Below are 57671 nucleotides of genomic sequence, written 5' to 3'. Positions count from 1 at the left end.
ACCTGATGTCCTGAACGTTATCGAATTGGAAAAGCCACAAATTGACGAACACGACGTGTTAATTGATGTGAAAGCGATTGGTGTTAATTATGCGGACACAGCACGGAGAGAGGGACAGTATGTAGTACATACAGAGTTACCGTTTATTCCAGGAGCAGAGGTAGCTGGTGTTGTTGCAGAAGTTGGTCATAGCGTTAAAGGTATCAAAAAGGGTATGCGGGTTGTAACCTTAATAGAGTCGGGGGGATATACAGAATACGTAGCTGTTCATTCGAGTTCATTAATTCCAATACCAGAAGGAATGAAATTTGAAAAAGCGGTTGCAATTCCCCTGCAAGGGTTAAGCGCCTACCACATATTAAAAACGATGGGGCGCTTGGAAAAGGGTGAGACAGTGTTAATTCATGCAGCCGCTGGTGGAGTTGGTTCCCTTGCAGTTCAATTAGCTAAACTGTTTGGCGCTGGTAAGGTTATCGCTACTGCCAGTACCCCTGAAAAGCTTGACTTTGCCAAAAAAATGGGTGCAGATTATCTTGTTAATTATTCGGAGGAAGGCTGGGAAGACAGGGTTCTTGAATACACTGATGGGAAAGGGGTTGATGTAGCTCTTGAAATGGTTGGAGGAGAGATATTTAATAAAACAGTAAACTGTTTAGCTGCTTTTGGCAGGTTAGTAATCTATGGATCAGCAAGTGGAGAGCAAGCCAAGTTTTATCCAGCAAGTTTGATGAAACGTAATCAATCCGTGGTCGGCTTTTTCCTTCCACAAATCATGAGAAAGCCTGCTTTATTTCAAGCTAGTCTACAAGAACTGCTGTCATATGTAAACACAGGTCAAATCAAATTAATGATAGGAGGGGTCTACCCATTATCTGATGCGGCTAAGGTTCATGAGCTGCTACAGGGAAGGAAAACAAAAGGAAAGTTAGTGTTAACACCATAAAATGTATAGTATGACTATTGTTGCAACAGGAAGAAAAAGATGTAAGCGTTGTCAAATGGTTTTATTTTAAGGGAGGAATTATAAAATGGAAAAGGTATGGACAAAACATTATCCTGCACATATTCAATACAACCTTGAGATACCAGATGAATCACTTTCAGACATGTTTAATAGAACAATAGCCAAATATGGAGACAATCCAGCTTTACATTTTTATGGAAATGAAATGACCTATAAAGAACTTGCGACTAGGGCAGGAGCATTCACATCATCGGTACAGCAAAATGAATTTGTGAAAGGAGATCGTGTAGCACTGATGCTTCCTAACTGCCCACAGTATGTAATAAGTTATTACGGGACGTTACAGGCAGGTGGAGTCGTTACGCAGGTAAATCCTATGCTAGTTGGGAAAGAACTTGAACATATTTTAACTGATTCTGGGGCAGAAACGATTGTAATATATGAACCATTACTTCCTGTTTTAAATCAGATTATCGATAACACGTCCGTTAAACACGTTATAAAGGTTAATTTAGCTGGTAGAGACACCGAAGATAGTATAGCTGTTGGGTTCACAGATTTTCTTAAACAAGCAACCAGGCCTCCACAACCAGTGCAAATCAATCCTTCAGAGGATGTAGCAGTTTTACAATACACAGGTGGAACTACTGGTAGGTCAAAGGGCGCTATGCTGACGCATCGTAATATACTCGCAAACGTAATGCAGACGTATGAGTATTTTAAGGATGGAATAGAGATGGGTAAGGATCGGTATCTCACTGTAATACCTCTTTTTCACGTGTTTGGAATGACTTCATGTATGAATCTATCAATCTTTACGGGCTCTATGAGTATCATGTTACCTAGATTCGACCTTGAGGAGGTTCTGCAAACAATAAAAGATTTAAAGCCTACCTCCTTTCCGGGGGTACCAACAATGTACGTTGCTTTGACAAGTCATCCGAAAGCAGAACAATATGGAATTGATAGTATTAGACTTTGTAACAGTGGAAGCGCTCCTATGCCAGGCGAGTTACTTCGGTCATTTGAGAAGAAAACCGGAGCTAAGATTCTGGAAGGATATGGACTTTCAGAGAGCGCACCAGTGACCCATTGTAATCCAATGTTCTCAGAACGAAAACCTGGAAGCGTTGGTATAGGTATTCCGACTACTGATTACAAAATTGTTGATTTAGAGGAAGGCAAAAGAGAGCTTCCAATAGGTGAAATAGGTGAAATAGTAGTTAAGGGACCACAAGTCATGAAGGGCTACTGGAACATGCCTGAAGAAACAGCAATAACTTTACGTGATGGATGGCTCTATACAGGTGATATAGCCCATATGGATGAAGATGGATACGTATTCATTGTAGATCGTAAAAAAGACCTTATTATTGCGAGCGGCTACAATATTTATCCGCGTGATGTAGAAGAAATTATTTACGAGCATCCTGCTGTTCAGGAGGCTGTGGTAGTCGGAATCCCTGATCCTTACCGTGGAGAGACAGTTAAAGCTGTAGCCGTATTAAAAGATGGTATGGCATGCAGTGAAGAAGAATTAATCGATTACTGCAGGAAAAATATGGCGGCTTATAAGGTACCTCGAGTTATTGAATTCAGAGTAGAGCTTCCAAAGACAAATGTAGGGAAGATCCTTCGAAGAGCAATTAGAGAAGAAGCAAAATAAAAGTCAGTTTTTATTAGGAGTTGTTATTATGGCAATCCGACAAATAAAAAATGTAGCAGTTATCGGTTCAGGCGCTATGGGGCATCAAATAGCAATGCTGTGCGTTTTAGGCGGGTTTGAAACACATCTTCAGGATATTGAAGAACAGGCACTTAATCAGGCTCGTGATACACTGGAAGGGCATATGGCCAATTGGGTGAAAAAGGGTAAAATTACAGAACAAAAGAAGGATGAGGCATTTGCAAGGCTCCATCTTACAACAAAAATGAAAGATGCCGTTAAAGATGTTGATTTAGTCATTGAAGCGGTAGTTGAGAAACTGGACGTTAAACAAGAGGTTTTCTCAAAGCTTGATAAACTAGTATCTGGACATACAATTCTAGCAACTAACAGTTCAACGATTGTAAATTCCAAACTTGCAGAAGTTACAAGCAGACCAGAAAAGGTGCTAAACATGCACTTTTTCTATCCACCGCTAGTAATGGATTGTGTGGAAGTGGTTATGAGCGAGCAAACATCAAAAGAAACAGCACAAACAGCTTTGGATTTCTGTGAAAGAATTGGTAGAACCGGGATTCTTTTAGAAAAGGAAATATATGGATTTATAGCAAATCGATTGTTGTTTGCAATCTCAAAGGAAGCTTTGTATTTATATGAAGAAGGGTATGCAGACTTTAAGGATATTGATTTGATTACCAAAAAGGCTCTAAAGCATCCTATTGGACCTTTTGAATTAATGGATCTCTCTGGTATTGATGTTGGCTATTATGGAAACCTGCAGCTTTACCAGGAAACGGGTGATCCAAAAGATAAACCAGCAAAATCAGTTGAGAAAAAAGTTCGAGCAGGAATTCTTGGACGCAAGACTGGTAAAGGCTGGTATGATTACAGTACAGGAGGGAAATAAAATGCCACAATTGGTGTCGTGTAAAAAAGATAATGGGGTCGCAGTGATCACAATTGATAACCCTCCATTAAATGTAATGAGCAGACAGGTACAGCAGGAAATGCAAGAAATAATTGGTGAAATAAAAAATGATGATGAGGTTGTATGTGTGGTTTTAAATTCGGCAGGAACAAAAGCATTTATGGCTGGAGCAGATATCAAAGAATTTCCAAATATGATTGGAAATCCTGAAATGCGTACGCAGGTTATGGAAATACATGCCATGCTAAATGAAGTGGATAATTTACCAAAGCCTACAATAGCGGTACTAGATGGACTTACTTTTGGAGGGGGATGTGAATTAACCCTAACGTTTGATATTCGAATTGCAGAAGAACATGCAACAATTGGGTTTCCAGAGGTAAAGCTTGGATTGTTCCCGGGTGGTGGTGGAACTCAACGACTTCCACGACTAGTGGGCGAGGCCAAAGCGAAGGAAATGATGTATACCGGTGAGCCAATTAGTGCAGAAGCAGCAGAAAAAATAGGATTGGTAAATCAAGTTGTTTCAACTGGGGAAGGCTTGGAGACTGCAATAAAACTAGCTTCCCAAATAGCTGGTAAATCGCTGCAGTCCCTGTCCAGAATTAAGCGTGCTGTTGATGAAGGCTTGGATATGACTCTATCAGACGGCATTGAGCGAGAAGCAACGTTATTTAGTGAAGTATTTCAAACGGAAGATGTTAGAGAAGGTGTAGAAGCCTTTATTGGTAAAAGAAAACCAAACTTTAAGCATAAGTAACAAGACGGGAGGGACAGAGGATTGGCTAAATTAATGACAGGGATTCCTGGTGGTTCATTTTTAGTAAATCAAATAAAAGAAGAAGACCTATTTTTTCCGGAAGATTTAACAGATGAACATAAAATGATTCTGAAGACTGCTAAGCAATTCGCAACGAGAGAAGTTGAACCAAATTATAAGGCAATCGAGAACCAGGACTTTGACCTCGTTGTAAATCTTTTGAAAAAAGCAGGAAGTCTGGGTTTACTCGCACACAGTATTCCGGAAGAATATGGAGGACTTGGACTCGATAAGGTTAGCAAGGGGATTGTTGGTGAACAGGTTGGAAGCACTGGAAGCTACGGTGTTGCACATTCGAATCATACTTGTATAGCCACACTACCTATAACCTATTTTGGTACGCATGAGCAGAAAAAGAGATATTTGCCTAAACTTGCGAGTGGGGAGTTTATTGGGGCTTATTGTTTAACTGAACCTGATGCTGGATCAGATGCAATGTCAGGGAAGACTACTGCTGTATTAAATGAATCCAAATCGTATTACCTATTAAACGGTACAAAAATATACATTACTAACGCAGCTTTTTCTGATACATTTATTGTTTATGCAAAAATAGATGGTCAGCATTTCACGGCCTTTATTGTTGAAAAAGATTTTCCAGGGCTAAAGCTTGGTCCAGAAGAAAAGAAAATGGGTATTAAGGGCTCGTCGACCAGGTCTGTTATTTTAGAGGATTGTGAGGTTCCGGTTGAGAATCTTCTAGGGGACATTGGCAGAGGTCATATTATAGCATTTACAGTGCTAAACCTAGGCAGATTTAATCTTGGATCAGCTTGTGTTGGGGCTTCTAAACATGCATTAAAAAATACAGTTACTCATATAAATGGGAGAAAACAGTTTGGCCAGACATTGGCTGAATTTGGAGCTTCTAAGGAAAAGGTAGCTAAGATGGCTTCACGTATTTATACTGCAGAATCATTACAATACCGGACGTCTATGTTGTTAGAACGTGCACTTGGAGAACTAAACGATGAATCGGACCGAGCAGAAACTATTGCAGGTCTCTCAGAATACGCAATGGAGTGTGCAGTTTGCAAAGTGTACAGTTCAGAAACATTAGACTTTTTAGTTGATGAGGGTCTACAACTGCATGGCGGTGCAGGATTCATCAGTGAATATCGTATCGAGCAAATGTATCGTGATTCACGAATAAATCGGATTTTTGAGGGAACAAATGAAATTAATCGACTGCTTTTGACTGGGCAATTTTTGAAAAAGTCATTAAAAGGCTTACTTCCTTATGAACAAGCTGTTAAAGATGCTTTTCTAAGATTGTCAGAAAAAGAGCCAGCTGTAAATGAAGATAAGCAGATTGGGCTTGTACAAGATTTACGATCAATTTATCTCGTGTTAGTGGAACTTGCACGTAAGAAGTTTGGCAAGGATTTAGAAACACAGCAAGAGGTGTTGATGAAACTTTCTGATCTTGCTATCCAATTATATGCAACAGAATCAGTGGTATTTCGGACAAGAAAAAGTACAGATTCGGAAAACAACCGTACACACAAGCATTTTTTAATGGAACTTTCGGTTGAAGAAGCAATAAACCAAGCTATTATAACTGTAAGGGAATTAGATCAGGAGTTGCTGGAAAGTAATACAGAACTGAGGGACCGGATTTTTTCTATACTACTATCCTATCAATTCGCAGACTCTATTAACAGAAATCGAATGATCGCAGCCACTATTTATGAACAAGGAGAATATAGAATTTAATTTCAAAGAAAACGCTGGCATTTTATATGACAGCGTTTTCTGATTAAGCTCTTTTCATAAGCTTTGTTGTTCCATAACCCTCGCAGTTGATACAAATTGCGACGTAACTACTGCGCTGATTTCCGCTTCAGGCAGTCGCTTTCCGCGGGCACGGCCTCAGCCTCCTCGCGGAAAACCACCGCTGTGGGGTCTTCAGCTCGCGCTGTTCCCGCAGGAGTCGACTGCCCTACGCTTCAATCAATCCGTACAAAGGTTTTTATCATGATGGTCTTGTTTAACACATTGCTAGCGAAGGAAATACACGGAGACTCCTGCGGGAGGAAAAGGCATCGGTGAGACCCCGCAGTGCGAAAGCACGAGGAGGCTCACCAGCCTCCCGTGGAAAGCGTAGTGTATTTCCGTAGCGGTAAGTAACGTCGCAGTTTATAGATTTTGTGTATAAACAATAATATTAAAAAAAGCCTCAAATTATAATAGTAAACTTTTCTAGTTGTATTTTTCTGTTAATCCCTTATATAATGTAAAGCGTTGATTGAAAATTTGAGGAGGGTTAACTATTGAAATACATAAAACAAATTTTACCTATTCTAATGATACTTTCATTAGCATTGGCTGCTTGCAGTAACCAGGATGCAAGTAATGAGTCGTCAAGTACTACAAATGATTCCAAAAATGAAGAAAAGGTAGTTTACTTGAGTGCCCCAGGTGTAATTCCTGGACTGGATCCAATTTTAGCAGATAATGGTTTTAGTTTTTCCATTATAAACCAGGTCTTTGAAGGGCTGTACCGCTTGGATAAGGATGGAAATCCAGAATTAGCGCTTGCGGCAGAAGAACCAAAAGTGAGCGAGGACAACAAGGTGTATACCTTCAAAATTCGTAAAGATGCTAAATGGTCAGATGGTTCACCTATAACTGCACACGATTTTGAATATGCGTGGAAAAAGGCAGTAGATCCAGAAACAGGTGCAGCTTACGGTCCCCAATTTGAGGAAATTGTCGCCAACGCATCGGAAATTTTAAAAGGTAAGAAATCTGCAGATTCTCTTGGTGTAGAAGCTCTTGATGATCAGACATTAAAAGTAACACTTGAAAATCCAGTTCCTTTTTTCAAAGAATTATTGACTACCGCTATTTTCTTTCCGCAACCACAGGAATTTATAAAGAAACAAGATGGTAAGTATGCATCTGACAGTAAGCATACACTTTATAATGGACCATTTGTGCTGACTGACTGGAATGGCACTGGTGATTCTTGGACGTACAAAAAGAACCAAAATTACTGGGATAAAGAGGCAGTAAATGTTGATGAAATACGGGTGAATGTTGTAAAAGACACAAGTACGGCAGTAAGTTTGTATCAAGAAGGGAAGCTTGACCGTGTTAAATTAACCGGTGAATATGTAGATAAATACAGAAGTAATGACGAATATCATACCTTTTTAACTGGTGCAACCTCTTATATAAAGATGAACCAGGGTAAAAACGGAGAAAAAACTAATTTAGCAAATTTAAACATCCGTAAAGCAATGAACCTGGCTCTTGAAAAAGATAAGCTAGTAAACTCCATTCTTAATAATGGATCAATTGTTGCCCAGGGGAATGTGCCTAAAGGACTGGCAGATAATCCAGAGACTGGCGAGGATTTCCGTGCAGAAAATGGTGACCTTACTTATTATGACCTAAATGAAGCACAGAATTACTGGGAAAAAGGGTTAAAGGAGCTTGGTAAGGATAAGCTCGAAATTACCCTAATTAGCTCAGACTCAGGTACATCCAAGCAATTGGCAGAAAATATAAAGTACCAGTTAGAAAATAATCTTCCTGGCTTGACTATTAAAATAAAGAATCTTACTCCAAAAGCTAGTATTGCAGCAAATGTGGGACAAAATTATGAAATGATTATGACTGGTTGGAGCGGTGATTACCATGATCCGCTTACCTATTTAAATTTATTCATAACAGATAGTCCAGGTAACCATACAGGTTATTCAAACAAAGAGTATGACCGCCTTGTATTGGGCGCAAAAGGGAGTATGGCAAACGAACCATTAAAACGCTGGAAAGCTATGCTAAAGGCTGAAAAAATGTTAATCAAGGACAGTGCTGTATTAATACCACTTTACCAGGATGGTTCAGCGTTCTTACAGAAGAGTTATTTAAAAAACTTTGTAACCTATAAGGTTGGAGCAGATAACTTAAAATGGATTGATATCCAAAAATAAATAAAAATCTCACACCCTACAAGAAGGTGTGAGATTTTTTTACTTCATTATACGTTTCGTAATGTTATGTGCTAGCTTACTTCCAGGGTAGCGCAAAGGAATATCAAATAAGGTTGTTTGCTTCAAAATGCTTTTCTTGTGGGAAAAAGTGTCAAAGCTGTTATGACCATGATAAGACCCCATGCCACTGTTTCCAACACCTCCAAAAGGAAGGTAAGGATTTGCCAAGTGGTAAAGTGTGTCGTTAATACATCCACCACCAAATGACAAACTATCCAAAATTCTTTGTTGTGACTTGTTATTTTCGCCAAAATAATAAAGAGACAACGGTTTTTCCTTATCTTTCAAAACGCTAATTGCTTCTTCTAGCTTTGAAAAGGTTAGAACAGGTAACAGTGGTCCGAAAATTTCTTCTTGCATAATGGCGTCTTCCCAGGCAATACCGTCTATTATTGTTGGTTCAATAGAACGAACCTCTGAATCTGTCTTTCCACCATGAATCGTTTCTCCATCGGCTAATAAACCTGATAAACGGTCAAAATGATCTCTGTTTATAATATGACCGTATTCTTCATTATTGATAGGATTTTTACCATAAAAGGATTTAATTTGTTTTTTCATCGACTTCATTAACTTTTGTTTCACTTTTTCATGGACGTACAAATAGTCTGGGGCAACACAGGTTTGACCCGCATTAGTAAATTTACCCCATACAATTCGCTTCGCAGCTAAATCGATATTGGCGTCCTTATCTACAATCGCAGGACTTTTTCCTCCAAGTTCAAGCGTAACAGGCGTCAAGTGTTCACTCGCCTGTCGCATAATAATTTTTCCTACGTTTGTACTTCCTGTAAAGAAAATATAATCAAATCGCAGTTCGAGTAAACGCTGAGTTGTTTCTTTAGCACCTTCAACAACTGCCAGATAGTTTTGATCAAAAGTTGAACCCATCATTTTGGCAAGCAATCCGGACGTTGCTGGTGTGAATTCTGATGGTTTTATTATCGCTGTGTTACCAGCAGCAAGTGCTCCTATTACAGGGGCCACTGCTAGTTGAAGCGGATAATTCCATGGTGCGATTGTAAGCGTTACTCCATATGGTTCTGGAACTATATAACTTTTGGAACCTTTATGTGTGATCGGTGTGTCAACCTTTTTCTCCTTCATCCACTCTTTTAGATTTTTTAAGGTAACATCTATCTCACTATATAAAAAGCCAATCTCAGTTGTTAATGTCTCGTAGCTAGATTTGTTTAAATCCTCTTTAAGAGCATGATAGATTTCTTTCTCATGAATTTTCAGCATTTTTTTCAGCTTCTCTAATTGTTCTTTACGAAAGCTGTATGGCAATGTCTTTTCAGATTTGAAAAAAGAACGCTGGTTACTTACTAATAGTTCATAGTGATTCATGATACATCTCCTTTTTCTGGCAGTTAAGAAAGTATAAATCCTTTCTTACTGCATAAGTGCAACTAAGTGGCCACAAAGGCTTGGCGATAAGCCAAGTTTTCTAATTATTTTTTGTTAGGAACATGTACTGTAAGAAAATCATGAGCAAGCGTTGTAGCTGGAAAAATAGATCGCGCCTCAGATAAAAGACTCTGATAGTCTTTTTTTTGATAGCGTGACGAAATATGCGTTAGTATAAGTGAATGAACTGCACCACTTTTAGCTAAGCTTGCTGCTTGTGTAGTTGTTGTATGAAAATATTCGTTCGCTAAATGCTCACTTTCATGGTTAAATGTAGCTTCATGCACCAATATATCTGAACCTGATACAAATTCTGCATTTTTTTCTGTGTTACGTGTATCTCCTAAAATAGAAAGTGTCCGGCCTTTTTTATCGGAACCTAGAAAATCCTTTCTGGAGATGTTGTCACCATTTGAGAGAATTGTTGTCTCCTGCTCTTTAATCTGTTGATAGATTGGGCCAGGCATGATACCTTTTTCTTTTAACTTTTCAACGAGTAATTCACCTGGTTTATCTTTTTCTTCAATCCGAAATCCGTAACTAGCAACGCCATGATGCAGTTTTTTACTGTATACCTTAAATTGATCATCTTCAAACAATTTTCCTTCTGAGAGTTCAACAAATTCAATTGGATACGTTAGATGTGAACTGCTTATCTTGAGACTTGTATCGACATACTCTTTGATACCTTTAGGGCCGTATATAGTTAATAAGCTGTCCCCACCTTGGAACGATCTACTGCTTAATAAACCAGGCAGTCCAAATAGATGGTCTCCGTGTAAATGGGTAATGAAAATTTTATTTATTTTTCTTGGTCGAATCGGTGTCCGCAATATCTGGTGTTGTGTTGATTCCCCACAATCGAATAACCAGATACTATTTTGCTCCTGAAGTAAGGTTAAAGCTAAGGATGAGACATTTCTTTCTTTAGATGGTACACCAGACCCTGTTCCTAAAAAAATTAGTTCCATGAATTACCCTCCTATTTCCAACCACGTATATATTGAGTAGGAGCATCAATTACAACGCCTAATTCATCTGCAGCTTCTTTTGCCCAATAAGGATTTCTCAGTAGGGCACGCGCAATAATAATTAAATCTGCCCGTCCGTTTTGCAAAATCTCTTCTGCTTGAATACCAGTTGTTATCTGTCCTACAGCACCAGTTGCAATGGATACTTCTTTTCTAATTGCTTCACACCGTGGAACCTGGTAACCCGGATATGTAGAAATTTTTGCTGGTACAACCCCGCCCGAACTACAATCAATTAAATCGACACCCTGTTTTTTCATTTCTTCTGTAAAATAGAAAAAGTCATCAAGTGTATTTCCTTCTTGATTATATTCATCTGTTGATATTCGTACAAAAACAGGACCATCCCATTCTGTTTTTACGGCCTCAATAATTTCAGATAGAAACCGGTATCTATTTTCACGGGAACCGCCATATGAATCAGTACGTTTATTTGTTAATGGTGATAAAAATTGATTGATTAAATAACCGTGTGCGCCATGCAATTCGAGTAAATCAAAACCTGCTTCTTTTGATCTTCTGGCACCTTCAGTAAAAGCCTTAATAGTGGCTTTAATATCCTCTGTCGACATTTCCTTAGGTACTTTAAAGTCCTCGTTAAATGATAGGGCGGATGGTGCAGAAATGGTTGTTTCCAATTGAGCTTTTCTCCCGGCATGAGCCAGTTGGATTCCTGTTTTTGTACCGCTTGCATGCAGCTGCACGTTTAATTGCTTCAAACCTTCCACATGTTCGTCTTCCCATATTCCTAAATCCTGCGGGGAAATGCGACCTTCAGGCTGTACAGCTGTTGCTTCTGTAATCACTAACCCTACCTGACCTACAGCGCGCGATACATAATGTGTCATATGAAACGGAGTTATTTTACCATCCTCCTCAAAGCATGAGTACATGCACATTGGTGACATAACAATTCTGTTTTTAAGTGTTATCCCTTGAAACGTAGTGGTTGAAAATAATTTACTCATATGAAAATCCTCCTGGTTATTCCTGAATCTTTATTTGGTGGGCTTTACCCGGGACATCTGTAAAAATTCCATTACAGTTTAGATTTATACACCGTTTTATTTGTGTGGTTTTATTAACTGTATATACGCGGATTGCCATCTCTTCTTTACGGCAATGATCAACTAACTTGCGACTTAGTAATCTATATTTAATATGAATGGCTTTTGCGCCCAGTGATTGTGCATATTCTACTAAGTCGTTTCTCCGCTTTGAGGTTAAGAAGGCTGCGTCTATTTGCTTATCTAACTTGCTCATCCGTTTAATGCTTTTTGGATTAAACGTGGACAATGTGGTACGATTTAATAATTCAAATTCTTTTAAAAGTTTATATACAATTTTTTCTAGGTTCTTATAGTCTATCTTATTATTTTTTAGTTCAATATTTAAATATAAAGGCTTATCCTTTGCCCAAATAAGGAATTCTTTTAATGACAAGAGTCTAGTATTTGCATAGAATGGAGAAAACCAGGAACCAGCATCCAATTGTTTTAATTCATTTAACGTATAATCTTTTACGAAGCCATATCCATTTGTAGTTCGCTTTAATCCTTCATCATGAATAAGCACTGGTATCTGGTCTTTTGTCAATTGTACATCTGTTTCAATGCCATCCGCACCTAAATCATAGGCGAGTTCAAACGCAGGTAATGTATTTTCGGGTGCTCGTTTACTTGCACCCCGATGCGCAATTATTTTTGTAAGCAATTTACTTCACCTCATTTATGATTTTGTTTTATTCTTATTGAAAAGTCAATTTATATAGGAGGTTTGCTATATGAAAAGCTGGCAAACGAAAGAAGAATTAACTGACTTACTATGTACACTTGTAAACCATCAAAGTATAACAGGAAGTACAGCAGAAATCGCACTTCCAGAATATATACACCATCTGTTGGCCCAAAAAGAATATTTTCAAAAGCATGACCATCATTTAAAACTGCACCCATTGGACGATGGCAGGAGACTTTTGACAGCTTTAGTAAAGCAGGGTAACAAGAAAGAAACGGTAATTTTATTAAGTCATTTCGACGTTGTTGGAGTCGATGATTACGGTTCGCTGCAAAACTTAGCTTTTCATCCACGTGAATTGACGCGTGAAATGGAAAAAATTAAAGAACAGCTACCAGATGACGTTCAAAAGGATATAGAAAATGGTGAGTGGCTATTCGGTCGAGGATCAATGGATATGAAAGCAGGACTTTCCTTGCATTTGTCGTTAGTGGAACAAGCAATTGATGATGAATTTGATGGAAATGTTTTACTTGTTACGGTTCCTGATGAGGAGGTAAACTCACAGGGTATGTTGACAGCCCTGCCGGTTTTAAACCAGCTTAAAGAAGAAGAAGACCTCATCTACCAAGCTTGCTTAAATGGCGAGCCTAGCTTTAGTAAATATCCGGGGGATCCATCGAACTATGTTTATGCAGGGTCGATTGGAAAAGTGCTGCCTGGTTTTTATTGCTATGGTAAAGAGTCACATGTTGGTGAACCTTTCGCAGGAGTCAACCCCAATTTAATGGTCAGCTTTTTAGCTCAACAGCTTGAGCTAAATGAGGCGTTTATTGAGAAGATAGGAGATGAGGTCACACCACCTCCTGTCAGTTTAATGCAACGTGATCTTAAGCAAGAGTATTCCGTACAAACACCGAACGCTGCTATTTCAATGTATAATGTGCTTTACTTAAAACAAACCTTTGATGAACTAAATGAAAAGTTGTTAACCAGTACCAAAAAAGCTGCGCGGGAAATTGAACTATATGTGAACGAAAAGGCAAATAATTACGCAACAATTGCCACCGATTTTACAATGCCTGCTGTTAATGTTTCTGTAATGATGTATGAAGAACTTTATACGGAGGCAGTAAAGCGTCATGGAGAGGACGAAGTGGTGAGACGCCAGCATTTACTGGTAAGTCAACGCGAACAAGGGGACCGAGACTTTTCAACATTACTTGTACAGGATTTAGCATCTATGTGTAAGGATCTGGCTCCATTAATTGTTTTATTCTATAGCCCACCATTTTATCCAGCAGTTTCATCTTATGAAGACCCTTACGTTAAGGACGTAGTGGAGCATGTAAAGTCTTACGCATTGTCCGAACATAACGAAGAGTTAACAATAGCTGAATTTTTCACGGGTTTATCCGACTTGAGTTTTGTTGGACCTGTTGCTTCAAAAAGTAAGCTTAGTCAATTAACAGTGAATATGCCACTACAAAATAATGGATTCACTTTCCCTGAGGATATTATGGAAGAATTAACGATGCCCGTTTTAAACATAGGCCCATTTGGTAAGGCCCCACACCAGTGGACAGAACGTCTTGAACTAGGGTATAGCTTTGAACGCCTGCCACATATTCTTACGGAAGCAATCCATCGTTTGTTAATCCCGAAAGGTTAATATATGTACATTCAGTTGAATTAGCGCTAAAATAGAATAAAACTGAATGATCATTCATTATGGGGGATTTAACAAATGCAGCTTGTTCATGACACAATTACAAAACTAACCATACCAACGCCATTTGCGGTAGGAGATACACATGTTTATTTATTAAAAGGTGATCGGCTATCTTTAGTAGATGCAGGTGTGAAGACTAAGGAAGCATGGGATGTTTTAAAAGACCAATTGAAAGAATTAGGCTACTACCCAAGAGATATTGAGCAGATTATCTTAACACATCATCATCCAGATCATACTGGTTTAGTCGAGGAATTTCCAAGAGTGGATATTTTAGCTGGTCACAAAAATAATGATTTATGGTTAACTCGAAACCAGGAATTTTTCAAACGTTATGAGCAATTCTACCGTGATTTTTTTAAAGCTTCTGGAGTACCAGAAGCTTTAAGTGGTTTTTTAAATAAATTAGAAGAACCGTTACACTTTGCAGGGAAAGGTAAGCTAACGACATACTTAGAAGAAAATGATCGACTACCTGGACACTCAGACTGGCAGGTAATTGATACGAAAGGTCATGCCCAAAGCCATCTGTCGTTTTTCAGAGAAGCAGATGGTTCGCTTATTGGGGGAGACCATATATTAGAGCATATTTCACCAAATCCTATTATCGAACCACCACATGATGGGGAGGAAGAGCGTGCCATGCCTCTCGTTCAGTACCGTGAAAATTTGATGAAGTGCCTTTCACTCGGAGTTTCCACCGTGTACCCAGGTCATGGGATAAATGTTACGAATATAGATGAATTACTTCCGGCCCAGTTAAAGAAACAGGAACAACGAGCAGCAAAAGTTTTCCAAATGCTTCTGCAAGAAAAGCAAACACCATTTCAACTTTGTCAAAAGCTTTTCCCTAAACAAATCGAGAAACAATTAGATTTAACAATGTCTGAAACAACTGGTCAGCTTGATTTCCTTGAAAATCAAGAGAAAATAAGTAAAACAATCATTGATGGTATCTATTATTATGAGGTTAACTAGGTGATAGCAGATGGGTAATCAACTAAAATCTAAAAAAGTTATTGTAACAGGAGCTTCAAGTGGAATCGGAGAGAAGCTTGCTTGGCATATCGCGGAACAGGGCGGGATACCAATTATGCTTGCAAGATCTATTGATAAACTTGAAGTAATTCAACGTCAAATTAAGGACACATTTGGTATAGCTGCAGCTTGTTACAAGGTTGACCTACTTGACGAAGCGGATCGAGTGGCCGTATTTGAACACCTTTTACGGGAGCATGCTCCTGTTCATGGACTAGTGAACAACGCAGGTGCTGGATTATTTGTAAATGTTGAGGATATGCAATGGGGTGATACCAGAAAGATGTTTGAACTAAATGTCTTTGCCCTTATTCAAGGCACGCAACAGGTACTGACACACCTTCTTGCAAATGGAGAAGGTCATATTGTTAATATTGCATCGCAGGCTGGTAAGATGGCAACACCAAAATCATCTATTTATGCTTCTACTAAACACGCAGTACTGGGTTTTACAAATGCGCTGCGAATGGAAGTTGCTAGCAGAAATATTATGGTTACTGCTGTTAACCTTGGACCAGTCCAAACCAATTTTTTTGCGGATGCTGATCCTTCTGGAAGTTATCAGAAAAAAATAGCTTCCTATATGCTTGATCCTGATCAAGTAGCCAAAAAGATTGTAAGCAATTTATTTAAAAAGAAACGAGAGATTAATATGCCCCGTTGGATGGAAGCAGGAAGCAAACTTCACGCATTATTTCCTTCAGCGCTGGAATCCGTGTTAAAGAATCAATTTAATAAAAAGTAGAGGTAAATTGAAACTAAGTAATTCACTTTTGATGGAGCAAATCAAAAATAACAAGTTAAATCGCATTGTAATTGGTATGCGATAACAGGTTCTATGAGAGCCTTTTGGTGAAACTCCCACTGGCTACTCGATTTGAGATTGAACAGGGACATCATCCTGAACCAATTTATTGCTTAAAGTATAATGATTTTTACTCTAATGCAGTTTGGGATCTACTAACGGGTTAAATGCTTCTTGCACTAACTCCACTGGTTACTGGTATACGATATAGTTCTGTCCCCTCATGATAAGAGCCGTATGAACCGAGAGGTTTCACGTACAGTTTGTATGTAATAACTAATACCAAAAAAGCAACTTTTCTATTAATACTAGAAGGTTGCTTCTTGTAATTAATTTACGGTAAACTTGTCTGATCATGTACTTGTAATAAAGGCATTTTTTATTCCCAAGCCTTTAATTTTATCAACATCCTGAAGAGCGTACTTTTTCTCTGAATATGGTCCAGCCTCTACACAATAAATTTCTCCACTATCAATTGTATAGGTCTCAATGTGGGCATTTATTTCATTCCGTGTAATTAAATTATACCGCTGTAGGGCACTGTTCTTCTTATTAGTTGTGTCAACAACTATTTTATACTTACTCATAATAAAACTCCCTTATTTGTTTTATAAGTAGTATACTCGGCTGCTTAAGAAAATGAATGGTCGTTGAACATGATTTTTGGTAAATTGATTAAAGAATCTATTGAAATCATGGTAGGAGGTAGTGTAGTAGTCCATCGCTGTGTACTATTCATAAAACTATATGTAGTAATCATAGTATAGGGGCAATAAAAAAAACACGTTATAAATGTTTAATCACATTTATAACGTGTTTTTTTATTACACTATATATGGCCCAAAGAATGTTGTCAGCAACAAAATGTGTAAACCCATAAAGTATACAAGTCTTACTGAACTGTCCCATCCATTGTATCTTTTTGTCAGTTGCGTAATGGCGAAAGCTACAATAGCAAATAATATCATGTAAAAAAAGGAACTCCAATTAAAAGTTAAATATTGGGGTGCATTTATATAGATATTGTTGACGAAAAAACTTTTTCTGAAGGCTAGTGCAGCAATAGCATATATCCCAATTCCACTATAAAATGTCCAAACTGGATTATGATTCATTACTTTTCCTTTAAAGATATACATAAAAGCAATGAAAGCAACTGGCCATATAAACCATAGAGCTGAAATCGCAAAAGCAAAAACAGATGAAGATATCATGCCAAGTGTTTTACCAAGTGCTCGGACCCAATCATCTGAGTTGAACGCAGTCAGTTCACTTATTGCCGCAATGTCACGGGATGAAATGTTTATCCTACTGCCATCCGAGTCCATGTCCAACCACGCGATTGATTCATTATTAACCCACTGCGGTTTCATTGACATTGCAGGCGTGTTACTTCGTCGTTTGGTTATGGTTTGGCCGTTTTCTTTTATTTCGGTTTTATATATATTAAAAGCTTTACCATCATTGTATTGTGTTTCGGTTTCTCCATTCGCCTGAAATAACAAAGTTGGGCGTTCATTATTATACTTTAGGGAGACGCTTGAAACCTCTGTTAATTCACCATTTCCAGCGGGATCATCAAATGTTAATTCATGTAATGTTGGTGAACTTTTCCCTGTAAGTGATGTCTGCATAAAATAGTTGAAGTATTCAGGTGGTCCTTGAGGAGACTGAAGTGCCTCCTGTAGCAATATAGCTAATTTCTGGTTGTTAATAGTAAACGAAATCCCCTTTACAACTTTACTCGGATTTATTTTTATTGCCGTTTGATATAGACTATTGAGATTTCCATTTGTTAGTTGTTTTAGTTGGATAATAATTTTTCCGGAATTTACTGCAGACGTTAATATATATGACCCATTTTCATTTTGTTGAAAGGCGATGTTTTGCTTATCCAAGTTAACATCCATAACCTTTGTTGATTCTTTATTTTCAGGGTTCAATTGGTAGAGCGTTTGTCCTTTTATATAAAAAATAGTGTTTTCTAAAGGATAGAATTCCTTAACATTAGATACAATTTCATTCTTATTCTGATCCTTTATATTTGTGTAATCAAAGTAGATAATATGGTCATCCTGGAGATAAACCTGAGACCACTTGTCTATAGGTATATCAAAGTTTTGTTCGTCTTTTACTGTGAATTCCTTGTTAATCGTTGTTGTAGCTAGTTTTTGATCATCTACTCTTGTTATGATGTAGTTTCCATCTTTTGTCTCTCTTATAGGAGGCAGCTTATTTATTTCGGTTTTTCCAATAGTTAAGGCTCTGCTCCAATTCGGTTCAGGTGGCTCGGTAACTTCAGAATAGTTGTGATAAAATAATAAAACCAACCCAAAAACAATAATTACTCCAGGCATAACCCAATAGAGCTGTTTAATTAAATTCTTATTCATTTTTGTCCCCCATGTTCCTAGCACTCATCGCACTCATCTTTGTTTATGTGTTTAAAGCAATAGTATCACATTTATGAAAAAAATAAACACAAAAAAGCGAATATTCATTCAGTGGGGTTTTTGTTAAAACAATATTTAGGCTTTATGACCACCTATTTTTTCACTTCTTCCGATGGTAATTCCCGCGTCAGTATAGCTTGTTGCTCGAAGTATGGCAGTAGCGCCATATTTATCACGTATAGAATCCATCACATAGCCAATATCCTTTTTCTTCGGTTTATTTTCATCAAATAAATCTAATTGCGTTTCCTCATCGTCATAGAGTTTATCTAACGTGACATATACATGGCGGACATCACTGACTCCATCATAAAATTCGTTGAATAGGTACATGCAAACGCTGTAAATTTCCATTGTAGTATTTGTTGGGAGCATGATTGATTTAGAACGGCTAAATCCTCCACCAGTGAGTTTTGAATAGGATATACCAAGATGAATGGTTTTCCCCGATTTTTTAGCGGTTCTGGCTCGGCGACAAACTTCTTCACAAAGGTCAAGAATACATGCAGCAACTTCGTCTTTGGAATAATCACGTAATAGAGAGATCCCATGGCCAAATCCTTTTTGCTCTGTTTTTGTGAAATCACCAAGAACAGGACTAAGGTCAATGCCCCAGGCGTGCCAGTACAGCTGTTCTCCCATAACGCCAAAACGCTTTTTTATTTGTTTCAATGGAAATTTTGCCAGCTGTCCTAGCGTCACTATTCCCATTCTGTTTAAATTGTTTTGCATTCTTCGACCTATTCCCCAAATATCCTGGACTGGAAACGGCCATAGTTTTTCTTTAACATCCTCGTACTTACACTCAGCTATTCCAGCTTTCTTTGCATGCAAATCCATAACGACTTTGGCAAGGAATTTATTGTCACCTATCCCGATTGAACAAGTTATTCCGATGTTTTCCAGGATATCCCGCTTAATAAGCCTGGCAATTTGCCATTTGCCACCGAACAACTTTTCAAGTCCGTTTACCGTAACCCAAACCTCGTCAACAGAATATTGGTGGATAGCTTCCTTTGGTACATATTGGTTTATCAATTTTGTGATTTCCATAGAAACGTTTAAGTAATCAGCCATATGGGCATTTACTATGTGAATGTCAGGATCATCTGGAAGTTCAAAAAAACGACTAACGTTGCTGACACCATGCTTCCTTTTTAATGTTGGAGAAGCTGCAAGAACAATACTTCCTGTTCTGTTTGTATCACCAACAACAGCTAATTGAACCGTCATTGGGTCAAATCCCAGTTTAACCGCTTCGACGCTTGCGTAAAATGAACGCATATCTATACAAAGTATATCATTTCGCGGATATGTGGAATAATCCATACTAGTTCCCTCACCTCAAGTTAATTAGAACATTTGTTCCTATTATATGTGGTGAGGGAATAATTATCAATGGAAATTAATTCTTGGAGAAAGTTAGAAAACTAGGCTTATCGTCAAAAAAACCAGAGCAAGTTATGCTCTGGTTCAGTTACTAACGATGTTTATCGTATTTAATTGGTTTTGTTATAGCTTGCAGTGAAGCATACAATTCACGAGTCATAGGTGCTGCTTCATGATGGGCGACATTGCTGTTTACTTGATCTGGTGAACTTGCTCCGAATACTGCGCTAACAACAGCAGGGTGATATAAATCATAGCGGAAGGCCGTACCACTTAGTAAGGATTTATCAGCAGTATTTGACAGTTCCTGATAGATCTCTAATAATTCTTGTCGTGAGTAGTCAAGAAATCCATTTTGAGCTTTTTCTTCAATTTGCTGTTTCCCTTTTTCACTCAGCATTCCTTTGGCTAATGGGCCACGCGCCAGAACACTAATGTCGTGCTCGTTTAACAAATTCAGAATCTCTTCTTCAGGACGACGATCTAGCATATTGTATTGCATCATTACTCCGTCAATAGAAGAGCGCTTTACATACTCGCGAATTACATTTGGTCTGATTGAAGAAATACCGTACGCACGAATGTGCCCCTCCTGTTTTAATTCGTCAAAGGCTGAAATTGTTTCGTCGATAGGATCATCAATCGTTCCACCGTGAAGCATGTAAAAATCAATGTAATCTGTTTGCAGTCGCCGTAGACTGTCTTTTAATCCGTTTTTAATATGCAGTTTTGACGGATCCCAATGCCAGTCTTTCTTAGCACTGTCAAAATAGTTACCAACCTTAGTTGTTAAAACAATATCTTGACGCCTATCTTTAATCGACTTTCCAACAATTTCTTCATTGAGACCAAAGTCATATAAATCAGCTGTATCAAGGTGATTGATTCCTGCATCTAAAGCTGCATCAATAATTTCATTTGCTTTAGTGGGGTTCGTTCCAATTGACATACAACCAAGCGTCAGATCTGTGAGATAAATATCTGATTTACCCAAGCGATTTGTTTTCATTTTCTTAGCCTCCATTTTAGTTCCAATACAAATAGTGTAGGAACTAGTGCATAAAAATACAACTATTTCAGGCCATAAACCAGCTATTAAATTATGTTAAAATGGGGAAAGTAATAAAATTGGAGGGATATTCATGCGGAAGTTTGAAGAAAAAACGATACATACAGAAAAAATATACAGGGGAAAAGTTGTAAATTTACAAGTTGATGATGTGACCCTGCCGAATGGTAAAACGTCTAAACGGGAAATTATTAAACATCCAGGGGCAGTGGCGATAATCCCAATTACAAAGGATAACAAGATTGTTTTTGTGGAACAGTACCGTAAACCATTAGAAAAGTCACTTGTTGAAATTCCAGCGGGTAAATTAGAACCAGGTGAGAAGCCGGAAATAACAGCAATTAGAGAATTAGAAGAGGAGACAGGCTATACAACAAGTGAATTAAAGTTTGTAGCTTCATTTTACACATCACCTGGTTTTGCCGACGAACTCATGTATATATACGAAAGTGATAAACTAGAAGTGTTAAAAGAAAAAGTAGATGGTGACGATGACGAATTTGTAGAATTGCTAGAGTTAACACTTGAAGAAGCAGAGCAGTACGTGATGGAAAAACGGATACATGATGCGAAAACTAATTATGCCATTCTATATCTGCGGTCAAAGGGAATGTGAAAGTCTTAACGGACATAGGAGATGATGTAAGTAATGCTACAGCCGTTCTTTGCTGATCTGCACATTCATATAGGTAGAGATATGTATGACAAACCAGTAAAAATTACAGGTGCCAAAAGTTTAACATTAACAAATATTTTGATAGAATCAAGTAGAAATAAAGGTATCGATCTGGTGGGAATAATAGATTGCCACGCCCCACATGTTCAACAGGAGTTAAAGCAGCTTATAGATTCGCAACAGGCCTATGAACTGAAGGATGGTGGGATTAAATTTGAGGATGTAACATTATTACTTGGTTCAGAAATAGAAGTTTACGATGAAAACTGTCAAGGTCCTGTACATGTCTTATGCTACATTTCTACATTAGCAAAAATGGAAGAATTTACGGAGTGGTTGTCGACTAAGATGACAAATATTAACTTAAGCTCGCAACGTTACTACGGGTCAGCTAAGGCACTCCAGTATAAAGTGAAGGAACTTGATGGTCTGTTCATTCCGGCTCACGTGTTCACGCCTTTTAAAAGTACCTACGGAAAGGGAGTAAAGCAATCATTAACAGAAATCTTTGACCCGGATTTAATCGATGCGGTCGAGTTGGGTCTCAGCTCAGATACGGATATGGCAGACCAAATAGCAGAGCTCCATGCATTTACATTTGTTACTAACTCAGACGCTCATTCCTTGGGGAAAATCGGACGTGAATATCAGAAAATCGAAATGGAAGAACCGTCGTTTAAGGAGTTTAACTGGGCATTGCATCGTGTGAAAAACAGAAGGATAAAGTGTAATTTCGGAATGAATCCATTACTGGGCAAATATTACACAACAGTGTGCAGTAAATGTTACGAACCATTAACAACCAATACCACAGTTTGTCCCGCTTGTGGATCAACTAAAATCGTAAAAGGTGTTTTCGATCGAATAAAAGAGCTTGCAAGTGCAAGGGAGCCGAAGCCTGAACGGCCACCATATATGTATCAAGTCCCACTCGAATATTTACCATCACTTGGCCCGAAAACATACAAAAAACTACTGGAAAATTTTAACACGGAAATGAATATTATTCACCATGTCCCGTTAAACAGTCTAACAGAAATCGTACCAGAAAAATTAGCAAATGCAATTGTAGATATGCGCAATGGGAAATTAATAATAACCGCTGGTGGTGGCGGGAAGTATGGGAGCATTAACCCCTCTTAGTAGGGGGATACTCAATCTGTTAAAATAGTAATATAAATAAATAATTTTCTTCGCAGTTGATATAAACTGCGACGTAACTGCTATGTTTATTTTCTGCCAACCTTGACTAAATTGGTGCTGGTCCAGCGCTGCTTAAAAAACACTCGCTTTCCATGGGGAACGCTTCAGCCTCCTCGGAGCAAAAACCGCTCACTGCGGGGTCTTCAGACTGTTCCTTTCCCATTGGAGTCTCGCATTTTTCCTCCGCTTAGATAGGTTTCTGTTCAAGAGAGAAGAATCCCGTAAAAACACAGAATTAATGAGAAGCTTTCTATCTTAGTGTAGGCAGAATACGAAGACTCCTGCTTAGAACAGCACGAGTCCGAAGACCCCGGAAGAAGCGCTCTTTGCTTCTGAGGAGACTGAGGCCGTGCCCGCGGAAAGCGAAGTATTCTGCCGGAACGGTCGTCGATAAAATTTTCACTACGTCGCAGTTTATAGAAATTGTGTCATAAACCTAATCTTTTCAAAAATAGCTTAAAAAATAGAAGAAATTAATAGATTGTGGTATTTTTGGTTGGAATTCCTCATAGTTTTAAAAGTATACGATAGTTTGTACTACTTAAGAAATTTTAGAGACTTAGGATTAGAAAACTTGGCTTCTCGCCAAGCATTATGGCAAAATCCCTAGTTATACTTAAGCAGAAAGAAAGGTTTATATTTCTTTACTGCTAAAAAATCAGGACATGCGCATATAAGATCCAAGTTTCTCTAAGAGTGGGGGACTCCAATGTTTCAAAATAAATTATTTATCGCAGATCACGTGAAAAAATACGCAACTATTTATTTATTTATGTTAGTTCTATTTCTAACAGGGGTCATTTTTGGTGCAGTTATTGTAAACAGCATGAGTTTTATACAGAAACAGGACCTATTCTTTTACCTTGAACGTTTTTTTGAACAAATTGCTGGAAGTCAAGAGTTTGATAATGAAGAGATACTTAAAGATAGTTTTTACTATCACGCTAAATACTTAGTTCTGTTATTTATTCTTGGACTGTCAGTTGTTGGCTTGCCTATTATTTGGATATTACTGTTTTTGAAAGGGTTAGTCGTCGGTTTTTCTGTCGGATTTATTGTTAATCGGCTAAGTCTAGAAGGTTTGCTTCTTGCCTCATTGTCGATAGCTCCACAAAATCTAGTGATTATACCAATTTACCTGATAGCAGGTAGTTTATCGATGATATTTTCTTTAACTTTGCTGAATAAACTTTTTTCAAGACGGTTGTCCAAGCCGTTAGTAAAGCCACTCAGCCAATATGTGATTGTTTTTGTGCTATTGCTAGCTGGAGCACTACTTGCCGCTTTAATAGAAGCATATGCTTCAAATGAAGCAATGGAAGCATTAATCAGAACGTTTTACACGAAATAGTAATTACTATATAATAATAGTTATCATTAGTAGTTTATAATAATTATACTTTGACACTCGTTTCAACTGTGCATATAATATAAGTGGGAATAGTGAGGAGGAGACTTGCCATGGAACACCGAATTGATCGAATTAAAAAGCTACTCCATGCACAAAGCTACAAGCTGACTCCACAACGTGAGGCAACAGTTAGAGTATTGTTGGAACGAGAAGAAGATCATCTAAGTGCAGAAGAGATTTATTTGCTAGTTAAAGATAAAGCTCCAGAAATTGGCCTTGCAACTGTATATCGTACATTAGAATTATTATCGGAACTGAAAATTGTTGACAAAATTAATTTTGGTGATGGTGTTTCAAGGTATGATCTTCGCAAAGAAGGTGCAGAACACTTTCATCACCATTTAGTTTGCATTGAATGCGGATCAGTCGAAGAGATAGTAGATGATTTATTGGAAGACGTAGAGAAAATTGTGGAAAATGATTGGGGCTTTCAAGTAAAGGACCACCGCCTAACGTTTCATGGTGTTTGTAAACAGTGTCAAAAAGTAACTGTTAAATCAACTTAGCAGCAGTATTTAGTTAAGGTGCCTTTTTTCTGTAGAAAAAGGGCTTTTTTGCACTGTCAGAATCGAAAGCAACTGCTCAAGCTGACTTTCACAATTTTAAAAAAAGCGCAGTGTATTTCCGTAGTGATATATAATGTCACAGCTTTGCCAAATTTAAAGTCTACGCGTTTATAGTAGTGTTTTACAAAAGTTAGAAAATGAGTTATTTTTAGGATGGGAATATTTTGACTCTAGTTTTATAGTTTTATGTATATTGTTCCTGTTTTTTGGCATATCTTTTAATAGTGGAGCTTCAATAAAGGAGATATGCTAGATGAAGAGGATGTTATGGGACACGCTAAAAGTTTTTGTGATTTTTACAGCATGTACATTTCTATTTTATTTTGGATTACGAATGATGCATGCAGAATACAATGAGTACCATCGTTACGATACCCCTGAAGGACCTGCTGTAAAGGTATTTGATTCGAATGAAGATTTTATGGATCGATTTAATCTATTTTTTCGACTAGGAGAATAAGATGTATGCTTAATCATGCGGTTGATGATTTTTTTCATTATTTACAAATTGAGCGCGGGCTTTCTGATAATACAATTAGTTCGTATCGTCGTGACTTAAAACGGTATACGCACTATTTGGAAAGCGAACTTCATAAAACGGATTGGAATTCGATTACCCGTAGTGATTTACTAGGGTTTTTATATGTGTTAAAAGATGAACATAAATCATCAGCTACAATAGCACGATCTCTCTCAACATTTCGCTCGTTTCATCAATTTTTGGTTCGCGAGCAAATCGTTATTGAGGATTCAAGCATACATATTGAAACACCAAAAAAAGACCGAAAACTGCCATCAATACTGTCATCTAATGACGTGGAAAATCTGCTTACCATTAATGGGCGAAAACCGCTCGAAATTAGAAACAAGGCCATGCTTGAATTATTGTATGCTACAGGGTTACGTGTGACAGAACTAATTACATTAAAGGTAAGTGACCTTCACTTAACAATGGGGTTCGTTCAATGCTTAGGGAAGGGCTCTAAAGAACGGATTGTACCGCTGGGAGATGTGGCAAAAGATGCGATTGAGGATTACTTGCAGAATTCCCGTAATATAGTTCTCAGGAAGAAAAAGGAGGATATTCTTTTTCTTAATCAGCATGGAAGACCATTGTCCAGACAAGGTTTTTGGAAAATAATTAAAGCTGTAGCAATGGATAGACAAATTCAAAAAAATATAACACCACATACTTTACGACATTCGTTCGCTACACATTTGCTGGAAAATGGAGCAGATTTAAGAGCTGTGCAGGAAATGCTAGGACACGCTGACATCTCAACTACGCAAATTTACACGCATGTATCTAAGTCAAGGCTTAAAGATGTTTATAATAATTTTCATCCTAGAGCCTAGTCTTTCATTTTTAGTTGTCTGACATCCTACAACCTAATGAATAACACATATAGACATATATTTATGGAAGTTTGGGAATATAACCACAGGAGGTAATAACATGAATAATTTTAAACGCGTTTTTCTAATAGTTATGGACTCAGTAGGTATTGGTGAGGCACCTGATGCTGAAAAATTTAATGATAAAGGCTCGGATACATTGGGACATATTGCAGAACACATGAATGGTCTTTATATGCCAAACATGGAGAAACTGGGACTTAGTAATATCCGTGAAATCAAAGGAATCCATAGCCAAGATCAACCACAGGCACATTACACCAAAATGCAGGAAGCTTCAAATGGAAAAGACACGATGACTGGCCATTGGGAAATTATGGGTTTACATATTGATCAACCATTTAGAACTTTTCCAGAAGGATTTCCTGCAGAATTAATTGAAGAATTAGAAACAAAGTCAGGAAGAAAGATTATTGGTAATAAACCCGCTTCAGGTACTGAAATATTAGATGAATTAGGGAAAGAGCATTTGGAATCAGGAGCACTAATTGTCTATACATCGGCAGATTCAGTTCTCCAGATAGCTGCTCATGAAGATATTGTGCCAATCGAAGAACAGTATCGTATTTGTGAAATAGCCCGGGAATTAACCCTTGATGAAAAATATATGGTTGGCCGTGTCATTGCACGTCCGTTTGTAGGAACTCCTGGTGCATTTCAACGCACATCCAACAGACATGACTATGCACTTAAACCATTCGGTCGCACAGTAATGAATGAATTAAAGGATACAAATCATGATGTAATAGCTCTAGGGAAAATATCAGACATATACGATGGAGAAGGTGTTACAGAAGAAATCCGGACTACTGATAATGAGGATGGAATGACGAAATTAGTTGAATCGATGGACAAAGATTTTCATGGTATCAGTTTTTTAAATCTAGTTGATTTTGATGCCAAATATGGTCACCGTCGTGATCCAGAGGGTTATGGAAAAGCTTTAGAGGCTTATGACGCAAGACTTCCAGAAGTATTAAATAAACTTGAAGATGATGATTTGTTATTAATCACTGCAGATCATGGTAATGATCCGGTTCATTCAGGTACAGATCATACACGTGAATTTGTACCATTATTAGCTTATCATAAAGGCATTAAAAAAGGATCAGCTATCAAGGAGAGAGAAACCTTTGCTGATATTGGTGCTACAATTGCTGAAAACTTTAACACAGTGATGCCAAAATACGGAATAAGTTTTTTGAAAGAAATTAAATAGGGGGAATTTTCCATGTACAAAAATGAAATACAAGAAGCATGCACATTTATTAAAGGTAAAATAAAATCAAAACCAACGTTAGGCTTGATTCTTGGGTCAGGTCTAGGAGTATTGGGTGATGAAATTGAACAACCAATTACAATCCCGTACAAAGACATTCCGCATTTCCCGGAATCGACGGTTACCGGTCACAAAGGACAGCTCGTAATTGGTTCACTTGAAGGTAAGCAAGTAATTGCAATGCAAGGACGGTTTCATTATTACGAAGGCTATAGTATGCAACAGGTTACATTCCCTGTCCGTGTTATGAAAGAGCTTGGAATTGAGTCAGTTATTGTAACGAATGCCGCAGGTGGAATTAATAAAGGATTTGAACCTGGAGATTTAATGGTAATAACAGATCATATCAACAATATGGGAGATAACCCGTTGCTTGGACCTAATGATGATCGTTTGGGAGTCCGATTCCCGGATATGTCGCAGGTGTACAATAGAGAACTTGTAAAGCATGCACAGTCTTGCGCAAATCAACTTGGTTTATCCATTCAAAAAGGCGTGTATGTGGGAAATACAGGTCCAATTTATGAGACGCCTGCTGAAATCAAGATGTTACGTACTCTTGGAGGGGATGCAGTTGGAATGTCGACAGTTCCTGAGGTTATTGTAGCAGGACATGCAGGGATAAAAGTGCTAGGAATCTCCTGTATTTCAAATATGGCTGCGGGGATTCTTGATCAGCCACTCACGCATGATGAAGTTATGGAAACAACTGAAAAAGTAAGAGAAAACTTCCTTCAATTTGTCAAAAAAATTATTCAAACATTATCCTAAAATCTTGTAAAGGTGTTTTTGCCATGAGAATGTATGATTTAATCGAGAAAAAGCGCGACGGTAAAAGTTTAACATTAGAAGAAATTGACTATTTCATTGACGGATACACAAAAGACGAAATACCTGATTACCAGGTTAGTGCATTGTTAATGGCGATTTATTTTCAGGATATGTCTGAGGATGAACGGGCAATGCTGACATCGTCAATGGTTAATTCAGGTGATACGATAGATCTTTCTAACATCGCAGGTATTAAGGTAGATAAACACTCTACTGGTGGAGTGGGAGACACAACTACTCTGGTTTTAGCACCACTTGTTGCCTCTCTTGGTGTTCCAGTTGCCAAGATGAGTGGAAGAGGTCTAGGTCATACTGGTGGAACTATCGATAAGTTGGAATCGGTCCCAGGTTTTCATGTAGAAATCTCCGGTTCGAAATTTATCGAGTTAGTAAATAAGAATAAGGTAGCTGTAGTTGGACAATCTGGGAATTTAACACCTGCGGATAAGAAACTATACGGTTTGCGTGATGTAACAGCTACGGTTAATTCCATCCCTCTAATAGCAAGCTCTATTATGAGTAAAAAGATAGCTTCAGGAGCAGACGCTATTGTTCTGGATGTTAAAACCGGTGCAGGAGCATTTATGAAAGAACTAGCTGATGCGAAGAACCTAGCTGAAGCTATGGTCGCAATCGGAAACAAAGTTGGACGGGATACGATGGCGGTAATATCTGATATGTCACAGCCATTAGGACGTGCAATTGGCAATGCATTAGAAGTTAAAGAAGCAATCGAAACACTTAAAGGTAAAGGACCGGAAGATTTAACCGAATTATGTCTTACACTTGGCAGTCAAATGGTCCTGTTAGCTAAAAAAGCAGAGACTATGGAAGAGGCACGGGCAATGCTAGAAGAAAATATCGCAAATGGTAAAGCATTTGAACACTTTAAAATTTTCCTGACCGCACAGGGTGGGGATGCAAGTGTAGCTGATGATCCAGAACTGTTACCGCAAGCTACTTATAAAGTAGAGCTCCCTGCTAAGTCTGCTGGTACCATATCTGCAATTAATGCTAATGATATAGGGACTTCAGCAATGATGCTAGGTGCAGGAAGAGCTACTAAAGAATCAAAGATCGATTTAGCAGTTGGTCTTGTTCTTCATAAGAAGATTGGTGATGACGTTAAAGAAGGTGAATCCCTTTTAACAATACACGCTAATGACTCAAATCTAGATTCTGTTAAAGAAAAATTGTATCAGAGCATTACAATAACAACTGACAATGTTGAGACACCTCCATTAATTTATGACGTAATTACAACAAAATAAACATTAGAAAACTTAGTATTCGCCAAGCCTTAATGGCGAGTGACTTAGTTGCACTTATGCAGTAAGAAAGAATTTATACTTTCTTATCTGCCTATGATAAAACACTCAAATTTCAGCGGTTCTGAAATTTGAGTGTTTTTTTGTTAATAGTTTGTACTTTAGTTTCAAAGTTAGTTATAAAAAGGGAATATATTGGAAAACCTAGAAATAAATAGAAAGTTGGAGGTAAATGATATGAAAAATTGGATTATTTTGCTTTGCACTGTATTGATAGTTTATCTGGGGGTTTCTATGCCCGTTTATGCCGAGGAAGATAAATCGGATAAGAAAAAAACTGATTCATTAAATCTAGCATCAAAAGCGAAATCTGCTATATTACTTGAACAGGATACAGGCACAATACTTTATGATAAAAATGCACACGAAAAGCTTCCACCAGCTAGTATGACGAAACTAATGACGCTTTTATTAATTATGGAAGCTTTAGATAATGATAAACTTCAATTAGATGAAAAAATTCGCATCAGTGAAAATGCAGCATCTATGGGCGGTTCCCAGATATTCCTGGAAGCGGGCGAAGAAATGTCCGTTAACGATCTGTTAAAGGGTGTTGCAATCGCTTCTGGAAACGACGCGAGTGTCGCTCTTGCTGAACGGATCGCTGGAAGCGAAGAAGCTTTTGTTAAGAAAATGAATGAAAAAGTAAAAGCCTTAGGACTAAAGGATACCAAATTCCAAAATCCAACGGGTTTACCTGCAGAAGATCACTATTCAACGGCATATGATATGGCCGTTATTGCACAGCATTTGTTAAATTATGAAACGATAACGGAATATACTTCTTTATATGAAGATTATTTAAGAAAGGGTAAAGAAGATGAATTCTGGTTAGTAAACACAAACAAACTAGTGAGATTTTATCCTGGGGTTGATGGATTGAAAACAGGTTATACCAGTGAGGCTAAATATTGTTTAACTGCTACCGCAAAAAAGAACGACATGAGGATAATAGCAGTAGTAATGGGAGCAGAATCACCAAAGATTCGTAATTCTATTGTATCAAACATGCTGAATTATAGTTTTCAACACTTTGAAACAACGAACCTTTACAAAAAGGGAAAACAAGTAGCAAATTTACATTTACTTAAAGCTAAAGAGAGTGACACAAAAGTTGTTGCATCAGAGTCAATTAGTGTTGTCTATAAAAAGGGAGAGAAACCTGAGTTTAAAACAAACGTACAACTAGAACAATCAATTACGCCACCACTGAAAAAAGGAGAAAAAGTTGGCAGTCTGATTGTCAAAGACGGTAATAAAACCTTGTCTAAAACACCATTAGTAGTTAAAACTGAAACGGAGACTGCAAGTATATTTGTACTTTTCAATCGTACCTTACAAAAAATAGCTAAATACAACTAGTTTTGTCGAAACGATACTTCTTTTGGCACTTTGCAGGAAAACCGTAGCCGTATAAAGAAAGTAATCCATATAACTTATTGTAAGGAGGGGAATTTGTGGGGATGATTTCTACATTTGAAGTAAATGAAGATGTTCTGATTGTACGTTTAGAAGGGGAATTGGATCATCATGAAGCTGAGGGATTAAGAAACGAATGGAAAAATAGGATAGAAAAGAACGCTGTAAGGCATGTTATTTTAAATCTTGAATCCGTTACATTCATGGATAGTTCTGGGTTAGGTGTTGTTTTAGGAAGATATAAAGAAGTATTACAGTTAGGTGGAGAAATGGTGGTTTGTTCTATTTCACCGCCAGTAAAACGACTTTTTGAAATGTCCGGTTTATTTAAAATAATCCGCTTAGAAGAAGATGAACGCAGTGCACTTTTTACCTTGGGGGTGGCTTCATGAAGAATGAAATGTATGTAGAGTTTTCTAGTATCAGTGAAAATGAATCATTTGCACGCGTACTTGTCGCATCTTTTATAGCACAGCTAGATCCAACCATGGATGAATTAACTGAGATTAAAACAGTTGTTTCTGAAGCGGTAACAAATTCAATTATTCATGGTTATAACAATGAGCCTGACCACAAAATAGCTATTGAATGTAAATTGTACGATGATGAAATTGAGCTTATCATCAAGGATAAAGGAATTGGCATCGTGGATATTGAAGAAGCCCGCCAGCCTTTATTCACATCCAAGCCTGAGCTTGAACGTTCAGGAATGGGTTTCACCATAATTGAAAACTTTATGGACTCCGTTAATGTGATTTCAACCGTACAAGAAGGCACTACAGTTATAATGAAAAAGCAGTTAACAAATAGTAAAACGGTTTGTAAATAGGGCTATGTCGATGGATGTAAAGCAACAAAAACGTGAAGCGCAATTAACGGATAAAGAAGTGAAAGCATACATTCATAAAAGTCAAAATGGTGATAAATCAGCAAGAGATATATTGGTTGAAAGAAACGTCAGGTTGGTATGGTCAGTTGTTCAACGATTTATTAATCGAGGATATGATTCAGATGATCTTTTTCAAATCGGCAGTATTGGATTAATTAAATCGATTGACAAGTTCGATTTGTCCTATAATGTCAGGTTCTCAACCTATGCTGTTCCAATGATAATTGGAGAAATTCAACGTTTCATCCGGGATGACGGCAGTGTTAAAGTTAGTAGATCTCTAAAGGAAACTGGTAATAAGGTACGTAAAAAGAGAGATGAACTTACCAAAGAACTCGGACGATCGCCAACCGTTAACGAAATTGCCTATATATTAGAAATTACACCTGAAGAAGTAGTACAAGCTGAGGAAGCTACGAAAACACTTCATTCCATCCATGAAACTGTATTTGAAAATGATGGAGACCCAATCACTTTATTGGACCAAATTGCAGACCAGGATACCAAATGGTTTGATAAATTATCACTACAAGAAGCTATCAGAGGATTAAATGAAAGAGAACGACTTATTGTATATTTGCGTTATTATAAAGATCGAACACAATCAGAGGTTGCCGAAAGACTCGGAATATCGCAAGTCCAGGTTTCTCGATTAGAGAAGAAAATTTTAGACGAAATGAAAAAAGTAATGGATTAAATGTACATAGAGGACACCGCATATTGTGGTGTCCTTTTTTTTGGCTATAGATCAAGTTTTCTAATAATAGTTTTTCTTAAATCAATCGTGATAAAAATAGCAAATTGACAGACACTATTCTATATACACAAAAACGAGGTGAGTGACGGGTTATGGAAATTGTCTACTTACGTATGAAAAAAAGTATTACGGTTGATAAGTTACAATACGTTAAATTAAAGCATATTGCATATACCTCTGGGCCCGCTGAAATCAAAAGTGAGTTGGAAGATACACTTATTTACCGAATCACACCAAAGGACAATAATATAGTCATAGTCGATAGTTTTTTAATTGTTGATCACCTATCTAAGTTATGGTCTGATTTGGAATTTCAATTAATTGGACCCCAGCAAACGATTATACGACTAGAAAAACCAAAAAAGGATATTTCTGTTTTAGTTGTAGCATTTGTCTGGCTTTTATTATTTATTGGAACAGCAATGACAATTATGAACTTTCATTATGATGTCAGTATGCAGGAAGTTCAACAAAAACTTCATTTCCTGTTGACTGGAGAGCATAGTGAATTTCCATTGTGGATCCAAATACCTTATTCCTTGGGACTTGGTGCCGGCATGTTACTTTATTTCAATCATTGGTTTAAGAAACGATTTAATGAAGAACCTAGCCCATTAGAAGTAGAAATTTATAACTACCAACAGAATCTTGACCAGTATGTAAGCCATCATGAAAACAGATTAAATGACAAGCATGTTCCTGATTAATATTGTTGAAATAATCATTGGGCTGGCAAGTGGACTTGCAGTAGGATCAGGGTTTGTAGCGTTTTTAATGGTACTAGGCATTGTACCAAGACTAATACAACTTAGTCATTCAATGAAGTTAATACATCTGTATGGCCCTTGTGTAATAGCCGGGTCATTATTTGGTGTTTATATGTCATTTACGTTAACAACCTGGGATCAACCACTACTTGTATTAATGATTTGGGGCATCTTTCACGGCATTTTTAACGGGATGCTAGCAGCAGCGTTAACAGAAGTATTGAATGTTTTTCCAATCATTTCTAAACGAATTGGGGTGGATAAACAATTGCTGTGGTTGTTAATGGCAATTGTTTTAGGTAAAATTTTTGGTTCGCTTTTCCAATGGACCTTCTTTGTAAAATAATCAATGGGAGGAAAAAGTAGTGAGAACGAAAAAAGCTGAAAATCCTGTCTTTACAGATATAAAAGAAGTAGACACTTATATGAAAGACCGGGTAGGTATAGGTGTGTCATTTGATCTTGGTTTCCGTGAACTTATTATTATGAAAAAGAAAGTTCACTTATATTACCTAACCGGTCTATGTGACTCATCACTTATATTAAGAATTATTCATGATTTGGTGGTAGTAAACGATTCTGAAAAAAACGTAAAAAAACTGTCTGAGATAATCAAAAATAGAATACCACATCAGCAAGTTAAAGAAGTAAAGAGCATGGATGAAGTTGTGGATGAGTTATTATCTGGATTAATTGTTATTTTTGTAAACGGAGAAAAAATTGCTTACGTGGTAGATGTACGTCATTATCCCGGTCGAACCCCAGAGGAGCCGGACACTGAAAAAGTAATACGAGGATCAAGAGATGGGTACACAGAAAATATAATAGAAAACACTGCACTTACAAGAAGAAGAGTCAGGGATCCAAGGCTGAGAAACGAAATGTTAAGGGTAGGTGAACGATCAAAAACCGATGTTTGCATCAGTTATATTAAGGATATAGCCGATGATGGTCTGGTAAAAGTCATTAAAGAAAAAGTAGAAGCAATAGAGGTAGATGGTATAACTATGGCTGATAAAGCAATAGAAGAATTTATTATTAAACGTAAATGGAGTCCATACCCCCTGGTACGCTATACGGAGAGGCCAGATATTGCTGCGAATCACCTTTTGGAAGGTCATGTATTAATTATGGTCGATACTTCGCCAAGTTTAATCATTCTACCTACAACCTACTTCCACCACATGCAACATGCCGAAGAATTTAGACAGGCGCCTGCAGTTGGAACATTTATTCGGTGGGCAAGGATGATTGCTGTATTAATGTCTATATTCCTTTTACCCTTATGGCTTTTGTTCGTTATGGAACCATCACTATTACCACAACCCTTGGCGTTTATTGGATTGAAAGAAGAAGGGAATATACCGGTCTATATTCAGATTATTCTAGGAGATTTAGGAATTGAATTTTTAAGGATGGCAGCCATACACACCCCAACACCACTAGCAACGGCTATGGGGTTAATTGCAGCGGTTTTAATAGGTCAAATTGCAATTGATGTAGGGATGTTTAGTCCTGAAGTAATACTCTATATTGCTCTAGCGGCAATTGGAACTTATGTAACCCCAAGCTATGAACTAAGTGCAGCCAACAAGCTTGCACGCCTGCTGTTGGTCATTTTAACTGCTACTTTTGGCCTGTTGGGATTCGTTATAGGTTTTACTTTATTCATGCTATTCTTAACCAGTCTAAAATCAATCAGAACCCCCTATTTATGGCCATTATTGCCATTTAACGCTAAGGCAATGGTACAAGTAATTGTGCGGGTGCCGGTACCACTGTCCAATGATCGTCCAAGTATTGTACATCCGAAAAATAATTATCGACAGCCTCCAAGGAAGGAAAACCTGAGATAATAAGAATCGGAGGGGTTATCAACATAGATGCGCTGTAAAATGTCGAGATAGATGTCCTCTAAAAACAAAAGCACTGAACCCAGTGCTTTTGTTTTTGGGACTGATATGGTAAAGTATTTCTATTAAATTAATTGTTTTATATCAATTAAAGTAGGGGGAGGTTATTCCATGATTATAGATAATCATCCGTTCCAGGTAAATTCTCTTGGCCATCTAGAAATTGGAGGAATGGATGCAACACTGTTAGCAGAAAAATATGGAACACCTTTATATGTCTACGACGTTTCTATTGTTAGGGAAAATTGCAGATCATTTGTACAATCGTTTAAAGATTTGGGCGTTGAAGCCCAGGTTGCATACGCAAGTAAAGCTTTTTCATCCATTGCGATGCTTCAGGTTATTAACCAGGAAAACTTAAGTTTAGATGTTGTTTCTCAAGGAGAGTTACATACAGCAATAAAGGCTGACTTTCCTACAGAAAGAATACATTTACACGGAAATAACAAAAGCTATGACGAGCTATTAATGGCAATCAAGAACAAGGTTGGTTGTATTGTAGTTGATAATTTTCACGAGATTGAACTAATCAAGGAAATTGTAGAGAACTATAATTATGAAATAAATGTGTTATTACGAGTTACTCCTGGAGTGGAATCTAACACACATCATTATATTATGACTGGAAACGAAGACTCGAAGTTTGGTTTTAGCTTGAATAATGGGCAGGCTGAGGAGGCGTTTCTTCAGGTAGTTGAACACAGCCAAATTAATGTTAAAGGGCTACATTGTCACATTGGTTCTCAGATTTTTGAGACAGATAGATTTATGAAAACAATAGACCTTCTATTTGACACTATCAAAAATTGGAAAAATAAATACCAGTATATACCTGAGGTGTTGAACGTTGGTGGTGGTTTTGGAATCCGTTATACCCAACATGACCACCCATTAGATGTTAAGGAATATGTGTATGCAATTACAAATGCTATTAAACAATATGCAACACAATTAGAGATCCCTTTGCCAGAAATATGGATTGAGCCAGGTCGCTCGATTGTTGGAAATGCAGGTATTACATTATATACAGTGGGCTCAATGAAAGACATCCCCGGTATTCGGACGTATATTTCCGTAGATGGAGGAATGACAGACAATCTGCGCCCTGCTTTATACCAAGCGAAGTATGAAGGTGTTATTGCGAATAAGGTTCGTGAAGAGGCTGTAAAAAAAGGTTCTATTGCGGGAAAATGCTGTGAATCCGGTGATATGTTAATATGGGACCTTCCACTGCCTGAAGTTGAAGCAGGAGACATTTTGGCTGTATTTGCAACTGGCGCCTACGGATACTCAATGGCAAACCATTATAATCGATATCCTAATGCAGGTGTGGTTTTTGTGGAAAATGGAGTAGATAAGCTAGTAGTTAAACGGGAAACTTATCAGGACGTTAGCAAAAATGATCTGTCTTATGTGTAGTTTGAGGTTCCAAAACCTTGTGCTTTCTAACTTGAATATATATGATAAAGTGATAAGATAAGGGTTGAGTTATTTAATATATACTTAAAGGAGATCGAATAAATGGCTAAAAAAGGATATATTTTAATGGAAAATGGAAATAAAATCGAGTTTGAACTCTATCCAAATGAAGCACCAGGTACGGTAGAGAACTTTGAAAAGCTAGCAAATGAAGATTTTTATGATGGGTTGACATTTCATCGTGTAATAGATGGTTTTGTAAGCCAGGGCGGTTGTCCAAAAGGAAACGGAACTGGTTCTGCGGGCTATACAATAAAGTGTGAAACAGAGGGGAATCCTCATAAACATGTAGAAGGATCATTGTCTATGGCACATGCAGGTAAGGATACCGGAAGCAGTCAATTCTTTGTTGTACACGATGAACAGCCACATCTAAATGGTGTTCACACTGTATTTGGACAGGTTACCTCTGGAATTGAGCATGCAAAAGCTATGAGTAATGGTGACGTAATGAAAGAAGTTAAAGTATTTAATGATTAAAAAAGTGCGTATCTCCGATGACAAATGTAAAAAATAGTAGTATGATTTAACTAATATCAGTTAATGCTGATAAAGGATGAAAAAACTTGAGACAACGTAAAAAGAATTGGATCTTATTTTCGTCATTGATTGTTATAAGTAGCATTTGGGGTGTAGCGTATTGGCTAATATTTGTTTTTTAGCTCAGTATGTAAAGTCGACAAATAAAACTGATTAAAATATGACTATATACAACCCTTACTAAGGATGATGTTATAATGAGTAAAGGTGAAAAGCAGGATAAAGTATTATTCTGAATAGTAGGAGTAGGATTTATCTTTTTGCTCTCCATGGTAGGCAAGTTATTTTCATAATGAGGGGTATATATGTTAATTAGGTTTAAAAAGAATTTAGAAAAGATTGCAATGGGTCTACTTTCCTTTATGCCAGCTGAAAAGGAAGTAAAAAAATTGCAGCAAACAATTAAAGAATATGAAACTAATCCAGATTGGCATCTCTACTTATGGAAAGATGAAGATGTCATTGGTGCAGTAGGGGTGCGAATTGAGGACAATATTAATGCAGTTGTCCAACATATTTCTGTAAGTCCTTCTCATCGTAACATGGGTATTGGTAAAAAGATGGTAATCGAAGTAAGTAAAGTTTATCAGGATAAGTATGCTGTTTGTGCAGATGAGTTAACCCAACATTTTTATAATAAATGTGACGAGGCTATAAACGACGACAAATAACCTTAGAAAACTTGGCTTATCGCCAAGCCTTTATGGCGAAAGCCTTAGTTGCACTTATGCAGAAAGAAATTCTTATACTTTCTTTATTGCCAAGAAAAAGCCAGCCCACTTATACAAATGGGCTGGCTTTTGGTATAATGAAGCAGGTGAACTGAACAATGGTTGATAGGAAGGAAGTAGTGACATGAATCAAGCATATCAAGTTAAGCTAGATACTTTTGAAGGTCCGCTTGATCTATTACTTCATCTAATTAAACAATATGAAATTGATATTTATGATATTCCAGTTGCAATTATCACAGAACAATACATGCATTATATACATACATTAAAACAACTGGAACTGAATATTGCTAGTGAGTATCTTGTTATGGCTGCAACTTTAATTGCTCTAAAGAGTCAAATGCTGCTTCCGAATGAGGAAGTTGAAGACGAAGATGAAGAATACATGGAGGACCCTCGTGCGGAATTAATGCACCGTCTTATTGAATATAGGAAATACAAAGAAGCCGCTGAGACGTTGAAAGAAAAAGAGGTAGAATCTAATGAGATATACACTAGGGAACCTATCTTGTTTAAACATATAGAAACAAACCAGCCGATGTTAAATGATGATACATCGATTTACGATATGTTAGGCGCTTTAAACAAATTGTTTGAGCGCAAAAAATGGAGTGAACCTCTGGATACTAAAATTAAAAAAATGGACATCCCCATTGAACAAAGGATGAATGAGGTTTTAGATACATTAAAATTGGAAAAGCAGGGGATATCATTCTATGACCTATTTGTCTATCAGTCTCGTATACATATTGTTGTCACATTTATAGCGATATTGGAGCTGATGAAATCTAAAAAGGTATACTGTGAACAGGAAAACCATCTTGAAGGGTTACAGGTTTTTTATATGGAGGAAAAATAGTGGAAAACGTAGAATATAAAGCCATTGTGGAAGGATTGTTATTTGCTAGCGGTGATACAGGTGTAACAATAAAACAGCTTTCTAAGATTATTGAAGTGAATCCGTCAACGATTGAATATCTTATTGAGGAGTTAAAGTTTGACTATGAACATACGGATCGTGGTTTCATGATTATGCGGTCTAATGAAACCTTTCATCTAACTACTAAACCACAGCATAATGAATATTTTCAAAAGTTATTTGAAAATCCAAGAATGAATAAAATGTCTCAAGCAGCACTTGAAACTCTAGCAATTATTGCGTATCAGCAACCAATTACCAGAACAGAGATAGAAGACATTCGAGGGGTAAAAAGTGATCGGTCCGTTCAGACCCTATTGGCCAGATCACTCATACAGGAGGTTGGAAGAAAAGACACGATAGGTCGTCCAGTGTTATTCAGCACAAGTAAAGACTTCCTGACCTACTTTGGGCTCTCTTCAATCGACGAGTTACCACCTTTACCAGAGGCAATAGAAGATAATGATTTAGACCAAGAGGCAGACTTATTCTTTGAAAAGTTCGGCCATATGTCTGAGAGTGAGTAGAATTAATTTTAAACCCGCTGATCAAATAAAATTTGGTCAGCGGGTTTTTGCATTGCAAAAATATTCATATCAACTTTGTCCAAGCATAGAATATACAAACTAAAGTTCTTGGGAGGACCCCTTTTATGCGAATTACACTCTTTTCTTGCCTATTAATAGTTTTTATTTTAATACTTCCACTATACAGCCTGGCAAAGCCTGGTGTTTCAGCAACTAGCGCAATTTTAATGAATGGAAGTACTGGAGAAGTTTTGTTTGAAAAAAAAGCACATGATAAACAAAAAATTGCAAGTATAACTAAAATAATGACAGCTATAATTGCTGTAGAATCTGGAAAAATGAATGAAATGGTTAATCCTAGCAAGCGAGCAGTTTACACAGAGGGGTCATCTATTTATTTAAAACAGGGGGAAGAAATACTATTAAAAGATCTCGTTTATGGACTTATGTTACGTTCTGGTAATGACGCCGCTGTTGCGATAAGTGAAAAAATTGGTGGAAGTATGGAGGGTTTTGTCTATTTAATGAACCAAAAAGCCCACTGGATTGGCATGACCAATACCCATTTTGAGAACCCGAGTGGACTTGATGGAAAAGCGCATTATTCAACTGCCTATGACATGGCTTTGTTGATGCAATATGCAATGGATAACAAAATTTTCGCCAAAATTACGAACACTAAAATGTATAAATCTGAAACAAGGGATTATGCTTGGAAAAACAAAAATAAATTACTAACAACCTATTATGAATATACGACTGGTGGAAAAACAGGATATACCAAAAGTGCTGGCAGAACGCTCGTTTCAACTGCCAGTAAAAATGGAATTGATTTAATAGCGGTCACAATTGAGGATCCTAACGACTGGATTGACCATATGAATTTACATGAATGGGGTTTTGGACAAGTAGATGAAACGACCACAGCCTCCGTTGAGAAACAGGTAGCTGTTTCTGGTTTTTTTGAAACGCTTGAAAAAATCTATAGACAAATATTAGGAATGGATGTACATGGTTAACATTATTTGGGCTTGTATGGCAATGATTGGAATAATATATGCTATGTTTAACGGCACAATGGAGAATGTAAATAAAGCTTTATTTGAAAGTGCAAATAATGCTGTTACTTTATCGTTTGGGTTAATCAGTGTACTAGTATTTTGGCTTGGAATGATGAAGGTAGCCGAAGCGGCTGGAATACTTAGAATGTTAACAAAGGCTTTTCGACCAATTGTTGAGAAAATATTTCCGGATATACCGAGTGATCATCCAGCGATGGGTTATATTTTGTCAAACATAGTAGCTAATATGTTTGGTTTGGGAAATGCTGCAACACCAATGGGGATAAAAGCCATGGAGCAAATGAAGGTTTTAAGCGGAAGTGATACTGCGTCCAGGTCAATGATAACATTTTTAGCAATAAATACATCAAGTCTAACCTTAATACCTACAACAGTTATTGCGATTCGTATGCAGTATGATTCTGTTTCACCAACTGAAATAGTCGGGACCACAATTATAGCTACGATTATTTCTACAACAAGTGCACTTATCATTGATCGTTATTATTTTTATAAAAGTATGAAGGAGAGATAATAATGGGTTTTATCACTACAATAAGTTCCTGGATTATCCCTTGTTTTATTCTAATAGTTTTATTAACAGCGACTTACAAACGAATTCCTACTTATGAGACTTTTGTTGAAGGAGGTAAAGAAGGTGTCAAGTTGGCATTTTCTCTACTTCCTTTTTTAGTAGGGATGATTGTGTCGATCGCAATTCTGCAAGCATCAGGAGCAATGACAGCGTTTATCAGCTTATTGGAGCCATTATTAACATTCGTAGGCGTTCCCCCGGAAATTATTCCATTAGCTCTCGTTCGACCTATTTCAGGTACTGCTGCACTTGGAATGACGACAGATTTAATTGATACGTTCGGGCCTGACTCTTTCATAGGACGTTTGGCCTCTACCATGCAAGGGAGCACAGACACAACATTATATATATTGACGGTCTATTTTGGGGCAGTTGGAATTAAAAGAATGCGTTACGCCCTAAAGGTTGGACTATTAGCCGACTTAATTGGTATAATAGCCTCAATCGTAATTGTAACGATTGTATTTGGATAAAATAAGTCTTTGCGTTAGCAACTTCGCTTGCGCTTTTGTTATGTTAAGGATTATTAGGCAAAAAAAATAGGAAATTTGGTGATTCTAATGACAAACTCAGAACGATTACAAAAAATAATAGCCCAGAGTGGGGTGACGTCAAGAAGAAAAGCGGAACAACTCATTCTTGAAGGTAAAGTAAAAGTAAATAATAAAACTGTAACAGAATTAGGGACTAAGGCATCTTCAACTGATGAAATACAGGTAGATGGTGTTCCATTGCAAAAAGAAATTCCTGTCTACTACATGCTGTATAAACCAAGAGGGGTTATTTCAAGCCTGAATGATGACAAAAACAGAAAGATTGTAACAGACTTCTTGGAACATGTCCCAGAGCGTATTTTTCCAATTGGTCGTTTAGATTACAATACTTCTGGTATTCTACTTTTAACGAATGATGGTGAGTTTGCAAATTTACTGATGCACCCTAAACACGAAGTTAGCAAAGTATACGTTGCTAAAGTAAGTGGAATACCTGAGAAAAGTGAACTTAATGTACTTCGTAAAGGAGTTAAAGTAGATAATGATTTACTAAAAGCAGTCAGCTACAACATATTATCTACTGACAAAAGTAAGGGTACATCTATTATAGAATTGACTTTAAACGCAGGGAAAAACAGGCACATTAGAAGAATGATGGAGCAGATTGGTTTTCCGGTAAAAAAATTAAAACGTGAAAAATACGGTGAATTAACCTTACAGGGGTTGCAGCCGGGTGATACTAGACCATTGACACCTCACGAAGTAAAGGAAATACGACACCTTGCCAACAAAATTGTTAAACAATAGTCAAATTTGAGAGGGTCTTCACGTGATATAATGGCTTGGGAGTGTGAGAATCGTGAATGTAGATCAAGTTAAAGCAAATAAAGGGAAGAAAAAAAGAAACCGTTTAATCTTTCGTACAATTGTATTGGTTATTTTACTAACCGCGGTAGTTTATGCATTAGTCTCTACTGTTAACAAAGATGTGACAAAAGTAGATGTTGGTTCAAAAGCGCCGGATTTTACACTTGAACAGGTCAACAAAAATAATGAACTGAAGACAGTCAAATTGAGCGATCTAAAAGGTAAAGGTGTTATGCTTAATTTTTGGGCTACTTATTGTAAACCGTGTGAAGCTGAAATGCCTTACATGGAAAAGCTGTATCCTGAATACAAAGAAAAAGGGGTGGAGATTGTTGCAGTAAGTTTAGATGCAACTGAGTTGGTTATCGATCGATTCGTTGATCAATACGATTTAACATTTCCAATTCCACATGATAAAAATGGACAAGTAATGGATGCGTATGGTGTGGGCCCAATACCTAGTACTTTTTTTATTAATCCTGAGGGTGAAGTGGTGGAAATTGTTGTAGGTGCTTTAACGCTTGACAGGCTAGAGGGATATTTAAAACAAATTCAGCCCAAATAAATTTGAACAACAAACTGTGAGGGATACAGATGAATAAAATCAAATGTGAGTGTGGGCACGTAAATCCTGAAGGAACGGTCCTTTGTGAAGCATGTGGAAAGCCAATTGAGGGAAACCAATATATTGACGGTAACGATAAAACAAAACTGTTAAACATGCGATACGATGGAAGCGCACGTCGTTCACAAACATATAAAAAATCAATTGTAGATAAAACGTGGAACTTTTTTTCTTCAGTGAAAGTAGGGGTATGGCTAATTGTTCTAGCGTTAATTGCTTCTGCACTCGGAACAATTTTTCCGCAAGAACAGTATATCCCAGCAAATGCAGTTTCTAGGGATCCAGCAGTTTTCTATGAAGCTACATACGGTATTTTTGGTCAGATATATTACCAGCTTGGTTTCTATCATTTATATAGTTCATGGTGGTATATGCTAGTAATAGCACTTATCGGTATTTCACTAGTAATCTGCAGTATTGATCGTTTTGTGCCATTATACAAGGCTTTAAAGACACAAAAAGCGAAAAGGCATGAGACATTCTTAAATCGTCAGCGGCTGTATAGTGAGTCAGATAATATTACAGATGATGAAAAGCAGCAAATTGTCGAATCTCTAAAGAAACAACGTTATAAAGTACGTGATGAAAAAGGACATATTCTAGCGGAAAAAGGACGGTTTTCCAGATGGGGTCCGTATGTAAATCATATTGGATTAATTATTGTTATGATTGCAGCTATTTTACGTATGACAACCCCTATGTACATCGATGAGTACATGTGGATTCGAGAAGGGGAACAGCAAGTTATTCCAGGAACCCATGGTGAATACTATGCCAAAAATGAAAATTTTATACTAGAAACATATGACCAGGATAACGAGCGTTTTAAAGAAGCAATGAAAAAAGAAGGTGTCGTAGCTAAAAACTTTGAAACAGAGTTAACTATTTACAAGGAAAGTTCTGATTCAGTAGTAGGCGCAGCACCTAAACTTGAAAAGGTAATGGAAGGCAGTACCAAGTTGAATGAACCAATAAAATTTTCGGGTTATACATTGTATCAGGCAGGATATCAAAAGAATGAGTTTACAAGCATAACATTTAAGTTACATGAAACAGATGACCTGGATGAAAAAGCTATGGGCTCATTTACAATTGATCTTACCAAGCCAAAATCAGAATACTCTTTAGAAAATGGTTTTCGTGTAGAAATCGATCAATACTATCCTGAATATTATTTAGATGATGGAGAACCTAGATCACAGTCAAAATACCCAAGAAATCCAGCATTTGTATTTTTTGTTTACCCACCAAATAGTGATAAACCAGAAGTTAGTTTTGTAGGTATTCGGAAAAATATTGATGCAACAGGAGAAAATGAATATAAATTGGGATTACAGGATTTTGAAATGCGGGATGTTAGTGGAATAACTGTTCGAAGAGATTATACGCTGCCATTATTTGTTATTGGGGCCTTAATCTTTATGATTGGTGTTATTCAGGGAATGTATTGGCATCATAGAAGAATTTGGATACATCCAAAAAAAGGAAAGCTTTTATTAGCTGCACATACGAACAAAAATTGGCATGGTATAAAAAGTGACATTGAAAAGTCTATAACAAATACAAACGTTAAAATGGTCATCGACCAACAAGAGTTATCTGATTAGCCGTAAGAGGAGGATTTTATGGATACATTAATTGATATAAGCAGTACAATGTTACTTGCAGCATTTATCTTGTATCTGCTTGCCACATTTTTCTTTGGAGCAACTATACGCGATAAGCGTAGTGAATCTAAAAATAGCAAAGCTGGTACAATTGGTATCACCATAACAATTATTGGATTTTTATCACAAATTGTATATTTTATTACGAGATGGATTGCCAGTGGACATGCTCCAGTAAGTAATTTATTTGAATTTGTTACATTCTTTGGTATGGCAATAGTATTTGCATTTATCATCTTATATTTCATCTATAAGGTGAGCGTCTTGGGATTGTTTGCTTTACCTATTGCAATAATCGTCATTGCGTATGCAAGCATGTTTCCAACTGAAATTGCACCATTGGTACCATCACTGCAAAGCTACTGGTTATATATTCATGTAACAACAGTATCACTAGGAGAAGCAATATTATCAATTAGCTTTGTAACTGGATTAATTTATCTAATCCGTACGATTGATCAATCAAAGCGAAATAAGCGTACAACATGGCTTGAAATTGTATTGTTTTCATTACTTGTTTTTGTTGGTTTTAGTGTAACGAATGGAATTTTCAATGTTGCCGGGTACAGTGCGGAATTTGAATACACTGCAGCTAATAACACAGTTACGAAAACAGATTATCCTTTACCAGCAGTTGTCAGTCCTAATGAAGGGAAACTTATCACTGAGGGTGTAATGCAGCCATGGTTTGAAGCTCCTTCATGGATGCGCGGGGTTGATGCAGGCAGAAAATTAAATACGATAATCTGGTCAGTATTTGGAGGATTAATTTTATACGGTTTATTACGTCTGATTTTGCGTAAAAGAATCGCCGCTGCCATTAAACCGCTGCTGCAGAAGGCAAAGCCTGATTTATTGGATGAGATTGGTTACCGGGCTGTAGCTATCGGGTTCCCAGTGTTTACACTTGGCGGAATAATCTTTGCTTCAATATGGGCTCAGGAAGCGTGGGGCAGATTTTGGGGTTGGGACCCTAAAGAGGTCTGGGCTTTGGTTACTTGGTTTTTCTATGCAGCATTCTTACACTTACGATTGTCCAGAGGATGGCATGGTGAAAAATCAGCATGGCTCGCTGTTGGAGGATTTGCAATTATCATGTTCAACTTGGTCGCGGTTAACTTGGTTCTTGCTGGATTACATTCGTACGCATAAAAACAGTTTTAAACAAGGCATTATATTTTAAAAAATGATAATGCCTTGTTTTTTTCACTATTAACGAGGTTTTTTTAACTGTAGATTCTTAGAGGAGGGTGTCAGATGGAGGAACAGACTAAAGTGTTAGTAGTAGATGACGAAGATAGAATTCGTCATTTAATTAAAATGTATTTGGAGCGAGAAGATTTTGTTGTCGAAGAAACAGATAACGGAACAGAAGCATTAGAATTAGCCCTGGAGAATGATTATGATGTAATTTTATTAGATATTATGATGCCGGGTATGGATGGAATAGAAGTGTGTCAGGAACTACGAAAAGAAAAGCAGACACCTGTAATTATGTTGACCGCAAAAGGTGAAGAAGCCAATCGCGTGCAGGGTTTTGAAGTAGGGACAGATGATTATATTGTCAAACCATTTAGTCCTAGAGAAGTTGTTCTGCGTGTAAAAGCTATACTTAGAAGATCCTCAAATACTAGTTTTAAGGATAAAGAAGGCGTGCCTAAAGATATGCTTGTATTTCCACATTTATCTATTAACCACGATGCACATCGTGTACTGGCGGATGATAAAGAAGTTAATTTAACACCGAAAGAGTATGAACTATTATGTTTTCTTGCAAAAGCACCTGACAAAGTATTTAATCGGGAGCACTTGCTTAAAGAAGTTTGGCAGTATGAATTCTTTGGTGATTTACGTACAGTTGATACACATGTCAAAAGGTTAAGAGAAAAACTAAATAATGTATCTAGCGAGGCATCAAAAATGATAGTAACCGTATGGGGCGTTGGATATAAGTTTGAAGTGGATGATGTGTAATGTTTTGGCGTAGTGTAGTGGGGAAACTAGCAGTGACTATTTTATTGCTAGTTTCTTTTGTACTATTTATTCTTACCATTTTTTTGTTAGAGTTTTTTGAAAACTTCCATATTGAAGAGGCGGAGGAAGATCTCCTGCAAACGGCAACAAAAGTTTCAATTATGGTCAACCAATACCATAGTGAAGATCTGATTCACGAAACAACAGATCGAGTAAAGGATGCTTCTAGTCGAGTTGCTATCATTTATAATGATGGAGAGGTATGGGTGTCTGGCAGCAACAATGAGGATTTGCCTGCTTTTAAGCTGGACTGGGTTGACAGTGATGAAAATTTGTCTCAAGTTATAGCAAGTGATCAAAGGGTGAAAAAACAAATAACTGTCCCCGATAGTAATAGTAAAATTATGATAGTTGGTACCCCTGTTGATAATGGTAATGGAGCGGTATATGTGTATCAATCGTTAGATGTGATTGATCAGACAAAAGCCGAAACTACTAAAATAATATTTCTTGCAGCTGGAATAGCAATTATTTTAACCACAGTTTTTGCTTTTTTCCTTTCAACCAGGATTACATCACCTTTAATAAAGATGCGTGAAGCTGCATTTGATCTAACTAGGGGTGAATTTAATACAAAGGTGCCAATACTCACACATGATGAAATTGGTGAGTTAGCAATGGCATTTAACAGGATGGGCCGACAGTTGAAATTTCACATAAATGCATTACGACAGGAAAAGGAACAGTTAGCCAGTATTGTCAGTTCTATGGCTGATGGGGTGATAACACTTAATCGAAATGGAGATATGATTGTTACTAACCCGCCAGCAAAACAATTTCTTGAAGGCTGGCATTTTGAGTACCAGGAACAAGTAAAAGAGTCACAGAATCAGCTGCCTGAAGAATTAAATATGATTTTAAAAAGTGTCATTAAAGATGAGGATCCCGCTATTCACGAAATTAGCCTGCAGGGGAGGAACTGGGTTATGATTATGACTCCTCTGTATGACCAGACATATGTACGCGGAGCAGTGGCTGTTATCCGGGATATGACTGAAGAAAGACGTTTAGATAAGCTTCGCAAGGATTTTATCGCAAATGTATCTCATGAATTAAGGACACCTATTTCCATGTTGCAGGGATATAGTGAAGCGATTGTTGACGATATAGCAGAGTCTAAAGAAGATAAAAATGAACTTGCGAAAATAATACATGAAGAATCATTACGAATGGGTCGGTTGGTTAATGAATTATTGGATCTGGCCAGAATGGAAGCTGGGCACATCCAGCTAAATATTGAAAAAGTTGATGTTTATCCATACATGAAGCGAATAATTAAAAAGTTCAAGGGAGTATCATTGGATAGAAAAATAGACTTGAGTTTAGAAACAACTATTACTGATTCGTTTATTTATATTGATTTAGATCGGATGGAACAAGTTTTTACAAACCTTATTGATAATGCAATCAGGCATACAAACGAAGGTGGTTTTGTTAAGGTCTCTGTAGAAGTGAAAGACGAAGCGTTATATGTATCAGTTGAAGATAGCGGTAGTGGTATCCCAGAAGAGGACATACCATTTGTTTTCGAACGCTTTTACAAGGCTGATAAGTCTAGAAAAAGAAATAGAAAACAGAAAGGAACTGGACTCGGGCTGTCTATAGCGAAAAATATCATAGAAGCTCATGAGGGAACAATTACTGTTAAAAGCAAACTTGATATTGGGACGGCATTTACCTTTAACATCCCTCAAATAAAATAATAATTGCTTAATGACCGATAGTTTGATAGGATTAAAAATGTACAATAATTGAATACAAATAGTGAAAATGGTGCTTGTGCTTAATAGGGAATCTAGTGTAAAGCTAGAACTGTCCTCGCAACTGTAAGTGATGTACGAAATAAGTGAAACCACTGTATGGAAAACATATGGGAAGGGCTTAAAGTAGGGTGATATCACAAGTCAGTAGACCTGCCTTTTTCTAATGTTTCAATGCTTCGAGGATAAAAGCGATTGAGATAACCGAATAGTGCCATGGATGTTTATGTAATGTTCGATTGTCTTATTAAGCTAACTCTTTTCGAAGAGTTAGCTTTTTTGGTAGTAAAAAAAGGATAAAACTTTCTTTCTACAAGTGCAACTAAGGCTTTCACCATTAAAGCTTGGCGTTAAGCCAAGTTTTCTAAATTCTATCATCTATGGATTTCCGGATTATCTAACGTCTTAATCTTCACAAATAAACTATTGGGGGTTTAAGAAGATGGGGAATTATAAGTTATTTCTAGTTTCATTGGTAATGGTAATCGGTTTATTAGGTGGATGTAACCAGGAATCTGGTGGAGAACAGTCAAGTCCATCCAATGAACAATCGCAAACGAGCGAAAGCAATACATCTGATAATGAACAAAAAGAAGAAATAGTTACAATTTCCATTACAAAGAAAAAAGGTGAAGAAACGGTTACCGAAAAAGAAATTGCTATAGAAGAAGGAGCCATTCTTTACGATGTTATGAAGGAAAATTTTGAAATTGAAGATGATGCTGGATACATCACGTCCATAGAAGGAATTAAGGCTAACGAAAGTGAACAAATGGCGTGGATGTTTACTGTAAATGGTGAAATGGCAAGCGTAGGAGCTAAGGAGCTTGAATTATCACTTGGCGATACCGTTAACTTTGATCTGCAATCTTGGGAATGACTATGAATGAATACGTATAAATTAACCTTATTAGCGTTGTTGGCCGCTCTGGCTGTAGTTGGTAGGTTTGCATTTACCTTTATTCCCAATGTTCAGCCCGTAACAGCAATCATTATTATATGTGGTTTGTTTTTAGGTCCTTTAGCAGCGATGACGCTAGCAGTATTGACTACGTTTCTAACAAATATGATTTTGGGTATGGGGATATGGACTGTATGGCAAATTGTTGCATGGTCTTTAATAGGATTGTTTAGTGGGATAATTGGCAGGTACAGAAAAAAACATTCAATTATTTCACTGACTATATTCGCTGTATTTTGTGGTTATTTGTATGGATTAGTTCTTTCATTAACCACCTATACCATTGCAGGCGAATTTCTTCCCTATTACTTGGCTGGCCTACCTTTTGATACAGCGCATGCAATTGGTAATGGAGTATTTATGGTTATGTTGTATCCCATTATTTCTTTCTTTTTTAAAAAATACGCAAAAGACCGATTTTATATTCATAATACCAACTAAATAAGTTGGTATTTTTTTTTGTTCCATTTTAGTATAAACTTTTAATAGAATAAAAAAATCGAATGTAATTGTGTAACATTTTGGTTCAGGTACACGACTAATTCGGTGATTGGAGAATACGATGAAAGATATTTTTGAGGGTTTATACGATAAATATCATAATGAATTGTATAAGTTTGTTTTTTATATGGTTAAAGACAAACAATTAACAGAGGATCTTGTTCAGGAGGTTTACATTAAAGTATTAAAATCCTATAAAAATTTCAGAGGTGAAAGTAGCGAGAAGACATGGTTATTTTCTATTGCCAGACATATAACAATAGATTATTTTCGTGCGCAAAAAAGAAAAAGAAACAAAGTCTATGAATTTATTGATTGGACTGAAAAAGATTCATCACTTCCAGATGAACTGCCATTGCCTGAAGAAATAGCAATTCAAAATGAAGAAATACAACATATTTATAGGTCGATGGATAAATGTACACCTGATCAAAAAAGTGTTTTGATATTACGCTATATACAATCATTCTCTATAAATGAAACAGCAGAGATATTAGGATTTAGCCAAAGCAAAGTAAAAACCACACAACATAGAGGTTTAAAGGTATTAAGAGACAGCAGTAAATCTAAAGGAGGGGATGCGTAATGGTGTCATCTGATCAACATGAAGAAAACATCAAGGAATCGTTGAAGAACATGCCAGAGATTGCTTCAAATAGTGATAAAGCAGAAATGTATCATCGCATCTCTTCCCGAGTAAATCACCCCACTAAAAAGAAGCGAAAAAAAAGGTTCGTACTAATTCCGACGGTTAGCCTCAGTTTTATACTGTTAATTTTTGTTGTAATTGCTAACTTACAGGGTCAAAGTTTTGGAGATTACTCTAGATCAGAAAATTCGTATGACAAAGCAGTTTCTCAAGAAGATGCCTTACAGAATGAAGCTAAAAGTTCAAGTGAAAGTCTACTAAAAAGAGTCGAGGAACCAACAAACTCTAATTTGGTAATAGAACAAATAAAGGATTATGAGAGGCTCGTACACGGAAACGTACAAGCGAAGAAAGGTGAGCTTTTGATCCCTTTTTCTTATGTAATACCAGTTGACCAGACAGATGTATTTTACAATGAGCAACGGAGAGTAATAGAAAAAAAGTTATCTGGAATGTTTGATTCAAACCATTTTAAAATTGATATACCATTAGGAAAATCAGGGGAGGTAATGGTTGACAGTACTGGTTATAACATCTATCAGAGCCCAATTAATACAAAAGAGTTTTTACTGCCGGTTTCTTTAGGGCAGAATAGTAATTTTAAAGATGCACTTGAAAAAATGAAAAAAACGAATGACAGGCCCAACGTCGTCCCAGCGATACCAGATAATGTATCTTTTTCATTAACCCAACTAGAAGATAATGTAATTCAGTTGGAATTAACTTCAAATGCTGAATTTATAGACAATGCTCAGTACAAAAAAATGATTCAAGCGATTTTAATGTCAGCCAAAAGCTTTGGTTACGATGCAGTGAAATTTACAAACACTACTATCAATCAAATCGGTCCATATCAATTAAATAACCCGATAAATGTACCGCTTGCAGTTAATCCGATAGATCTGCAACGTTAATGTTCAAGAATTCAAGTTGACTTTCAAACAGACACAAACTAGTATAAAGTTAATTATAAATAATAGGAATGATGCGAAAATGGATAGAAAAGATGTTATTGATATACTTTCTGCTAAAATTAAATTAGTACGGGTTGAGTTTGATTATACCCAAGAACAGATGGCCAGAATCCTGGGTATTTCTAAAAAAACACTTGTACAAATTGAAAAAAGCCGTCTAAAGGCAAATTGGACAATAATCGTTGCATTATGCGCTCTATTTCGCAGTAGCGAAATCATCCAAAGCGTAATTGGTGAAGATGTGATTGAATGTATGGAAGAACTGGCACATTAGCTGGAGAAAACTATCGCGAAGCCTTACGGAGAAAGTCCTAGTTGCATTTTTGCAGAAAATTTTTTAAAACTAAAAAAATCTGGTCCTAATAGGTAGGACCAGATTTGTATTATTCGTCTTCAAACTTTAGTGGATTACCGTCAAATTTCTTGTCAGAAATTTTAATTGAATCTGTTGGGCAACCTTCAAAAGCATCTATCATATCTTCTTCAAGAATTTCAGGTACTTCACCTGTTCCTGTGTTTTCATCTATTACTACATGCGCTATACCTTCGTCATCATAATCATATATATCAGGTGCTGCTGCACCACATGCGCCGCATGCAATACACGTTTCCTTATCCACAATCGTATATTTTGCCAAGAATAAAACCTCCATCATGAAAAAAACTTTCATATATCTTCTATTGTAAAACGTTAGCAGGAACAATTCAATGAAATAAGCTATTATTAGTCACACTTTAATTTTTCTAAGGGGTCATAACATGCTAACAGAGGGAATAATATTAAAATGCAGTCAGCATTTTGATCAAAATAGAACGAGTTCAGCAATTTACCATTTAATTAAAGGGAAAAAGTCGATTCAAACAGTACAAGATGCGCATAGCTATCATTTAACAGATTTTTACGGGATCAATCGCTCCCTGCGAAAGTCAGAATTTGATACAATAATAAATAAAATGGTTTCTGATAATCTGTTACAGAAGAATGAATTGATGTGTTGTTCAATTACTGAAAAAGGAAATAACTGGTTAGAGCGAAACAAGATGGTACGTTTGGATAAATTTAATGGTTTACAGTTTCATAATATCTCGTCTATTTTTTATGAAAGAATGATTATGCTCATACAAACATTATCGAATAGTTTACATAATCATTATTCATTTATCCCGGTTAGTGATAAACCACAAATTTTGGAGTGGGTTAAACGTGTTTTTAATCAAGTAAAACATGATAAAGCGTCCTATTCAATTCAAATTTATAATGAATTACTTAGACTGTTAAGTGATTATTCAGTCGAAGAGGCTACTATATACGTTGATCGTTTATCAGGTTACAAGCATTATGGTAGAAGTAAGGATCAGCTAGCCCAAGGATATCATAAGGATAAGATAGAAATTTCGTTTATTATAGAGAGAATCAATCATGTAATATTGGACAAAGTTTATAATGAACCCCATTCCTTTCCAACCATTAGCAGTATTGTTAGTGATCTTCAGAGTAGGCAGTTTATTACGAATTCTGCTAGCAAAACCTATGAGTTATTTCAAAAAGGTTATTCAATTAATGAAATTAGTCATATGAGGAAGTTAAAGGAAAACACCATCTTTGACCATATTGTTGAAGTAGCGCTTTTTAGTTCTACATTTCCAATTACGAGTTTTGTAACTGAACAGCAACAACAGCAAATAGCAAATGCAGTAAAGAAAAAAAATACCTTTAAATTAAAAGATATTAAACAAATGGTTGAACAGGATATTAGTTATTTTCAAATTCGACTTGTACTGGCAAGTATAGAGCAGGTAGGTGATTAGGTTGAACAATGTATTAAATTCCAAATTAGCCTTAGAAAATGATTTACATAAATATTTTGGATACAAAACATTTCGAACAGGTCAATTAGAAATTATTAGCGACGTGATGAGGGGGGAGGATGTATTTGGAATCCTTCCAACAGGGATGGGTAAATCAATTTGTTATCAGTTGCCAGCTCAATTATTAGAAGGAAGTACAATAGTTATTTCCCCGCTAATTTCTTTGATGATTGATCAAGTTAAACAGCTTAAAGCTTCTAATTTTAAAGAGGTAGTAGCTCTTAATAGTTTTATCGAACCTCGGGAAAGAAAAAAGGTTTATCAACATTTGGACAAATATAAATTAATTTATGTTTCGCCCGAATTAATCCAGCAGGATGAACTGCTTAACTACCTAAAACAGTTAAAAGTCAGTTTGCTGGTAATTGACGAAGCACACTGTATATCACAATGGGGGCATGACTTCCGACCGGACTACTTAAAAATAAGTGAGACTGTTTCTGAACTAAACAGTCCTCCAATATTAGCTTTGAGTGCAACAGCCACCAAAGAAATTCAACAGGATATAAAAGCAATCCTAAGAAGACCATCAATGATAAGTCATGTTTATCCAATGGATCGAGAGAATATTGTATTTTCTATTGAAAAGGCAGAAAATGATAAAGACAAAAATGAAAAGATTAATCGTTTATTTAATCACCTGCGTGTTCCAACTATTATTTATTTTTCTAGTAGAGCTGCAACAGAACAACTATCAGCTTTTTTACAAAACAACCATCCGACCTTACGCGTTGCTTATTACCATGGTGGAATGGAAACAATAGATCGCATTTCTGTACAACAGCAATTTATGAATGGACAACTGGATGTCATATGCTGTACGAGTGCTTTCGGAATGGGGATAAATAAACAGGATATAAGGTTAATTATTCACTATCACTTTCCACTGCAACTGGAATCTTTTATTCAGGAAGTGGGAAGAGCGGGCCGCGATGGGAATGAAAGTGTCAGCCTATTATTGTACTCTGAACAGGATCATTATCTTCCATATAAATTAATTAAAAGAGAACTACCACAAACAGACGAACTGAAAATCGTTTTCAGGAAGCTATATGACAGATATAATAAGAATGAACCAATACCACAAAATATCGAGCAGATAGAAAAAACTTTTCAAATTACTGAAATTCAATGGAGATTTTTGCACTACCATTTTGAAAACCATGGTATGATAAAAGGAAAACAAATTTTGTACGAGTTAGACAGGTGGAAATACGCATTTGAAGCCATTGATAAATTCGTTAATGTGCGGCTTACTATTAAAGAAAAAAAGTTACGTGAAATGATAGCTTGGGTTGAAACAGACACATGCTTACGCGAAGAACTTTATAGGGGTTTTCAACCAAATTATACAACCCCTTTACAATCATGCTGCAGTAATTGCGGCTTTAATCTATCAAACTGGCAAACTGACCAACAGGTAGAAGAAAAAAGTAATCAAAATTGGGAAGAGAAGTTACGGTACTTACTACTGTTAAAAGAAAATAAATCGAGCTGAAATACTACTTCCTGAATTATGGAACGAGTCGGGGGGCAGGAATGCGTAAACAAAGTGATATTATTAAACAATTATCTGATCATGACCTTAAGTTTCAACTGATTGTGTCACAATCATTACTAATATGTCTGAGTATAACGTTAAGTTACTTTCTATTCGAATCGTTCCTGGATTGGCACTATTATTTTGAACTTTCTTATTACGATTTCTTCTACTATGGAGTACTACCTGGGTTAATTATTGTAGCAATAGATTTGTGCTTGACTTTATTACCTGCCCGATTTTATGACGATGGTGGGATCAATCAAAGAATTTTTCGGAATCGCTCAGTCCTGGAAATTTTTGTTTTGGTGCTTCTAATTGCTATTGCAGAGGAATTATTGTTTCGAGGAGTCATTCAGACTACATTTGGTTATATACTTGCAAGCACGTTATTTGCCCTCATTCATTTCCGATATTTACAAAAACCTGTTCTGTTCCTATCCATTCTGCTTGTCAGCTTTTATATCGGATACATATTTCTGCTTACCGAAAACTTATTTGTAACAATTATTATTCATTTTGTTGTTGATTTTGTTTTAGGTTTAACAATTCGGTTTCAAAAAAGAGGTGTAATTGATGGTTGAAAACAATAGTGAATATAATGATCAAGCTAATGAGCTTAGAAAGTTAATTAATGAGGTCCAGGATAATAAATCTAGTGAAACACCAAAAGAAGACAACGCTACTGTGTCTGGTAATTTAACTTATGATTTGGAAAGTACATCATTTGAAGAAAATGAAAACAGTCGTACAGCTGATATTTTAAATCTTCCACCGAGAAAGGAAATTCACAGTAACCAAAACCATTCTATTAAATTGAAGGTTAGTCGCCCACTTTTGCGAATCAGTGCTGTAATTTTAACCTTGGTAATTGTACTGCTCGGTGTATATTATGTATGGGGGAATGATTTAATCAAGTTGCCATCCAGATTTTAAGTGTCACCTTTTCTGGTGACACTTAAAATCTGTATAGTTAAGCACACATTAGAATATTTTCTTCCTATCCCTTTCCTCTTTCAGTATTTCTACGGCTTCCCGAAAACGCATAGAATGAACTATTTCACGCTCGCGCAAATAACTAAGACTATCGTTCAACTGTGGATCATCACTCAAATTAATAATCCATTGATAGGTAGCCCGAGCCTTCTCCTCAGCAGCAATGTCTTCATACAAATCAGCAATTGGATCGCCTTTAGCTTGTATATATGAGGCCGTCCAAGGCACTCCGGCTGCATTGTGATAAAATAATGCTTTATCGTGGTTAACGTAATGAGCAGCAAGATCTGCTTCCTCTATTTGTTCCGGCGTGGCATCTTTCATAAGTTTATAAATCATAGTTGCAATCATTTCGAGATGTGCAAATTCCTCCGTACCTATATCCGTTAACATACCTACAACTTTATCCGGTATCGTGTAACGCTGATTTAAATAACGTAAGGCAGCAGAAAGCTCGCCATCAGCCCCACCGTATTGTTCAATTAAATACTTTGCCAATCGAGGATTACATTCACTTACCTTTACAGGATATTCTAATTTCTTCTCATAATACCACACTGATGTAGTTCCCTCCTGTTCGTTGGGTATATAATTTTACTGGTTGATTAAACCTGCCAGGGCCACGGAGTATTATCCCAATCCCAAGGATAGTTGGAATAACTTCTTCCAAAGTGCATAAGTGGTCCAAATTTCTTTTCAAATACATTTTTTAATTGTTTGCTTTTTTTAACGTTTAAGTTGTATTGTTCTATTGCATCGTAATCATGGTTATGGGAATCTAGATAGAGATTGAGTTCAACTAAAACAAAATCAACTTCTTGAATTTCTTCTAATAACTTGTAGTATTCAGGGGGCATCGTTTTATTCACTGTCATCACCTCTCCAAGGCTTCAATATTGGGTCTGGATCTGGCCATGGGCTATACAAAGCAGGCCACAGGGTCCCATGTAATAAAGCTGCTTCTGGAGAAAACTGTGGTAATTCAGGCGGTTGAAAATTAATATACAGTTGTGGTGGGGTGGTATAGTTTTTCACTCTAATTGGCGGACATGGATCATAAGGGCTGATATATGGCTCCCAGTACTTAAATAGTGTAAACATATAAATCTCCCTTCTTTGTGTAATTCGTATCTATTCATATGTATGAAGTGATAATTCGTCCTATTCGGTAGGTAACATCAAATTATTATTAAATTTAATTAGAGAGGAAAAATGTTATATGGTGTATCTGCTTTCTATATTATTTCTTGGCTTAATGTTAGTTATTTATATGGTATACTTGGCTCATCATGATACAATAAATTATCAAACTGTTGAAAGTGAAAAGACGCCGTCTGGTTTTCAGATTTTTTTTATATCTGACATACATCGCAGAAGGGTA

The 57671-nt window shown here is 36.8% G+C and carries 60 protein-coding genes and 1 riboswitch (1 of these 61 running past the window's edge); of the genes, 48 read left to right on the top strand and 12 right to left on the bottom strand.

Annotation, left to right across the window (positions count from 1 at the left end; translation table 11 throughout):
* The 6 genes from ACOI1D_RS04065 to ACOI1D_RS04040 form a co-directional block, all read left to right on the top strand.
* On the top strand, positions 1-943 hold the 3' portion of the coding sequence (locus ACOI1D_RS04065) for a quinone oxidoreductase family protein (protein WP_422499423.1). Its footprint begins 32 nt before the window's first position; the window shows 943 of its 975 coding nt (coding positions 33-975); the start codon falls outside the window, past its left edge; its stop codon occupies positions 941-943.
* An 85-nt stretch (positions 944-1028) separates the two neighbouring features.
* The gene (locus tag ACOI1D_RS04060) at positions 1029-2630 is read left to right on the top strand and encodes a long-chain-fatty-acid--CoA ligase (protein ID WP_422499421.1); all 1602 of its coding nucleotides are present in this window, start codon (positions 1029-1031) and stop codon (positions 2628-2630) included.
* A 28-nt stretch (positions 2631-2658) separates the two neighbouring features.
* A complete protein-coding gene (locus ACOI1D_RS04055; RefSeq protein WP_422499419.1) occupies positions 2659-3537 on the top strand; it encodes a 3-hydroxyacyl-CoA dehydrogenase family protein in 879 nt (292 codons plus the stop codon).
* 1 nt (position 3538) lies between these two features.
* Entirely contained in the window at positions 3539-4318 is a 780-nt protein-coding gene (locus tag ACOI1D_RS04050) for an enoyl-CoA hydratase (protein ID WP_422499417.1), read from the top strand.
* Between the two features lie 21 nt (positions 4319-4339).
* Positions 4340-6094, top strand: coding sequence for an acyl-CoA dehydrogenase family protein (locus ACOI1D_RS04045; RefSeq protein WP_422499415.1), 1755 nt, complete (start codon positions 4340-4342; stop codon positions 6092-6094).
* Positions 6095-6684: 590 nt separating this feature from the next.
* Positions 6685-8319 (top strand): peptide ABC transporter substrate-binding protein, encoded by a 1635-nt coding sequence (locus ACOI1D_RS04040; protein WP_422499508.1) that lies wholly within the window; start codon positions 6685-6687, stop codon positions 8317-8319.
* Positions 8320-8358: 39 nt separating this feature from the next.
* Here the strand turns inward: ACOI1D_RS04040 and ACOI1D_RS04035 are convergent, their stop codons facing one another.
* The 4 genes from ACOI1D_RS04035 to ACOI1D_RS04020 all read right to left on the bottom strand — a co-directional run bounded on the left by ACOI1D_RS04035 (position 8359) and on the right by ACOI1D_RS04020 (position 12533).
* The gene (locus ACOI1D_RS04035; protein ID WP_422499413.1) at positions 8359-9729 is read right to left on the bottom strand and encodes an aldehyde dehydrogenase; all 1371 of its coding nucleotides are present in this window, start codon (positions 9727-9729) and stop codon (positions 8359-8361) included.
* Positions 9730-9833: 104 nt separating this feature from the next.
* Positions 9834-10760 carry a ribonuclease Z gene (gene rnz / locus ACOI1D_RS04030; RefSeq protein ID WP_422499411.1) on the bottom strand — a complete coding sequence of 309 codons (927 nt, stop codon included), beginning with the start codon at positions 10758-10760 and terminating at the stop codon, positions 9834-9836.
* Between the two features lie 11 nt (positions 10761-10771).
* Positions 10772-11788: an NADPH dehydrogenase NamA gene (gene namA / locus ACOI1D_RS04025; RefSeq protein ID WP_422499409.1), complete on the bottom strand. Its 1017-nt coding sequence runs from the start codon at positions 11786-11788 to the stop codon at positions 10772-10774.
* Between the two features lie 16 nt (positions 11789-11804).
* Positions 11805-12533 carry a glycerophosphodiester phosphodiesterase gene (locus ACOI1D_RS04020; protein ID WP_422499407.1) on the bottom strand — a complete coding sequence of 243 codons (729 nt, stop codon included), beginning with the start codon at positions 12531-12533 and terminating at the stop codon, positions 11805-11807.
* A gap of 70 nt (positions 12534-12603) precedes the next feature.
* On the opposite strand from ACOI1D_RS04020, the gene ACOI1D_RS04015 reads away from it, so the two are divergent.
* The 3 genes from ACOI1D_RS04015 (at position 12604) to ACOI1D_RS04005 (ending at position 16072) form a co-directional block, all read left to right on the top strand.
* Positions 12604-14229: a M20/M25/M40 family metallo-hydrolase gene (locus ACOI1D_RS04015; RefSeq protein ID WP_422499405.1), complete on the top strand. Its 1626-nt coding sequence runs from the start codon at positions 12604-12606 to the stop codon at positions 14227-14229.
* A gap of 75 nt (positions 14230-14304) precedes the next feature.
* Positions 14305-15267, top strand: a complete 963-nt coding sequence (locus ACOI1D_RS04010; RefSeq protein WP_422499403.1) for an MBL fold metallo-hydrolase — start codon at positions 14305-14307, stop codon at positions 15265-15267.
* A gap of 10 nt (positions 15268-15277) precedes the next feature.
* The gene (locus ACOI1D_RS04005; RefSeq protein WP_422499401.1) at positions 15278-16072 is read left to right on the top strand and encodes an SDR family NAD(P)-dependent oxidoreductase; all 795 of its coding nucleotides are present in this window, start codon (positions 15278-15280) and stop codon (positions 16070-16072) included.
* A 413-nt stretch (positions 16073-16485) separates the two neighbouring features.
* Here the strand turns inward: ACOI1D_RS04005 and ACOI1D_RS04000 are convergent, their stop codons facing one another.
* From ACOI1D_RS04000 to ACOI1D_RS03985, 4 genes are all read right to left on the bottom strand, one after another.
* Positions 16486-16719: an SPOR domain-containing protein gene (locus tag ACOI1D_RS04000; RefSeq protein ID WP_422499399.1), complete on the bottom strand. Its 234-nt coding sequence runs from the start codon at positions 16717-16719 to the stop codon at positions 16486-16488.
* A 237-nt stretch (positions 16720-16956) separates the two neighbouring features.
* Positions 16957-18525 (bottom strand): hypothetical protein, encoded by a 1569-nt coding sequence (locus ACOI1D_RS03995; protein ID WP_422499397.1) that lies wholly within the window; start codon positions 18523-18525, stop codon positions 16957-16959.
* 135 nt (positions 18526-18660) lie between these two features.
* Positions 18661-19914, bottom strand: coding sequence for a DNA polymerase IV (locus ACOI1D_RS03990; RefSeq protein ID WP_422499395.1), 1254 nt, complete (start codon positions 19912-19914; stop codon positions 18661-18663).
* A gap of 151 nt (positions 19915-20065) precedes the next feature.
* Entirely contained in the window at positions 20066-20983 is a 918-nt protein-coding gene (locus ACOI1D_RS03985) for an aldo/keto reductase (RefSeq protein ID WP_422499393.1), read from the bottom strand.
* 133 nt (positions 20984-21116) lie between these two features.
* On the opposite strand from ACOI1D_RS03985, the gene ACOI1D_RS03980 reads away from it, so the two are divergent.
* The 35 genes from ACOI1D_RS03980 (at position 21117) to ACOI1D_RS03810 (ending at position 52159) form a co-directional block, all read left to right on the top strand.
* The gene (locus tag ACOI1D_RS03980; RefSeq protein ID WP_422499391.1) at positions 21117-21659 is read left to right on the top strand and encodes an NUDIX hydrolase; all 543 of its coding nucleotides are present in this window, start codon (positions 21117-21119) and stop codon (positions 21657-21659) included.
* A 33-nt stretch (positions 21660-21692) separates the two neighbouring features.
* On the top strand, positions 21693-22862 hold the full coding sequence (locus ACOI1D_RS03975; protein ID WP_422499389.1) for an endonuclease Q family protein: 1170 nt from the start codon (positions 21693-21695) through the stop codon (positions 22860-22862).
* A 769-nt stretch (positions 22863-23631) separates the two neighbouring features.
* Entirely contained in the window at positions 23632-24273 is a 642-nt protein-coding gene (spoIIM, locus tag ACOI1D_RS03970) for a stage II sporulation protein M (protein WP_422499387.1), read from the top strand.
* A 110-nt stretch (positions 24274-24383) separates the two neighbouring features.
* The gene (locus tag ACOI1D_RS03965) at positions 24384-24839 is read left to right on the top strand and encodes a Fur family transcriptional regulator (RefSeq protein WP_422499385.1); all 456 of its coding nucleotides are present in this window, start codon (positions 24384-24386) and stop codon (positions 24837-24839) included.
* A gap of 313 nt (positions 24840-25152) precedes the next feature.
* Positions 25153-25359 carry a YqzK family protein gene (locus tag ACOI1D_RS03960; protein ID WP_422499383.1) on the top strand — a complete coding sequence of 69 codons (207 nt, stop codon included), beginning with the start codon at positions 25153-25155 and terminating at the stop codon, positions 25357-25359.
* A gap of 5 nt (positions 25360-25364) precedes the next feature.
* Entirely contained in the window at positions 25365-26255 is an 891-nt protein-coding gene (gene xerD, locus ACOI1D_RS03955) for a site-specific tyrosine recombinase XerD (RefSeq protein WP_422499381.1), read from the top strand.
* 100 nt (positions 26256-26355) lie between these two features.
* A complete protein-coding gene (deoB, locus tag ACOI1D_RS03950; RefSeq protein ID WP_422499380.1) occupies positions 26356-27534 on the top strand; it encodes a phosphopentomutase in 1179 nt (392 codons plus the stop codon).
* 12 nt (positions 27535-27546) lie between these two features.
* Entirely contained in the window at positions 27547-28365 is an 819-nt protein-coding gene (locus ACOI1D_RS03945) for a purine-nucleoside phosphorylase (RefSeq protein ID WP_422499378.1), read from the top strand.
* A 23-nt stretch (positions 28366-28388) separates the two neighbouring features.
* Positions 28389-29696 (top strand): pyrimidine-nucleoside phosphorylase, encoded by a 1308-nt coding sequence (locus ACOI1D_RS03940; RefSeq protein WP_422499376.1) that lies wholly within the window; start codon positions 28389-28391, stop codon positions 29694-29696.
* A gap of 234 nt (positions 29697-29930) precedes the next feature.
* On the top strand, positions 29931-31115 hold the full coding sequence (locus tag ACOI1D_RS03935; protein WP_422499374.1) for a D-alanyl-D-alanine carboxypeptidase family protein: 1185 nt from the start codon (positions 29931-29933) through the stop codon (positions 31113-31115).
* Between the two features lie 101 nt (positions 31116-31216).
* Positions 31217-31564 (top strand): anti-sigma F factor antagonist, encoded by a 348-nt coding sequence (gene spoIIAA, locus ACOI1D_RS03930; protein WP_422499507.1) that lies wholly within the window; start codon positions 31217-31219, stop codon positions 31562-31564.
* Positions 31561-32001 carry an anti-sigma F factor gene (gene spoIIAB, locus ACOI1D_RS03925; RefSeq protein ID WP_422499372.1) on the top strand — a complete coding sequence of 147 codons (441 nt, stop codon included), beginning with the start codon at positions 31561-31563 and terminating at the stop codon, positions 31999-32001. The genes spoIIAA and spoIIAB overlap by 4 nt, the downstream gene beginning before the upstream one ends.
* A gap of 4 nt (positions 32002-32005) precedes the next feature.
* Positions 32006-32758, top strand: coding sequence for an RNA polymerase sporulation sigma factor SigF (sigF, locus tag ACOI1D_RS03920; protein ID WP_422499370.1), 753 nt, complete (start codon positions 32006-32008; stop codon positions 32756-32758).
* 152 nt (positions 32759-32910) lie between these two features.
* Positions 32911-33525, top strand: coding sequence for a stage V sporulation protein AA (locus ACOI1D_RS03915; protein WP_422499369.1), 615 nt, complete (start codon positions 32911-32913; stop codon positions 33523-33525).
* Entirely contained in the window at positions 33503-33931 is a 429-nt protein-coding gene (locus ACOI1D_RS03910; protein WP_422499367.1) for a stage V sporulation protein AB, read from the top strand. The genes ACOI1D_RS03915 and ACOI1D_RS03910 overlap by 23 nt, the downstream gene beginning before the upstream one ends.
* A 79-nt stretch (positions 33932-34010) precedes the next feature.
* Entirely contained in the window at positions 34011-35441 is a 1431-nt protein-coding gene (locus tag ACOI1D_RS03905) for a spore germination protein (RefSeq protein ID WP_422499505.1), read from the top strand.
* A 168-nt stretch (positions 35442-35609) separates the two neighbouring features.
* Entirely contained in the window at positions 35610-36917 is a 1308-nt protein-coding gene (gene lysA / locus ACOI1D_RS03900; protein WP_422499365.1) for a diaminopimelate decarboxylase, read from the top strand.
* A gap of 102 nt (positions 36918-37019) precedes the next feature.
* Complete coding sequence (locus ACOI1D_RS03895; RefSeq protein WP_422499364.1) at positions 37020-37457, top strand: peptidylprolyl isomerase; 438 nt, start codon at positions 37020-37022, stop codon at positions 37455-37457.
* A 365-nt stretch (positions 37458-37822) separates the two neighbouring features.
* Positions 37823-38188, top strand: a complete 366-nt coding sequence (locus ACOI1D_RS03890; RefSeq protein WP_422499362.1) for a GNAT family N-acetyltransferase — start codon at positions 37823-37825, stop codon at positions 38186-38188.
* Between the two features lie 184 nt (positions 38189-38372).
* Positions 38373-39110: a segregation/condensation protein A gene (locus ACOI1D_RS03885; RefSeq protein ID WP_422499360.1), complete on the top strand. Its 738-nt coding sequence runs from the start codon at positions 38373-38375 to the stop codon at positions 39108-39110.
* Positions 39110-39697 carry an SMC-Scp complex subunit ScpB gene (gene scpB / locus ACOI1D_RS03880; RefSeq protein ID WP_422499358.1) on the top strand — a complete coding sequence of 196 codons (588 nt, stop codon included), beginning with the start codon at positions 39110-39112 and terminating at the stop codon, positions 39695-39697. Before ACOI1D_RS03885 ends, scpB begins: the two co-directional genes overlap by 1 nt.
* Positions 39698-39822: 125 nt before the next feature.
* Positions 39823-40716, top strand: a complete 894-nt coding sequence (locus ACOI1D_RS03875; RefSeq protein WP_422499356.1) for a D-alanyl-D-alanine carboxypeptidase family protein — start codon at positions 39823-39825, stop codon at positions 40714-40716.
* On the top strand, positions 40709-41293 hold the full coding sequence (locus ACOI1D_RS03870) for a nucleoside recognition domain-containing protein (RefSeq protein ID WP_422499355.1): 585 nt from the start codon (positions 40709-40711) through the stop codon (positions 41291-41293). Before ACOI1D_RS03875 ends, ACOI1D_RS03870 begins: the two co-directional genes overlap by 8 nt.
* A 2-nt stretch (positions 41294-41295) precedes the next feature.
* Positions 41296-41826, top strand: a complete 531-nt coding sequence (locus ACOI1D_RS03865) for a spore maturation protein (RefSeq protein ID WP_422499353.1) — start codon at positions 41296-41298, stop codon at positions 41824-41826.
* 87 nt (positions 41827-41913) lie between these two features.
* Entirely contained in the window at positions 41914-42654 is a 741-nt protein-coding gene (locus ACOI1D_RS03860; RefSeq protein WP_422499351.1) for a pseudouridine synthase, read from the top strand.
* A gap of 52 nt (positions 42655-42706) precedes the next feature.
* Positions 42707-43279 carry a thiol-disulfide oxidoreductase ResA gene (resA, locus tag ACOI1D_RS03855; protein WP_422499349.1) on the top strand — a complete coding sequence of 191 codons (573 nt, stop codon included), beginning with the start codon at positions 42707-42709 and terminating at the stop codon, positions 43277-43279.
* Between the two features lie 29 nt (positions 43280-43308).
* Entirely contained in the window at positions 43309-44946 is a 1638-nt protein-coding gene (gene resB / locus ACOI1D_RS03850) for a cytochrome c biogenesis protein ResB (protein WP_422499347.1), read from the top strand.
* An 18-nt stretch (positions 44947-44964) separates the two neighbouring features.
* Positions 44965-46158: a c-type cytochrome biogenesis protein CcsB gene (gene ccsB, locus ACOI1D_RS03845; RefSeq protein WP_422499345.1), complete on the top strand. Its 1194-nt coding sequence runs from the start codon at positions 44965-44967 to the stop codon at positions 46156-46158.
* 105 nt (positions 46159-46263) lie between these two features.
* Positions 46264-46980 carry a response regulator transcription factor gene (locus ACOI1D_RS03840; RefSeq protein ID WP_422499343.1) on the top strand — a complete coding sequence of 239 codons (717 nt, stop codon included), beginning with the start codon at positions 46264-46266 and terminating at the stop codon, positions 46978-46980.
* On the top strand, positions 46980-48743 hold the full coding sequence (locus ACOI1D_RS03835) for an ATP-binding protein (protein WP_422499342.1): 1764 nt from the start codon (positions 46980-46982) through the stop codon (positions 48741-48743). The genes ACOI1D_RS03840 and ACOI1D_RS03835 overlap by 1 nt, the downstream gene beginning before the upstream one ends.
* 51 nt (positions 48744-48794) lie before the next feature.
* Positions 48795-48975, top strand: a riboswitch (cobalamin riboswitch).
* A gap of 267 nt (positions 48976-49242) precedes the next feature.
* Entirely contained in the window at positions 49243-49680 is a 438-nt protein-coding gene (locus ACOI1D_RS03830) for a DUF4430 domain-containing protein (RefSeq protein WP_422499341.1), read from the top strand.
* A gap of 6 nt (positions 49681-49686) precedes the next feature.
* Positions 49687-50202 (top strand): ECF transporter S component, encoded by a 516-nt coding sequence (locus ACOI1D_RS03825; protein ID WP_422499340.1) that lies wholly within the window; start codon positions 49687-49689, stop codon positions 50200-50202.
* A 121-nt stretch (positions 50203-50323) separates the two neighbouring features.
* Entirely contained in the window at positions 50324-50848 is a 525-nt protein-coding gene (locus ACOI1D_RS03820) for an RNA polymerase sigma factor SigX (RefSeq protein ID WP_422499339.1), read from the top strand.
* On the top strand, positions 50848-51825 hold the full coding sequence (locus ACOI1D_RS03815) for a hypothetical protein (RefSeq protein ID WP_422499338.1): 978 nt from the start codon (positions 50848-50850) through the stop codon (positions 51823-51825). Before ACOI1D_RS03820 ends, ACOI1D_RS03815 begins: the two co-directional genes overlap by 1 nt.
* Before the next feature lie 79 nt (positions 51826-51904).
* The gene (locus ACOI1D_RS03810) at positions 51905-52159 is read left to right on the top strand and encodes a helix-turn-helix transcriptional regulator (RefSeq protein WP_422499337.1); all 255 of its coding nucleotides are present in this window, start codon (positions 51905-51907) and stop codon (positions 52157-52159) included.
* Between the two features lie 109 nt (positions 52160-52268).
* On the opposite strand, the gene ACOI1D_RS03805 is transcribed toward ACOI1D_RS03810, so the two are convergent.
* A complete protein-coding gene (locus ACOI1D_RS03805) occupies positions 52269-52523 on the bottom strand; it encodes a ferredoxin (RefSeq protein ID WP_422499335.1) in 255 nt (84 codons plus the stop codon).
* A gap of 121 nt (positions 52524-52644) precedes the next feature.
* Between ACOI1D_RS03805 and ACOI1D_RS03800 the strand changes: the two genes are divergently transcribed.
* Genes ACOI1D_RS03800 through ACOI1D_RS03785 form a run of 4 tightly spaced genes read left to right on the top strand, consistent with a single transcriptional unit; the run spans position 52645 to position 56230 of the window.
* The gene (locus ACOI1D_RS03800; RefSeq protein WP_422499334.1) at positions 52645-53694 is read left to right on the top strand and encodes a helix-turn-helix domain-containing protein; all 1050 of its coding nucleotides are present in this window, start codon (positions 52645-52647) and stop codon (positions 53692-53694) included.
* 1 nt (position 53695) lies between these two features.
* Positions 53696-55252 (top strand): RecQ family ATP-dependent DNA helicase, encoded by a 1557-nt coding sequence (locus ACOI1D_RS03795; RefSeq protein ID WP_422499332.1) that lies wholly within the window; start codon positions 53696-53698, stop codon positions 55250-55252.
* A 41-nt stretch (positions 55253-55293) separates the two neighbouring features.
* A complete protein-coding gene (locus ACOI1D_RS03790) occupies positions 55294-55878 on the top strand; it encodes a CPBP family intramembrane glutamic endopeptidase (protein WP_422499330.1) in 585 nt (194 codons plus the stop codon).
* Positions 55871-56230: a hypothetical protein gene (locus tag ACOI1D_RS03785; RefSeq protein WP_422499328.1), complete on the top strand. Its 360-nt coding sequence runs from the start codon at positions 55871-55873 to the stop codon at positions 56228-56230. The genes ACOI1D_RS03790 and ACOI1D_RS03785 overlap by 8 nt, the downstream gene beginning before the upstream one ends.
* Positions 56231-56278: 48 nt before the next feature.
* On the opposite strand, the gene ACOI1D_RS03780 is transcribed toward ACOI1D_RS03785, so the two are convergent.
* From ACOI1D_RS03780 to ACOI1D_RS03770, 3 genes are read right to left on the bottom strand one after another with little or no spacing between them, the layout of a single operon-like run.
* Positions 56279-56848, bottom strand: coding sequence for a manganese catalase family protein (locus ACOI1D_RS03780; RefSeq protein ID WP_422499326.1), 570 nt, complete (start codon positions 56846-56848; stop codon positions 56279-56281).
* Between the two features lie 47 nt (positions 56849-56895).
* On the bottom strand, positions 56896-57165 hold the full coding sequence (locus ACOI1D_RS03775) for a spore coat protein CotJB (RefSeq protein ID WP_422499324.1): 270 nt from the start codon (positions 57163-57165) through the stop codon (positions 56896-56898).
* On the bottom strand, positions 57152-57391 hold the full coding sequence (locus tag ACOI1D_RS03770) for a spore coat associated protein CotJA (RefSeq protein WP_422499322.1): 240 nt from the start codon (positions 57389-57391) through the stop codon (positions 57152-57154). Before ACOI1D_RS03770 ends, ACOI1D_RS03775 begins: the two co-directional genes overlap by 14 nt.
* Positions 57392-57671 lie beyond the last annotated feature (280 nt).

The sequence above is a fragment of the Virgibacillus sp. DJP39 genome, assembly GCF_049310925.1.
Lineage (GTDB): Bacteria > Bacillota > Bacilli > Bacillales > Amphibacillaceae > Virgibacillus_F.
Note: the sequence above shows the minus strand (reverse complement) of the source record. Positions and strands in the feature narration are given on the sequence as shown.

What these genes read in the sequence shown, in the direction of transcription:
- ACOI1D_RS04060 (WP_422499421.1), top strand. Translation starts at nt 1,029, where the DNA reads ATGGAAAAGGTATGGACAAAACATTATCCTGCACATATTCAATACAAC.
- ACOI1D_RS04055 (WP_422499419.1), top strand. Translation starts at nt 2,659, where the DNA reads ATGGCAATCCGACAAATAAAAAATGTAGCAGTTATCGGTTCAGGCGCT.
- ACOI1D_RS04050 (WP_422499417.1), top strand. Translation starts at nt 3,539, where the DNA reads ATGCCACAATTGGTGTCGTGTAAAAAAGATAATGGGGTCGCAGTGATC.
- ACOI1D_RS04040 (WP_422499508.1), top strand. Translation starts at nt 6,685, where the DNA reads ATGATACTTTCATTAGCATTGGCTGCTTGCAGTAACCAGGATGCAAGT.
- ACOI1D_RS04035 (WP_422499413.1), bottom strand. Translation starts at nt 9,729, where the DNA reads ATGAATCACTATGAACTATTAGTAAGTAACCAGCGTTCTTTTTTCAAA.
- rnz (WP_422499411.1), bottom strand. Translation starts at nt 10,760, where the DNA reads ATGGAACTAATTTTTTTAGGAACAGGGTCTGGTGTACCATCTAAAGAA.
- namA (WP_422499409.1), bottom strand. Translation starts at nt 11,788, where the DNA reads ATGAGTAAATTATTTTCAACCACTACGTTTCAAGGGATAACACTTAAA.
- ACOI1D_RS04015 (WP_422499405.1), top strand. Translation starts at nt 12,604, where the DNA reads ATGAAAAGCTGGCAAACGAAAGAAGAATTAACTGACTTACTATGTACA.
- ACOI1D_RS04010 (WP_422499403.1), top strand. Translation starts at nt 14,305, where the DNA reads ATGCAGCTTGTTCATGACACAATTACAAAACTAACCATACCAACGCCA.
- ACOI1D_RS04005 (WP_422499401.1), top strand. Translation starts at nt 15,278, where the DNA reads ATGGGTAATCAACTAAAATCTAAAAAAGTTATTGTAACAGGAGCTTCA.
- ACOI1D_RS04000 (WP_422499399.1), bottom strand. Translation starts at nt 16,719, where the DNA reads ATGAGTAAGTATAAAATAGTTGTTGACACAACTAATAAGAAGAACAGT.
- ACOI1D_RS03995 (WP_422499397.1), bottom strand. Translation starts at nt 18,525, where the DNA reads ATGAATAAGAATTTAATTAAACAGCTCTATTGGGTTATGCCTGGAGTA.
- ACOI1D_RS03990 (WP_422499395.1), bottom strand. Translation starts at nt 19,914, where the DNA reads ATGGATTATTCCACATATCCGCGAAATGATATACTTTGTATAGATATG.
- ACOI1D_RS03985 (WP_422499393.1), bottom strand. Translation starts at nt 20,983, where the DNA reads ATGAAAACAAATCGCTTGGGTAAATCAGATATTTATCTCACAGATCTG.
- ACOI1D_RS03980 (WP_422499391.1), top strand. Translation starts at nt 21,117, where the DNA reads ATGCGGAAGTTTGAAGAAAAAACGATACATACAGAAAAAATATACAGG.
- ACOI1D_RS03975 (WP_422499389.1), top strand. Translation starts at nt 21,693, where the DNA reads ATGCTACAGCCGTTCTTTGCTGATCTGCACATTCATATAGGTAGAGAT.
- spoIIM (WP_422499387.1), top strand. Translation starts at nt 23,632, where the DNA reads ATGTTTCAAAATAAATTATTTATCGCAGATCACGTGAAAAAATACGCA.
- ACOI1D_RS03965 (WP_422499385.1), top strand. Translation starts at nt 24,384, where the DNA reads ATGGAACACCGAATTGATCGAATTAAAAAGCTACTCCATGCACAAAGC.
- ACOI1D_RS03960 (WP_422499383.1), top strand. Translation starts at nt 25,153, where the DNA reads ATGAAGAGGATGTTATGGGACACGCTAAAAGTTTTTGTGATTTTTACA.
- xerD (WP_422499381.1), top strand. Translation starts at nt 25,365, where the DNA reads ATGCTTAATCATGCGGTTGATGATTTTTTTCATTATTTACAAATTGAG.
- deoB (WP_422499380.1), top strand. Translation starts at nt 26,356, where the DNA reads ATGAATAATTTTAAACGCGTTTTTCTAATAGTTATGGACTCAGTAGGT.
- ACOI1D_RS03945 (WP_422499378.1), top strand. Translation starts at nt 27,547, where the DNA reads ATGTACAAAAATGAAATACAAGAAGCATGCACATTTATTAAAGGTAAA.
- ACOI1D_RS03940 (WP_422499376.1), top strand. Translation starts at nt 28,389, where the DNA reads ATGAGAATGTATGATTTAATCGAGAAAAAGCGCGACGGTAAAAGTTTA.
- ACOI1D_RS03935 (WP_422499374.1), top strand. Translation starts at nt 29,931, where the DNA reads ATGAAAAATTGGATTATTTTGCTTTGCACTGTATTGATAGTTTATCTG.
- spoIIAA (WP_422499507.1), top strand. Translation starts at nt 31,217, where the DNA reads ATGATTTCTACATTTGAAGTAAATGAAGATGTTCTGATTGTACGTTTA.
- spoIIAB (WP_422499372.1), top strand. Translation starts at nt 31,561, where the DNA reads ATGAAGAATGAAATGTATGTAGAGTTTTCTAGTATCAGTGAAAATGAA.
- sigF (WP_422499370.1), top strand. Translation starts at nt 32,006, where the DNA reads ATGTCGATGGATGTAAAGCAACAAAAACGTGAAGCGCAATTAACGGAT.
- ACOI1D_RS03915 (WP_422499369.1), top strand. Translation starts at nt 32,911, where the DNA reads ATGGAAATTGTCTACTTACGTATGAAAAAAAGTATTACGGTTGATAAG.
- ACOI1D_RS03910 (WP_422499367.1), top strand. Translation starts at nt 33,503, where the DNA reads ATGACAAGCATGTTCCTGATTAATATTGTTGAAATAATCATTGGGCTG.
- ACOI1D_RS03905 (WP_422499505.1), top strand. Translation starts at nt 34,011, where the DNA reads ATGAAAGACCGGGTAGGTATAGGTGTGTCATTTGATCTTGGTTTCCGT.
- lysA (WP_422499365.1), top strand. Translation starts at nt 35,610, where the DNA reads ATGATTATAGATAATCATCCGTTCCAGGTAAATTCTCTTGGCCATCTA.
- ACOI1D_RS03895 (WP_422499364.1), top strand. Translation starts at nt 37,020, where the DNA reads ATGGCTAAAAAAGGATATATTTTAATGGAAAATGGAAATAAAATCGAG.
- ACOI1D_RS03890 (WP_422499362.1), top strand. Translation starts at nt 37,823, where the DNA reads ATGTTAATTAGGTTTAAAAAGAATTTAGAAAAGATTGCAATGGGTCTA.
- ACOI1D_RS03885 (WP_422499360.1), top strand. Translation starts at nt 38,373, where the DNA reads ATGAATCAAGCATATCAAGTTAAGCTAGATACTTTTGAAGGTCCGCTT.
- ACOI1D_RS03875 (WP_422499356.1), top strand. Translation starts at nt 39,823, where the DNA reads ATGCGAATTACACTCTTTTCTTGCCTATTAATAGTTTTTATTTTAATA.
- ACOI1D_RS03870 (WP_422499355.1), top strand. Translation starts at nt 40,709, where the DNA reads ATGGTTAACATTATTTGGGCTTGTATGGCAATGATTGGAATAATATAT.
- ACOI1D_RS03865 (WP_422499353.1), top strand. Translation starts at nt 41,296, where the DNA reads ATGGGTTTTATCACTACAATAAGTTCCTGGATTATCCCTTGTTTTATT.
- ACOI1D_RS03860 (WP_422499351.1), top strand. Translation starts at nt 41,914, where the DNA reads ATGACAAACTCAGAACGATTACAAAAAATAATAGCCCAGAGTGGGGTG.
- resB (WP_422499347.1), top strand. Translation starts at nt 43,309, where the DNA reads ATGAATAAAATCAAATGTGAGTGTGGGCACGTAAATCCTGAAGGAACG.
- ccsB (WP_422499345.1), top strand. Translation starts at nt 44,965, where the DNA reads ATGGATACATTAATTGATATAAGCAGTACAATGTTACTTGCAGCATTT.
- ACOI1D_RS03840 (WP_422499343.1), top strand. Translation starts at nt 46,264, where the DNA reads ATGGAGGAACAGACTAAAGTGTTAGTAGTAGATGACGAAGATAGAATT.
- ACOI1D_RS03835 (WP_422499342.1), top strand. Translation starts at nt 46,980, where the DNA reads ATGTTTTGGCGTAGTGTAGTGGGGAAACTAGCAGTGACTATTTTATTG.
- ACOI1D_RS03830 (WP_422499341.1), top strand. Translation starts at nt 49,243, where the DNA reads ATGGGGAATTATAAGTTATTTCTAGTTTCATTGGTAATGGTAATCGGT.
- ACOI1D_RS03825 (WP_422499340.1), top strand. Translation starts at nt 49,687, where the DNA reads ATGAATACGTATAAATTAACCTTATTAGCGTTGTTGGCCGCTCTGGCT.
- ACOI1D_RS03820 (WP_422499339.1), top strand. Translation starts at nt 50,324, where the DNA reads ATGAAAGATATTTTTGAGGGTTTATACGATAAATATCATAATGAATTG.
- ACOI1D_RS03815 (WP_422499338.1), top strand. Translation starts at nt 50,848, where the DNA reads ATGGTGTCATCTGATCAACATGAAGAAAACATCAAGGAATCGTTGAAG.
- ACOI1D_RS03810 (WP_422499337.1), top strand. Translation starts at nt 51,905, where the DNA reads ATGGATAGAAAAGATGTTATTGATATACTTTCTGCTAAAATTAAATTA.
- ACOI1D_RS03800 (WP_422499334.1), top strand. Translation starts at nt 52,645, where the DNA reads ATGCTAACAGAGGGAATAATATTAAAATGCAGTCAGCATTTTGATCAA.
- ACOI1D_RS03790 (WP_422499330.1), top strand. Translation starts at nt 55,294, where the DNA reads ATGCGTAAACAAAGTGATATTATTAAACAATTATCTGATCATGACCTT.
- ACOI1D_RS03785 (WP_422499328.1), top strand. Translation starts at nt 55,871, where the DNA reads ATGGTTGAAAACAATAGTGAATATAATGATCAAGCTAATGAGCTTAGA.
- ACOI1D_RS03775 (WP_422499324.1), bottom strand. Translation starts at nt 57,165, where the DNA reads ATGACAGTGAATAAAACGATGCCCCCTGAATACTACAAGTTATTAGAA.
- ACOI1D_RS03770 (WP_422499322.1), bottom strand. Translation starts at nt 57,391, where the DNA reads ATGTTTACACTATTTAAGTACTGGGAGCCATATATCAGCCCTTATGAT.